Origin of the sequence: Salinivibrio sharmensis, assembly GCF_001995985.1 — a bacterium.
GTDB lineage: Bacteria > Pseudomonadota > Gammaproteobacteria > Enterobacterales > Vibrionaceae > Salinivibrio > Salinivibrio sharmensis.
The window spans coordinates 57,672-115,342 of sequence record NZ_MUFC01000007.1; the positions used below are offsets into that span (position 1 = coordinate 57,672).

Here is a 57,671-nt window from a genome sequence, read left to right on the forward strand (position 1 = left end):
TCCCAATGCGGCGAGCTGATGGTTAAACTCTAGCCAGCGGGTATGACAGGTCGGTGACGTTATTGGGTCATCTCGATGAATTTACTTCGCCCCGTCGCCGCTTGAGGTCAGGTACGTTGGGGCATGTAAAAATAATGAAGACTGGACAAAGCCGCGCCAGAGCACAGCACGAAAATCTAATTTTTAGTTTTAAAACCAGTTTAATTAACCAGTTTTTTACCTTTATATTGCGCAGAAAACGGGTTTTGTTTTTTTCAGATTGACGCTTTCCCCATCGCTCTGTTATTTCTGGTAACAGAATATTTACTGACGGACATCAGCATGACACTGTTTCACCTACGCCTCATCCTCCTCCTTATCGTGACCCAGTCGCGCGGGTAGGTTTTGGGCAGAAAACAGTGAATGCCAAATCTCTAAAACCCGCGCCAGACGCGGGTTTTTTTGTATCTAACGTCGCCAAAATAACATCAAGCGCCAATTAAAGCGCCACTAAAGCGGCCAGCAAACACAACAGGGAGTCACCCATGAGCGAGAACAGTCAAGTCATTCTGTTTGATACCACCTTACGCGACGGCGAGCAGGCGCTGTCAGCAAGTTTAACCGTCAAAGAGAAATTGCAGATCGCCCAAGCCTTGGACCGCTTGAAAATAGACATTATTGAAGCAGGGTTTCCGGTGTCATCACCGGGCGATTTCGAATCGGTGCGCACCATCGCCGAGCACATGCAACATGCTCGCGTCTGTGCCTTGTCTCGCGCCGTGCCCAAAGATATCGATGTGGCCGCCGAATCCCTCAAAGCCGCTGATGCCTTTCGTATCCACACCTTTTTATCCACCTCGACCATTCATGTAAAAGACAAGCTTCGCCGCCGCTATGATGACGTGGTCGAGATGGGTGTACGCGCCGTCAAGCATGCACGCCAATACACCGATGATGTGGAGTTTTCCTGCGAAGATGCCGGGCGCACCCCGATAGATAACTTGTGCCGTATGGTCGAAGCGGCGATTGATGCCGGTGCGACCACCGTCAATATCCCAGATACGGTGGGTTACACGGTCCCGAGTGAATTCGGCAATATCATTGCGACCTTGTTTAACCGCGTGCCGAATATCGATAAAGCGGTGATCTCTGTCCATTGTCATGATGACTTGGGGATGTCAGTCGCCAACTCTATTGCCGCGGTGCAAGCCGGCGCTCGCCAAGTGGAAGGCACGATTAATGGCATCGGTGAGCGTGCCGGTAACTGCGCGCTGGAAGAAATTGCGATGATCTTGAAAACGCGCGCTGACTTGTTAGGCGTGGAGACAGGGTTAAACCACACCGAAATTGCCCGCACCAGCAAGCTGGTTAGTCAGCTTTGCAACATGCCTATTCAGCCCAATAAAGCGGTGGTCGGTGCCAATGCCTTTAGCCACTCCTCCGGGATCCACCAAGATGGCATGCTGAAAAACAAAAACACCTACGAAATCATGACCCCAGAGTCGATTGGTTTGGGCAAAAAAGCGCTTAATCTGACCAGCCGTTCCGGCCGTGCCGCGGTGAAAAGCCACATGGATAACCTTGGCTACGACCAACAAGACTACGATTTAGACACCTTGTATCAATCTTTCTTGCAACTGGCGGATCGTAAAGGCCAGGTATTCGATTACGATTTAGAAGCCTTGATGTTCTTCAACAACCTCAAAGAAGAGGACGACTTCTACAAGCTCAACTATTTGGGCGTGCAATCGGGCAGCCTAATGGCGACCACCAGCATCAAGTTGCAATGTGGCGACGAAGAGAAACGCGAGGCGGCGATTGGTAACGGCCCCGTCGATGCCTTGTATCAGTGCATCTACCGCATTACTGGCTACGACATTGAACTGGATAAATTCGACCTGACCGCCAAAGGGGAAGGAGAAGATGGTCTCGGCCAAGCCGACATCATTGCCAACTACAAGGGCCGTAAATATCACGGCACTGGGGTGTCGACCGACATCATCGAAGCCTCAGGTGAGGCGCTATTGCACGTGATCAATGCCATTTATCGCGCCGACAAAATCGCCCAGATTAAGGAACAATCCCACTTAAAACAGGAGACAGTATAACCATGGCCAGCGCACATCAGATTGCTATTTTACCCGGTGACGGTATCGGCCCCGAAGTGATGACGCAAGCCGAGAAGGTGCTTGATGCGGTTAGCGAGCGATTCTCTCTCACCTTGGAGCGTCAGCATTATCCTGTGGGGGGTGCCGCGATTGATGCCCATGGCTCGCCACTGCCCGCACACACCTTGGCTGGTTGTGAAAAAGCGGATGCGATTTTATTTGGTTCAGTGGGTGGCCCTAAGTGGGAGCATTTACCGCCAACCGAGCAACCGGAGCGCGGGGCCTTGCTGCCGCTACGCAAGCACTTTGGCCTGTTTTGTAATTTGCGTCCGGCACAAATCCACACCGGACTCGAAGGCTTTTGCCCACTGCGCGCCGACATTGCCGACCAAGGCTTTAATATTGTGGTGGTGCGAGAGCTGACCGGCGGAATTTACTTTGGTGAGCCCAAAGGGCGTGAAGGCGAAGGCCGCGAGGAAAAAGCGTTTGATACGGAAGTCTATCATCGCTATGAGATTGAGCGCATCGCCCGCATTGCCTTCCAGTCCGCTCAGCTTCGAAACAAGCAGGTGTGTTCAATCGATAAAGCCAATGTGCTGCAAAGCTCGATGCTGTGGCGTGAGGTGGTAGAAGAGGTGGCAAAGGACTATCCGGATGTCCGTTTAAGCCATATGTATATCGACAACGCCACCATGCAGCTGATTAAAGATCCGTCGCAATTTGATGTGATGCTGTGCTCGAATATTTTCGGCGACATCATCTCCGATGAGTGCGCCATGATCACCGGCTCAATGGGCATGCTGCCATCCGCGAGCTTGAACGCGAGTAAATTTGGTTTGTATGAACCCGCCGGCGGCTCTGCCCCCGACATCGCGGGTAAAAATATCGCCAACCCGGTGGCACAAATTCTCTCCGCCGCGCTAATGTTGCGCTACTCGTTAGGCGAAGAGGACGCAGCCTGCGCGATTGAGCATGCAGTCAGCCAAGCGCTGGCGGCCGGTGAGCTAACCGCCGACCTGGCAGGCAACCGCCCTGCTTTGAGTACTGAACAAATGGGCGATCGTATCGCCGCCTATATCCGCCAAGGCGCAGAATAATTACCCGTAAGGATACGAGCTATGTCGAACGCAAACACCCAGCAAGGCGCTAAGACCTTGTATGAAAAAATCTATCAAGCCCATGTGGTCACCGAGCAGCCCGGCGAAGCGCCGCTGCTGTATATCGACCGTCATTTAGTGCACGAAGTAACCTCACCACAAGCCTTTGATGGCCTGCGGGAAAAAGGGCGTCCGGTGCGCCAAGTGAGCAAAACCTTCGCCACTATGGATCACAATGTCTCCACCGAAACCAAAGACATCAACGCGTCCGGGGAAATGGCGCGCATCCAAATGGAAACCTTGGCCAAAAACTGCGAAGAGTTCGGTGTCACCCTGTACGACTTAAATCATCCTTACCAAGGCATTGTGCATGTAATGGGTCCCGAGCTTGGCATCACCCTGCCCGGCACCACCATCGTCTGTGGTGATTCGCACACCGCAACCCACGGCGCCTTTGGCTCCCTGGCCTTTGGTATTGGCACCTCAGAAGTCGAACACGTACTCGCCACCCAAACACTCAAGCAATCCCGCGCCCGCACGATGAAAATTGAAGTCACGGGCAAAACCGCCCCCGGGATCACCGCCAAAGATATCGTCCTAGCGATTATTGGCAAGGTCGGTCATGCCGGCGGCACCGGGCATGTGGTGGAGTTTTGCGGGGACGCCATCACTGCCTTGTCGATGGAAGGGCGAATGACGGTCTGCAACATGGCCATCGAGTTAGGCGCAAAAGCTGGCCTGATCGCGCCGGATGACACCACCTTTGCCTACTTAAAAGACAAGAAATTTGCCCCGAAAGGCGAGCAATGGCAGCAAGCCGTTGCATATTGGCAAACCTTGCACTCAGATGCCGATGCGCACTTTGATCGCGTGGTCACTCTCGATGGCAGTCAAATCCATCATCAGGTGACCTGGGGCACCAACCCCGGCCAAGTGGTCAGTGTGCATGATACCGTGCCCGCCCCTGAGACAATGAACGACCCGATTGAGCGCCACTCGGCTGAGCGCGCGTTAAAATACATGGGACTGACACCTGGGCAAGCCATCAACCAGATCAGCATTGATAAGGTCTTTATTGGCTCTTGCACCAACTCACGGATTGAAGACATGCGCGCAGCCGCCGCGGTCGCTAAAGGGCGGCGTGTGGCAGAGGGTGTACATGCCATGGTGGTGCCTGGCTCCGAGCAGGTGCGCGCCCAAGCGGAGCAAGAAGGGCTGGATGTGATTTTCCGTGACGCTGGCTTTGAGTGGCGTTTGCCCGGCTGCTCGATGTGTTTGGCAATGAACAACGACCGCTTAGGCCCCAAAGAGCGCTGTGCGTCCACCAGCAACCGTAACTTTGAAGGCCGCCAAGGCCGTGAAGGTCGCACCCACTTGGTCAGCCCTGCGATGGCCGCCGCCGCTGCTATCGCCGGTCATTTTGTCGACGTTAACCAATTATAAGGAGGCCTTATGTCAGGCATACACACTCACACCGGCATTGTTGCCCCATTGGATGCGGCTAACGTCGATACCGACGCGATCATCCCTAAACAGTTTTTGCAAAAAGTCACCCGTACTGGCTTTGGTCAGCACCTGTTTCACGATTGGCGCTTTTTAGACGATGCGGGTAAACAGCCGAACCCCGAGTTTGTGCTCAATCAAGCGCGCTACCAAGGGGCGAGCGTGTTACTCACCCGCGAAAACTTTGGCTGTGGCTCATCCCGCGAACATGCCCCTTGGGCGCTGGATGATTACGGTTTTAAAGTGATTATCGCCCCCAGTTTTGCCGATATTTTCTATGGCAACTGCATCAATAACCAAATGGTGCCGGTGACCCTTGAAGAAGGCCAAATCGATGCTTTATTTGCGTATGTGGCCGAAACTGAAGGCGCAACGGTAACCCTGGATTTGCCCGCCCAAACCATCCGTGCCGGTGAACACTGCTTTAGTTTTCAGATGGATGATTTTCGCCGTCATTGCTTGTTGGAAGGGTTAGATAGCATTGGCCTCACGCTGCAGCACGACGCTGACATCTCGCGCTTTGAGCAGCGCATCCCAGACTTTTTGTCATAAGTCCCTGCTTTAGCCCACGCCACCAATAAGCGCGATCTTCTCCGCGCTTATTGGTCACACCCCACTTTTTTCCATTCACCATGAAACCAACAACGCATTCGCTTGGTCTAGTCTGAGAAGAAGGCTTGCTGAAAATAAGGACGGGCAATGCAAAAACGTTTGATACTTCTATTCTGCTTGGTTTTTCCGCTGGTTAGCCAAGCGGCCCCCAAAGCAGAGTATTGGGCAATGTGGGATGCGCATAACCCTGACAGCCAGGCGACCTTCACTCATCACAGCTGGCAAGTATTACTGGATAAGTATTTGCAACCTCAGGGGCAGCACACCTTATTTAACTATGCGGCGGTCACCGAGGCTGACAAGAAGGCTCTCGATCATTATATCCGCATGCTCACCGCGCGCGACCCTCGCACGCTGACCAAAAACGAACAATACGCGTATTGGGTTAACCTTTACAATGCGGTCACGGTGACGCTGATTTTGGAGGCCTATCCAGTCCGTTCGATCACCAAACTCGGTGGGTTATTTAGCTTTGGCCCTTGGGATGATGAAGTGGTCACGGTGGCAGGAGAGCCGCTTACCTTGAATGATATTGAGCACCGTATTCTGCGCCCGCTATGGCAAGACCCGCGTACCCACTATGCAGTCAATTGTGCCAGTTTAGGCTGCCCAAACCTGCAACCCAAGGCCTTCCAAGCAAACGCGCTTGAGGCGCAGCTCGAGCAAGCCGCCTACACCTTTATTAACAGTGACAAAGGCGTGAGTCAGCAAGGCGATCAGTGGCGGCTTTCTTCTATCTATAAGTGGTTTGAGGCTGACTTTGGTGGCGATAAGCAAGGCGTGATCGCTCACATAAACCAGTATCGCGATATTCCATTGCCACAAGAGGTAACATTGGAATACGACTACAACTGGGACCTTAACCAACTCGGCAACTAAAAGGCTTGGTTAACCCTAAGCCAATCAGTACAATGGCCTCGTACTCATTGGGGAGCCTCACGGCTGAGATTGCGCACCGCGCTAGACCCATCGAACCTGATCCAGCTAACACTGGCGTAGGGATTGAGACTTGATGTTGTCATCAACTTGCCTCAACACCCACGCCCAACTTAGGAGCGTGCTGTGAAAGTTTTTACCTCTGTTCTCACTCTGGTTGCTTTATCGCTATTATCACTGGGTGCCCGTGCCGCGGACCCACTGACCGTGTACACCTATGACTCCTTTATTGCTGAATGGGGGGCTGGGCCTAAAATTAAGGCGAAGTTTGAACAGCAATGCGATTGCCAACTTGAATTCGTCTCTCTCGATGATGGCGCCGCCTTGCTCAATCGCCTGCGCATTGAAGGGGAAACCACCAAAGCCGATATCGTGCTGGGTATGGATACCAATTTAATGAAAGAAGCCGAGCGTAGCGGCATTGTCGCCGAGCACTCGGTCAATACTGAGCGCCTGCAAGTGCCTGGTGGTTGGGATAACAACTACTTTATCCCCTACGATTACGGCTACTTTGCCTTTGTGTATGACACCACGCGTTTACTCGATCCGCCCAAAAGCCTCAAAGCCTTGATTGAAGAACGTGACGACATCAGTGTGATTTACCAAGATCCGCGCGTATCAACAGTGGGCCAAGGCTTAATGCTTTGGATCCAAAAAGTGTATGGCGACAACAATCAACAAGCATGGCGCGAATTGGCTGACAACACCATCACTGTGACCAAAGGTTGGACCGAAGCGTACAACATGTTCCTTAACAAAGAAGCCGACATGGTGCTTTCTTACACCACCTCGCCAGCCTATCACCTGGTTGCCGATGATGACGACCGCTTTGCCGCCGCCATGTTTGAAGAAGGCCACTACATGCAAATCGAAGTGGCCGCTAAATCAGCCTATACCGATCAACCGGAACGTGCAGACGCGTTTTTACAATTTATGCTCAGTGATGCGGCTCAGTCTGAGATCCCAACCACTCAGTGGATGTACCCGGTTACTGATGTCAACTTACCTGACGCTTTTTATACCTTAGATAAGCCGGAAGAAAGCTTGCTATATCAACCTGATGAAGTGATGGGCAATCGCCAACAATGGGTACGTGATTGGCAAACGGCGTTGGTTGAATAACCTTCATGCTCAACCCCTCTCGAACCTGGCCGGGCAGTATGGCGGCCAGCCTGGTTGTGGCTTTGATTGGCAGCGCGCTATGGGCGCTGTTCTCTCACAGCCACGACCTAGCGCTCACCGCGTTGTGGCAAGATACCTATCTGCGCCATGTCACCTACTTTAGCTTTAAGCAGGCCACTTTATCTGTGGTGCTCAGCGTTGGGCTTGCGATACCCGTCGCCCACGCACTGTCTCGCCGACAGTTTCCAGCCAAGGCATGGCTACTTAAGCTATTCGCCATGACCTTAGTACTACCGGTATTGGTGGGTGTATTTGGCTTGGTTGCCATCTATGGCCGCAGCGGCTGGATTGCGCAAGCCTTTGCGCATTTTGATGTGGCTATGCCGTTTTCTATTTATGGCTTAAGCGGCATTTTGCTCGCTCATGTGTTTTTTAATCTGCCTTTTTCTGCCCAACTCATGGTGCAAGCTTTAGAGGGGATCCCCGCTGATCAGCGTCGTCTCGCCACCCAGTTAGGACTTAAGGGCTGGCAACGTTTTAAGCACCTAGAATGGCCGTATTTACGCCAAAGCTTGCCCCATATCATCGGGCTAGTGTTTATGTTGTGCTTTACCAGCTTCGCCACCGTGATGGCACTGGGTGGCGGACCGAAAGCTACCACAATAGAGTTGGCCATTTACCAAGCCATTCATTTTGATTTCGATTTACAAACGGGTGCTGTCCTTGCGCTGTGGCAAATGCTGTTGTGTGGCGCCATCGCATTTACCGTGCAAACGTTAACGCGCCCGCTGCCGAGTACGCCCAGTGAAGTACTGCCTCTTCCCGCCTCTTTGGATAGCCGTGCTGCCAAATGTTGGGACAGTCTATGGATTGGCCTCGTTTTGCTACTGGTTTTACCGCCACTGGGTGTGGTGATTGCTCGGGGGCTGAATCCCAGCGCATTAGCTGTGCTCAGCGATAGCGCACTGTGGCAGGCAACAGTGCACTCACTGGCCATTGCCTTTGGGGCAACCAGCTTTGCCTTTGTGCTCGCAGCCGCAGTGATCCTCGCTAGCCGCCACTGGCGGTTGCATGGGCGCAAAAAACAGGCGGATGGGATAGAAACCCTCGGGGCGATTATTTTGGTGGTACCGAGTATTGTCCTCAGTACCGGACTTTTTTTGCTGTTTCGCCAGTTTAGCGACGTATTTAGCTTGGCGCTGTGGCTGGTGATGGCCGTGAACGCCCTGATGGCCCTGCCTTATCTCATCAAAGTATTAAGTGCTCCCGCGTTTCAAGTTGCCCAGTCTTACCATAATCTGTGCGCCACCTTAGGCGTAAGGGGCATCACCCGTTTACGTCTGATTGAGTGGGACTGTTTGCGTGCACCTATTGCGCGCGGTGTCGCGGTGAGTTTTGTGTTATCGATGGGTGATCTCAGTGCGATTGCCCTATTTGGCAGCCAAAACTTTCAAACTCTGCCCCTGTATTTATTCCGCTTAATGGGCAGTTACCAAATGGAAGCCGGCGCTGCCGCGGCGATGCTGTTACTGCTCACAAGTTTGGGGTGTTATGCCCTGCTTACGCGCCTTATTCAATGGAGACAAGCATGCTGACGCTTTCTAGTGTCCACTATCGTTACCAGCAAGATTGGATGACCTTTGATGCCAAAATAGCGCCGGGGGAGATTGTGGCTGTGCTCGGCCCCAGCGGCGCGGGTAAGAGCACCTTATTATCCTTGATTGCCGGATTGATTGCCCCAGATAGTGGCGAGATTGCTATTAATGGCAAGCCAGTGACAACAACCCCAGCGCACCAACGCCCCTTGTCTATCTTGTTTCAAGAGCACAACGTCTTTACCCATTTGTCGGTATTCGACAATATGGCGATAGGTTTATCACCATCACTGAAGCTAACCGCCTCCCAGCGTGACAGCATCCACCGTGCGGCCCACGCCGTCGGTTTAACAGACTATCTGTCACGTCTACCTGGGCAACTATCGGGCGGCCAACGCCAGCGCATCGCGTTGGGTAGAAGCATCGCACGCAACCAACCCTTATTGTTGCTCGATGAGCCCTTTTCGGCACTCGATCCTGCGCTAAAAAAGGACATGCTGGCGCTGGTCAAGCGTACCGCCCAAGAGCAAGGCACAACGGTGGTGATGGTGACTCACCATCCCGAAGACGCCCAAGCCATCGCCTCTGAGTTTCTTTATTTGGATAACGGGCAAGTCCGCCTGCATTGTCCTGTCGAAACCCTCGAGACCCCGCCCGCGATAATGCAAGGTTATATGGGCAAGACGGACGAAGAGTGATGGGTGGCGCCACTTGGATTGACTTCTATACTAAGGAAAACACGGAAGATTCCAAGGAGGCGCCCAGTGGCCGCCAGCAGCATAAAAATCCTCGATTCCATTGTCGATTTCACCGCTAAAACAGAAGTCGACGCGATCACCAAAAGCTTGCTGACCTCAATTACCGAGCTTACCCCAATAAGCGAGGTTGTGCTGCTCGATTACTGCTGTGACATGCAGCCTGCCTTTACCGTACTCGGCACCAACGACAATAGTGCCTTTCAGCAAGAAAACATTCATCAAATTGATGCCCTGCTTGATGAGTGCCTGGCGACACAAGCGGTCACTCAACACTACGCCAATGATCATGTATTGATTGCCGTTCCCATTTATTATGAGAAAGAAGAAGGTGTCAGCGGGGTTTTATGCGGTCGCGCCAAAAGCCTTAGCAAGGACCAACGCGCACTCGTCGCTGGACTAACGCGTATCTATGAAAACTATCAGCAGATTATCATGGCCAGTGAGCGTGATAGTTTCACCAGCTTATTTAATCGCAAAGTCCTCTCTAAAAAGCTGGATCTTATTTGTGATCGCTTAGCGCGAAGTGAGCCTTCCCCTGCCAGCGAAAATGGCAGCGCCCTTGTTCCTTGGGTGTGTATCTTCGATGTTGATCACTTTAAGCAAATTAATGATAACTTTGGCCATGTTTTCGGTGACGAGGTCATCTTGTTACTTGCCTCGCTGATGCGCCAGACTTTTTCTTCACAAGACACCTTGTTCCGGTATGGCGGCGATGAATTTGTGGTGCTGTTTCAGCCGTGTACTCGCGCCATGGCAGAGCAAAAAGCCAATACCTTTATTGCTAATGTCAACGCGCGCGATTTTGGTGCCGCCCAAACCGTGACGATTTCCATGGGGGCAACGCAGATTGAGCGAGGGCAACTGAGCACCAGCACCATCTTAGGCAATGCCGACCAGGCGCTCTATCACGCCAAACAAAACGGCCGTAATCAGGTCGCTTTTTATGATGACTTACTGCAATCTGGGGTGATAAAAACCTTTGTCGCCGAGGACGATGTTGAATTGTTTTAGCTCATGGATAAAGGTGACGGCCTGATGACCGCCACCTGATATCCACTACAAATTCTCTTCGGCAAACTCCGCTAAGCGACTGCGCACCACGCCATTGAGGTACACACACGCACTGCCTTCAAAGTTTTTAAACCGCTCAACAATATAGGTCAGCCCAGATGTCACTGGGGTCAAATACGAGGAATCGATTTGCGCTAAGTTACCCGAGCACACTAACTTGGTACCCTCTCCACACCGGGTGATAATGGTTTTAAGCTGAGAGGCAGTCAGGTTTTGGCACTCATCCAAAATGACAAACGCGTTTTGAATCGAGCGGCCACGCATAAAGTTAATCGATTTAAACTGCAGGTTGGCTTTCTCCATGATGTACCGCATCGAACCATCGGTGCACTCATCATGCATATGCAACGCTTCCAGGGTATCAGTGACAGCCCCCAGCCAAGGCAACATTTTTTCCTCTTCAGTGCCCGGCAAAAAGCCGATCGACTCGCCAATATCTGGGGTATTGCGGGTCACGATAATCTTGTCATACATCCCTTTCTCCACCACCTGCTCAAGGGCTGCAGCCATCGCCAAAATGGTTTTACCACAGCCTGCGGGACCGGTGAGGATCGCCAAGTCAATACTCGGATCGAGCAACGCATCCATCGCCATGCCTTGGTAAATATTTTTCGGTTTCACATCCCACGCGGCGCGATGCATCAATCGCTCTCGGCTCAGATCTTTAATCACCGCTTTATCGCCATCAATGGCTTGCACTCGCGCGGCAAAATCGTCGCTTTCGTCCAACAGGTATTGGTTCACAAACGGCGTATCGAGAAGCTCAGAGGGCAACGTATGTAGGGTCTCTGTGCCATAGGCTTGACTATTGCACTCCCCTACTTTGTCCCAAAAGCTACCTGCAAATTGGTGGAACCCCTTGGTCAGCAAACGCACATCATCAATCAGCTGGTCAGTACGATAATCTTCTACATACATCACCCCCGCCCCTTTGGCGCGCAGGCGCATATTGATGTCTTTGGTTACCAACACCACTTTACGTGGCGAGCGTTTGGTTTGCAGATATAACACCGCATTGAGTATTCGATTATCACCCGCTTTATCAGCAAAGGCATGGACAGTTTCTTTGATCTCAAAATCAGCGAGAATCGATACGGTGCCCGTCGCATCGCCTTTACCAACGGCAATGCCCTCGCCAATTTCGTCAGGCGTGGCCTCTTTAAAAATATCTTCCAAGGCACGGATCGCCACACGCGCATCACGTGAGACATCGCGCTTGCTATCTTTAATTCGGTCAAGTTCTTCGAGGACAGTCATGGGGATCACGACATCGTGTTCTTGGAAAGAGTAAATCGAGAAAGGCTCGTGGAGGAGAATATTAGTATCGAGTACAAACAGCTTCCGGTCGGCGTCGCCCATAGGCACCTCCTGTGTCGGCAGTTCACTGTCTCGGTGACAGCGCTTAAAATAAGCGTAGACCTGGCCGTTGGGATGCGCCCAACTTGTTTTACCGCGCCAGCTCACGCTTTTATCTTTGCCGTCCATTAATGACGTTTGTATGTCAGCGTGACCTTTGATGAGATTCGTTGAGTTTCATCGTGACCCTCCTCACAAGTTCGAGTACTATTGGCGGCCAATTTTTTCAGTGCCACACTGAATAGCAGAGTATTTAAACGACGCTGTATTGAATAGCGTCGCGTCTTTCGACAATCGAGTTAATTCAGAGGTTTTCCCCTATGTCATTTGCGCTTGGACAACGTTGGATCAGTGATACGGAACATGATCTTGGACTCGGCACTGTGGTGTCCGTTGATGGCCGTACCGTGACCCTAATGTTTCCTGCTAGTGATGAAACACGGCTGTACGCCAGCCACGATGCGCCCGTGACTCGGGTGATGTTCAATCCCGGCGATGAGGTGGAAAGCCACGAAGGCTGGACCATGAACGTCTCTCGCGTTGAGGAAAACGACGGGGTATTAACCTATTACGGCCAGCGTACCGACACAGGGGAAGATGAGGTTGCACTGCGTGAGATCTTGCTCAGCCACCAGATTCGCTTTAACAAGCCGCAAGACAAACTGTTTGCTGGCCAGCTCGATCGTATGGACCGTTTTGCCCTGCGTTATCGTGCGCTGACCAATCAGCATCAGCAACTGCGCAGCCCATTACGCGGTTTAACCGGCATGCGTGCCGGCCTGATCCCCCATCAGCTTTACATTGCCCACGAAGTCGGTCGCCGCCATGCACCGCGCGTACTGCTCGCCGATGAAGTGGGGTTGGGAAAAACCATTGAGGCAGGCATGATCATCCACCAGCAAGTGCTGGCGGGTCGTGCGGAGCGTGTGCTGATAGTGGTGCCCGAAACCTTACAGCATCAGTGGCTGGTGGAGATGATGCGCCGCTTTAATCTGCATTTCTCGATTTTCGATGAAGAGCGCTGTGTGGAAGCCTTTGCCGACTCCCCCAACCCATTTGATACCCAACAGTTGGTGTTGTGCTCACTCGAGTTTCTGCGCAAAAACCGCCGCCGGGTCGAACAAGTGTGCGATACCCACTGGGATCTATTGGTGGTCGACGAAGCCCACCACCTGACGTGGGCGCCGGATGCGCCAAGCCGCGAATATCAAATTATTGAGAGCATCGCTGAGCACACCCCTGGGGTATTGCTGCTCACCGCAACACCAGAGCAATTGGGCCAGCAAAGCCATTTTGCCCGCTTGCGCCTGCTCGACCCCGATCGCTTCTATGATTACGATGCCTTTGTTGAAGAAGCTCAACAATACGCGCCTGTGGCTGAGGCGGTGGAAGCGTTGCTGAGCGATACGCCACTGACCGACGCGGCACAAGCTGGGATACGTCAGCTATTGCAGCACAAGGAGCTGTCAGCGCGCTTAGTCCAAGTGCACAGTGACGACGCAGAAGAAAAAGCTCAAGCACGCCAACAACTGATTGATGATCTGATGGACCGCCACGGCACTGGACGCGTATTGTTCCGTAACACCCGAGCGGCCATTAGCGGCTTCCCCCGCCGTCACCTCCATATGCACCCGCTCGCTCTGCCGAGCCAATACCAAACCGCTATGCGGGTCGCTGGCATGATGGGCAGCACCGGCTCAAGCGAACAAAAGGCCGTGCAAAACCTATACCCAGAAGATATCTATCAACAGTTTGAAGGGGACAGCGCGAGCTGGTGGGGCTTTGACCCACGTATTGATTGGCTACTGGATTACTTAAAAGCCCACCGCAGCGAGAAGGTGCTAATTATTTGCTCGCGTGCGCAAACCGCACTGACCCTGGAGCAAGCGCTGCGTGAGCGCGAAGGTATTCGCGGGACTGTATTCCATGAAGGGATGTCGATTGTAGAGCGTGACAAAGCCGCTGCTTACTTCGCCCAAGAGGAAGGGGGCGCGCAGGTCTTGATTTGCTCAGAAATTGGATCGGAAGGGCGCAACTTCCAATTCGCCCATCAGTTAGTGATGTTCGACTTACCGATGAACCCCGACTTACTTGAGCAGCGTATTGGCCGTCTTGACCGCATTGGTCAGACGCAAGATATTGCCATTCATGTCCCCTATCTTGAAGGCACGGCTCAGACGATTTTGGCGCGCTGGTATCACGAAGGCCTCGATGCGTTTGAAGATACCTGCCCAACCGGCCGTGCGGTATTTGAACAATATGGCGAAACCTTGTTAACGCTGCTCGCGGCCAATCAACAGGATGAGGCGCTGTCGGCGCTGATCAGTGACAGTGCCGTGATGAATCAGCGCTTAAAAGCAGACATGGAAGAAGGCCGGGATAAGCTACTCGAAATGCACTCCCACGGTGGGGAGGCCGCTAACCAACTGGCAAGTACCATTGCCGATCAGGATGGCGACACTAACTTGGTCACCTTCACCTTGGGGCTGTTTGATACCATCGGTGTTAACCAAGATGACAAGGGCGAGAATGCCTTAGTGGTTAAACCGTCTGAACACATGATGGTACCCAGCTACCCAGGACTGCCTGCCGATGGCTGCACCATCACCTTTGACCGCGATACCGCATTGAGTCGCGAAGATGTTCAGTTTGTGTCTTGGGAGCATCCGATTGTTCGAGGCGGCATTGATTTGCTGCTGAGCGAAAACATCGGCACCACCGCGGTGTCACTGCTCAAAAACAAGTCACTGCCAGTGGGCACCCTGTTTGTAGAGCTTATCTACACCATTGACGCCCAGGCGCCAAAATCGAGTGGTATCCACCGCTTTTTGCCGCAAACACCCGTGCGATTGCTGCTTGATGCCAACGGCAATGACCTGTCGGCCAATGTCGAGTTTGAAAGCTTTCATCGCCAGCTGAGCCCCGTTAACCGCCACCTTGGCAGTAAAATGGTTAACTCTGTACAAAGCCAGATCCACAATCTGATTGAGAAAAGCGAGCCACTGGCAGAAAAAGCTTTGGCAGACATTCAAGCCAGTGCGCACCAAGAGATGGTGGCGGAGCTCCAGCAGGCATTAGCGCGCTTGGAGGCACTGAAAACGGTCAATCCGAATATTCGTGATGATGAGCTAGACGCATTACGCGAGCAGATCAGCACCTTGTCGCACCATATTCAACATGCACAAATTGAACTCGACGCGCTTCGCCTTGTTGTAGTTAGCCACCAATAAACCAACGTGAGACGGGGCCTGATGGCCCCGATAAACCCTATGGCAATGACTGAATACCATCCACCGACAGACCCTTGGTTAGATATCCTCTATCAAGATGTGGATCTGGTGGTGATCAATAAACCGAGTGGCTTACTGGCCAATCCTGGTCGCAACCCTGAGCATTACGACAGCGCATGGTCGCGCGTAAAAGCCGAGTTTCCCTCCGCCGAGTTGGCTCACCGCTTAGACATGTCCACCTCAGGCGTGATGGCTTTTGCCGCCCACAAAGAAGCAGAGCGTAACCTCAAAGCGCAGTTTCGCGACCGCATCCCCACCAAGTTGTATTATGCGGAAGTGTGGGGGCAACCAGAAAAACATGATGGCATTATCGACTTACCGTTAATTTGCGACTGGCCCAACCGCCCTCGCCAAAAAGTGTGTTTTGAGCATGGTAAACCCTCACAAACGCACTATCGCTGCTTGCACACCTTTTCCCAGACCAGTTTGATGGCCTTGTACCCACTGACTGGGCGCTCTCACCAGCTTCGTGTCCACATGCAGTCTTTGGGGCACAGCATTGTCGGTGATGAATTTTATGCGTGCCCAGACGCCCTCGCTCATGCGCCACGGCTTCATCTGCATGCCGCCGAGCTCAGCCTGTTGCATCCAGCGACCGGAGAGACCATGCATTTTCAGGCACCCTGCAATTTTTACCCCACGATGCCCGATAAACGCTTAGTGAGTGACTATCAGCTGGCCGCACCGCTTACGACCACAGCGACGGGCGCATAAGCCAGCTAGCTGAAACCATTGCACAATATCGCGATATCTCGCACCCTAGAGCCATGGATTGAGACACGGAGATCAACATGGCTCAGCACGACCCCACTCACATTGTCTTTCTCGACCGCGATACCATTCCGGCGCATATTGTTCTGCCCACGCCCCGCTCTCCACATCACTGGCAGGCGTACGGTAAAACTGCCCACAAGGATGTCATCGCTCGTTTACAAAAAGCCGATATCGCTATCACTAATAAAGTAGTGATCGATGAGACGGTGCTTGCCGCCTGTCCTAACCTCAAACTGATTGCGGTGGCCGCGACTGGGGTGAACAATGTCGACTTAGCCGCCTGCCAAGCCCGTGGGGTGCAAGTGTGTAACGTACAAGGTTACGCGACTCAGTCAGTGCCTGAGCATGTCATCGCCATGACTTTTGCCCTTAAGCGACAACTGCTCGGATACCATCAGGACGTGCAAAACGGTGAATGGCAAAAGCAAGGACAGTTCTGCTTTTTCACCCACCCTATTGGCAGTGTGGCCGGCAGCACATTGGGGATCATTGGAAAAGGCGCATTGGGGGAGGCCGTCGCACAACTTGCGCGCGCAGTAGGAATGAAGGTAGTTTTTGCCGAGCACCGTGGGGCACAGGCATGCCGGCCTGGTTATCTGCCTTTTGAACACGTGCTACGCCAAGCCGATGTGCTCTCATTACATTGCCCACTCACCGATAACACCCGTCATCTTATCGACCAAGACACGCTGGCGTTGATGCCGGAGCATGCCATATTGATCAACACCGGACGTGGTGGCCTAGTCAACGAGAAAGCTCTGCTACAAGCACTGGAAACCGGACAAATTGGTGGTGCCGGGCTCGATGTGCTGAGTGAAGAGCCGGCACCTAATACTCACCCACTGATCGCCGCATCACTGCCTAATCTATTGGTAACGCCCCATGTCGCATGGGGCGCAGATGAAGCGGTCAACCGTCTCGCCAAGCAGCTGATGGATAACATTGATGGCTTTTTGAGCGGCGCGCCACAACACACACTGATTGACTAGCGCACAAGCCCGCTACATATCGCGGGCTTTTTTCACCACGTCGTAGGCTTTTTGAATTTCTTGCGCCTTTTCTTTGGCAAGCTCCATCATTTCTGGCGGTAAGCCTTTTGCCATCAGTTTGTCGGGGTGGTGCTCATTCATCAGCTTGCGATACGCTTTTTTCACTTCTTGAGAGGACGCATTGGCATCGACCCCCAGCACATCATAGGCGTCATCAATCTCGCTTTGCCGTGGTGGTGCCCCCGGGCCATCGGCTTGATGCTGCCAGCCGCCTTGATAGCCTTGGCTAAAGCGAAACGAGGCTTCTTGCATCCGCAGGCGCTGCTCGAGTTGCTGGGCAGAAAAACCAAGCCCTTCGGCAATAATGTAAAGCAATTCTCGCTCTTTCGGGTGTAAGTCGCCATCAGCAAAAGCGGCTTGCACTTGCACTTCCAAAAAAAAGCTCAACAGATCGCGGCGCCCCTGACTTAAGGTGCGAATACTACTGAGGGTTTCATCAAGCGGAAAGTCGCTGTCTTTGCCTTCTCGGAACGCCTGCTGAGCTAATTGTCTGGCTTCACCATGAATCTGCATACGATCCATGAGCAAGCTTGCCAATTGAATTTCCTGCTGCGTCACCTGCCCTTTGGCTTTGGCGATATGTCCCATCACCGCAAAAGTACCGTGGAAAAAAACACGTTGCGCTTGCGGGCCCTGGGCACCAAAACCGCCGAAACGCGCGCGCGGTTTCGCTTTATCAAACTGATGGCCTAAGAAAAGGCCAAGAAGAAAACCGATTGGGCCTCCCAACAATGTGCCGAGAATTGCACCAATTACCTTGCCATTTAGTCGCATGCCATGGTCTCATTGCTAGTTTCACACCCTGAACATTTACAGGTGATGCCGGGCGTAAATTGATTTATGATAATCGCATTTTGCAGCCAAAGCATACTGATGCGTTGCCTTCGTGTACACCACGCTATCAGATAAAACAGGAATGTCTTCTTCAATGTCACCGACTGCACGTAGCTTTTTAGCCACCATGATTAGCCTGGCGCTTTATGGCCCAGCCCTTGTTTTTGCTAATGCGGAATCATCCGACGAACCTTGTCCTGATAGCGAGGCGCGCTGTATTCCAGCGAGTGAGCAAACCCAAGATGTGAACAATGCGCCTATTCGCGTGGTGGCAGACCGCGCTGAAGCGCAAACCAATGAAAAAGCAATCTACAACGGCAATGTCGAGGTGACCCAAGGTCATCGTAAAATGACGGCAGATACCGCGACCTTGCGCGATCCAGAACGGATCGTCACCGCACAAGGGGACGTGGTGTTTAATGACGGCCAGATGATGGTCACGTCCGACTATCTGCAAGCCAACTTGGAAAATGAAGACACCACGCTCAACAATGCACAGTATAAAATGCTGTGTACCCCAGGGCGTGGTGAAGCCAAGCGAGTATTTAAAAACGGTACCACCTTTTATGAGCTGGAAGATGGCACCTATACCACCTGTCCGGACGAAGATAAAAGCTGGCGTTTTTCTGCCTCTAAGATAGAAAAAGAAGATAGCAGCCTATTTGCTGATCTTTATCACCCTCGGTTTGAGGTGATGAATGTGCCGATTTTCTACCTGCCTTACCTGCGGGTGCCGGTTGAAGATGGTCGTTTGACTGGTTTTCTATACCCATCAGTCTCTTGGAGCGACCGTGATGGTATCGAGATGGAAACGCCATTTTATTGGAATATCCATCCGCAACTGGATGCCACGATCACGCCCAAATATATGTCTGAGCGCGGCGTTCAACTCAATACCAATATTCGTTACCTTACCCCACTCGGCTCAGGCTCGCTGTACTCCGAATATCTGCCTGATGATCAGCGTAACCCAGAGCTCGATGCACGCTGGGGCTTTAACTGGACACACAGCGGCGTACAGGGCCACTGGCGCTACCAAGCTGATTACAGCAAAGTCAGTGATATCAGTTATTTCCAAGATATTGACTCGGACGTGGGTAAACGAGAAGACAATACTCTGCTACAAACCGGTGAAATCAGCTACCGCGGCTTAGATTGGAACAGCACTGTGCGCGTGCGGGACTTCCAACCACTCACAGAAAACACCAGCGTGTATCGTTTGATGCCGCAAGTAGACTTTAACTACTACGCGCCGCAAGTCATGCCCTGGTTAGATGTGAGCGTCCCCGCACAGTTTAGTGTGTTTGCCAATGACGACCCAGATAAACCCGAAGCGACGCGCACACATCTCGCTCCGACCTTGACCATGCCCTTTACGCGTCCATGGTTTAATGCCACCGCGGAAGCCAGCATGCTCTACACTCACTACGACCAACGTTTTGATGATGCTACGCCGGACGCTGAGTCCACGGCGACCTTGAGTAAATCGGTGGAGCGTAAAATCCCAACTGTGCGCTTGCATTCAGGGCTTGTGCTAGAACGTAACTTTTGGGCAATGGGGGGGCACTTTAGCCAAACCATCGAGCCTCAAGTGCAATATTTGTACATCAAAGATGTGGAGCAAGGGGATATTTATAACCCGGTTAACTTCAGTGGCGGCGGTTACGATACCGCACGCTTACAAACCGACTACTATGGGTTATTCCGCAGCAATCAGTTTAGCAGCATTGATTATATTAACCCGGCTAACCAGCTGACCTACGGGGCGACCACCCGTTTTTACGACGGTGGCTACAAAGAGCGACTCAATCTCTCGTTCGGGCAGATTTATTACTTTGATCAACCCTCCAACCAAGACGCAGACACCTTTGACTATTCGTCTTGGGCGCTCGAAGGGGAAGCCAATATTGATGACTACCTGTTTTTACGGGCATCCATGCAATATGACAGCAACCTCAGCGAAATGCAGTTTGGTAATGCTATTGCCGAGTATCGCCACCAACAATTCTACGCGCAAACCAGTTATCGCTACGTAGCCCAAGAATACATTGAGTCTACCTTGCCGAACCGCGATATCAGTGCACTCACCGATGACGGCCTGTCCCAAGCCGGTGTGGTCACGGGCTTTCCGCTGTGGGGTGGCCTGAGTTTTAAAGGCCAATACTGGCGCGATCTAACTCAAGATGTGATGCTAGAAAACCAGTTTAGCCTGACCTATCGCTCTGATTGTTGGGTGGTTGGCTTGAGCTATAACGAGTACTTACTTTCGCGCTCTGATATTAATACAGACCCAGAATACGACAACAACGTCACCCTCTCGTTTAGCCTATTGGGGCTGGGCGCTGACAGTGGCTTTAACTTCAGTACGGACTCAGGTAACGCCTTGGGTTATCGTAATCCGTTTGCGCTGAAGAACTAACCCGCCATATTGTGGTCTGGACTGTTGAACCTATGAAAAAAAGTGGACAAAGCATGAACAAATGGAGTCACGCCCTCATCACTGGCGTTTTAGTGTTGCTGACCCCTTTAACACAAGCGGCGCCGAAAGCACTCGATCGCGTGATCGCAGTGGTCAATGACGGCGTGGTATTAAAAAGTGATATGGCGGCGATGCGTCGCACTGTTACCCTTAATGCCGCCGACCGCGAGTTGCCACCGCAAGATGTACTTGAAGAGCAGATGCGTGAGCGGCTGATTATCGAAGAGCTACAACTGCAAGAGGCTAAACGCTTAGGGATCCAGATAGACGATAGCCAGCTGCAACAAGCCATTGAAAACATTGCTAAGGAGCAATCTGTCAGTGTGCAAGCCCTGCGCGAAAAAATGGCCAAGCAAGGTGTCGCGTGGGCGCAATACCGTGAACAAGTGCGTCGTGAACTCACCATTTCTGAGGCACGCAATGCACAAGTACGTCGCCGTATTAGCATTTTACCGCAAGAAGTTGAGACGCTGGCCAGCCAGTTAAATGAGCAAAAGATGCAAAAGGTGAAGTACAAGCTTTCACACATTCAGCTCAAATTGGACGACGATGCCAGCAAAGCTGAGCGTGAAAGCGTGAAAAAGCAAGCTCACCGCCTGGTCGATACCCTACGCCATGACGGTAATATTGCCGAGCTGGCAATGGAGTACTCCAAAGGCCCTAAAGCGCTCGACGGTGGTGATTGGGGCTGGTTGCGACTAGAGGAAATGCCGACCATTTTCGCCGACCAGATCACCAACCAAGGTAAAGGGGCGATCATTGGTCCATTTAGAAGCGGCGTGGGTTTTCACATACTCAAAATTGATGATGTTCAAGGACTAGAAACCGTCGCCGTCACCGAAGTGAAAGCACGTCACATCCTGATCAAGCCATCGATTGTACTCAGTGATAAAGGCGCGCAAAAAGAGCTTAACAAAATGGTCAGCCAAATCCAGCGCGGTGAGCAACGCTTTGCCGATCTTGCTAAACAATACAGCGACGACCCAGGCTCTGCGGTCAATGGTGGCGACCTAGGGTGGTCAACCACTGATGCTTATGTACCCGCCTTCAAGGCCAAAGTCGATGCCCTGCCAGAAGGGCAAGTCAGCGAGCCGTTTAAAACCGTACACGGCTGGCATATCGTCGAAGTTACTGATCGCCGCGAGGTCGATAAAACCGATGCAGCGGTGAAAAATCGCGCTTACCGCATGCTGTTCAATAGAAAATTCAACGAAGAGGCGCAAGCCTGGCTGCAAGAGCTACGCGCAGGGGCTTACGTCGAGGTGCTCACCGATGACAGCTGAGCGTATCGCGATTACGCCCGGAGAGCCTGCGGGCATCGGGCCTGATCTTGTCTTGGCCATGGCACTTCATGCCTGGCCACATCAGCTTGTCGCCGTCGCCAATAAGCAAATGCTGGCCGAGCGCGCCAATCAGTTAGGGTTGGCCATCAGCTTACGCGACTACGATCCCTGCACTGAACCGCAAGCACACAAGGCGGGCGAACTTATCGTCGCAGATACGCCGATTGGCGCAGCGGTGACCCCTGGTCAATTAGATGAAGCCAACGGCCGCTATGTGCTTGATACCCTGACCCGCGCCGCGGAAGGAAACATGAGCGGTGAGTTTGCCGCGATTGTCACAGGTCCAGTGCATAAAGGCATCATCAACCGTGCTGGGGTATCTTTTAGCGGCCATACTGAGTTTTTTGCCCAGCACGCCAATGTCAATCAAGTGGTGATGATGCTCGCCACTGAAGGGTTACGCGTCGCCTTGGTCACCACCCACATTCCATTGGCCTATGTCTCCAAGGCCATCACCCGTGAGCGCTTGCACGATGTGATCGGCATTTTGCATCAAGACTTACGCGAGAAGTTTGCGATTGCACACCCTCGTATTTATGTGTGCGGCCTGAATCCGCATGCTGGTGAAGGGGGCTGTTTAGGAACAGAAGAAATCGACACCATTGAGCCGGCGCTGGATGATCTACGCCAACAAGGGATGGATTTGGTCGGTCCCCTGCCCGCTGATACGCTTTTCCAAGAAAAGTATCTGCAAGATGCCGATGCTGTACTGGCGATGTATCACGACCAGGGCCTACCTGTGTTAAAATTCAAAGGATTTGGGCGCTCAGTGAATATTACCCTGGGTTTGCCTTTTGTCAGAACATCAGTAGATCATGGTACCGCACTGGATTTAGCGGGTACCGGTACGGCGGATACAGGAAGCCTGCGGACGGCCATCTCCCACGCCATTGAATTAGTAGATAGCAAGCATGAGCGATAAAGTCCATCAAGGCCACCGTGCCAGAAAACGTTTCGGGCAGAACTTCCTCAATGACCCTTATGTCATTGACGGTATTGTGTCAGCCATTAATCCCCAATCCGGCGAGAACTTGGTCGAGATTGGCCCAGGTCTCGGCGCGCTCACTGAGCCAGTCACCGAGCAAGTCGACCACCTAAACGTGGTTGAACTTGACCGAGATCTTGCCGCGCGCTTGCGCAGTCACCCTTTCATGGGCCGTAAACTCACGGTGCATGAAGCCGATGCGATGGCCTTTGATTTTGCCGAGCTTGCCAAGCAAGGCCCACTGCGGATTTTTGGCAATCTGCCATATAACGTCTCTACGCCGCTAATGTTCCATTTATTCTCTTTTGCCGACCAAGTGCAAGATATGCACTTTATGTTGCAAAAAGAAGTAGTGAACCGCCTAGCAGCCGGTCCTGGCACCAAAGCATATGGGCGTCTTACGGTCATGGCACAATACTACTGCCAGGTGATCCCGGTATTGGAAGTGCCACCGACTGCCTTTAAACCTGCACCGAAAGTGGACTCCGCGGTTGTGCGCTTAGTGCCACACAAAACCTTGCCACATCCGGTCACCAATTTGTCATGGTTAGAGCGTGTGTGTCGTGAAGGTTTTAATCAACGCCGTAAAACCATACGTAACTGTTTTAAGTCATTGGTTAGTGTCGATACATTGACTGAGCTTGGTATCGACCCCAGCTTACGTCCTGAACACATGACCTTGGCGCAGTTCTCCAGCTTGGCCAACTGGTTGGATGCCAATCACTCATCATAAACAGGAGCCTTGATTTGCAAGCCACTGAACAATCGCAATTCGAGATTCACGTCGCGACACAATATGTGGAAGACCAATCTGAGCCTGACAATGAGCGCTTTGTCTTCTCATACACGGTCACCATTAAAAACCGCGGCGACACCCCCGCACAGCTGATGCGAAGAAAATGGTTAATCACGGATGCCAACGGCAAAGAGCTAGAAATCGAGGGCGAGGGGGTAGTCGGTGAACAACCCAAGATTGCCGCGGGAGAAAAGTATACCTACACCAGTGGCACCATCATTGAGACGCCTGTGGGTGTGATGCAAGGCTTTTATACCATGCAAGATCAAGACGATCAGTCGTTTAAGGTCGATATTGCACCGTTTCGTCTCGCGCTGCCAAACATTCTCCACTAATCCCAACAGGGAGGCATATGGCGACCTATCTTGTCGGGGATATCCATGGTTGTGAGCGCACATTACGTGCGCTTCTCACTCAGGTCGATTTTTCCCCAGATAAAGACATCTTATACTCAGTAGGGGATTTGGTCGCACGCGGCCCCGATTCCCTCGGCGTGTTACGTTTCTTTTATCAACTCGGGGACGCAGCGCGCGTCGTCTTGGGTAACCACGATTTGCATTTGCTGGCGGTGGCTCACGGTATTAAGCCTGTTAAAGCCAAAGACAACACCCAACCTATTCTCGATGCGCCAGATAAAAAGTCGTTGCTTAGCTGGCTGTCTCAGCAGCCACTTCTGATGGATGTCGCCGCGCCAGACGGTGGCTTTTTGCTGACCCATGCGGGCATCAGCCCACAGTGGGACAAAAAGACTGCCGTCGCCTGTGCCAATGAGGTCGAAGCGATACTGCGCAGTGACGAGCAGCGCTGGTTACTGGAAAACATGTATGCAGACAGCCCCGATCAATGGGATCCACCACTGAGCGGCCTTGACCGTTATCGCTATATCATCAATAGCTTTACCCGCATGCGTTTTTGTTTCCCTGATGGTCGCCTGGACATGCAATGCAAGCTGCCGCCCAGCCAAGCGGCTGACAGCGGCTTATTACCCTGGTTTGAAGTACCTGAACGCCAACCACTTGATCAGGCGGTAGTTTTTGGCCATTGGGCGGCATTAAATGGCACCATCCAACCCAAGCTTTATGGGTTAGATACCGGGTGTGTCTGGGGCGGTAGCCTCACGCTACTGCGTTGGGAAGACAAAGCCTGCTTTACCCTCCCAGCAGAAAAAACATCACCTAAGCGCGATCCCAAACAGTAAAGGTAACAGGGTGGGCGTTTTTGTCATCCGCAGGGTGTGAGCCTACCTCTGTTTTCTTCCACCCTTCCCCCCATTGCGGGAAGCGGGTATCGCCGTCGACATCAAGATCAATAAAGGTAAGATACAAACGGTCAGCGCGGGGCAAAAATGTTTGATAAATCGTACCGCCACCAATCACCATGACCTCCTCATATTCGGCCACGGTTTCAAGCGCTTGCTCTGGCGAGCTCACCACTGTGACACCCTCTGGCTGAAAGTCAGGATCGCGACTGATCACAATATTCGGTCGCTTGGGCAGTGGGCGACCAATTGACTCAAAGGTTTTACGCCCCATGACCACAGGATGCCCTAAGGTAGTGCGCTTAAACCACGCTAAATCCGCCGGCAAATGCCATGGCATTTGGTTATTCTTACCAATCACTCGGTCGTGTGCCATTGCAGCCACTAAACTGACGCGCATTACAGGTGCCCTTTTTCTTAAATCACTGGACGGCGACGATAAAACAATAACCCCGGCATCGCAAGGCCAATGGCCAGGGCCGAGAGAATGAAACCCGCGGTAGTTAGGTTTTCAATCAGGCTCGCCCAAAGCGCCGGGCTATAGCCTTGATTGTTGATGGTTACCAGTGCAATCATCGCTTTAAACGCGTAAACGCCTGGGATCATCGGGATAATTGCTGCCACGGTAAACACCTTGGGATGCGCCAAAAAGCGTTGTGACCAGTAAACACCTAAAAAGCCAATTGTGGTCGCGCCTGCCAGCGTGGCCCACTCAATGGCGACACCAGACTCCATCAATAAAAAGCGTAAGCCATGGCCAACCGCGCCACCATAAGCACAATACTTAAGCGCTTTAACCGGCACATTGAACACCAATGCAAATCCCACCGCGGGGATCATGGCAAAGAACATGTCTTCTAGTAAGGCGAGCAATAAACTCATAACCACCCCCATGCTCCCACCAAATTCATTGCGCCGACAATCCCCAGCGCTGTCGCCAAGGTGAGTAAGGATGCCATCGTCCAGCGTGCGATCCCCATATCGACAAAGCCTTTAACCATGTCTGATACCGCGTTTATCAACGGATAGCCGGGTACGAGCATTAAGACTGATGATGCCATGATGAGGAAAGGTTCGTTGCCCCAATCCATAATGGTGCCCACACTGGATATCAAGGTTGTGACCAGCGCAGTGACGGCGAAGGTGAGAAGCGGATTGAAGTGACGATGGGCAATTAACTGGCGCACTCGCATGCCAGTGGCAGACGCCATAAACGTCAGTGCAAACACCACAGCATCGCCGCCCGCTAATCGACTGAAAGCCGCACACGACAAGCCTATCATCCCCACCACCAGCCAAGGCGGATAGCGAAAGGGTTCGATACGACTTAAGCGCTTGCGCACTGCTAAGGCATCGAGGATCCCTTTCTCGGCCAAAATGACCGTGCGTTGGATATCGGTCACCACTTTCATGTTGATCCCGCGATCGGGGCAACGTCTGGCGGTGGTAATACAATGACCTTGACTGAGCGTGGTGACCACCAAGGAGCTCGCTGATAACGCCAACTCAACGCTATCAAGTCCTAGCGCTCGCCCTAAGCGAATACTCACATCGCTGACGAGCTTACTTTCCGCACCATGCTGTAACAGTCGCTGCCCCACTTCAATCACTAAACGCGATATAGCACGTTGCTCTGGCTCGGTTAACCGCTTTCCCACCTTAAAAATCCCTCTTACATTGCCCTTATCTGCTCGCAGTATTCATTACCGACCCGTCACGGTCTTTGATGCAAATAAAGTTGCGATCAGATTATCGCCAAATCGGACATAAAAAAAGCCGCTACAGGCGTAACGGCTTTTTAGGATTAAGGCTTGTAGATGATCTCGACGTCGTAGTCGTCTTCGTTCCAATCATCCCAATCATCGTCGTCATCGCTTTGATTGAGCTGTTGTTCGTGGTGATCATCCCACTTGAACGCTACCGTCTCATCTTCCGGCTCAACCTCAGGTTTCGGCGCAGGTAGCGCCTCGATCGATGCCATCAGATCGTAAATAAGCGGTTGGACATTCGCTTTGTTAATCGCGGATATCGCGTAGTATTTGTCATCCCACGCCAGAGCTTCTAGCACACGATCAATTTGCGCCTGAGCCTCGTCTTCTGGCATCAGATCCACTTTGTTAAATACCAACCAGCGCGGTTTATCCGCCAGCTTTTCGCTGTACTGGTTCAGCTCATCAATAATGGTGAACGCGTTATCGACCGGATCGGTACCATCAACGGGCAGCAAGTCAATCATGTGCAACAACACACGACAGCGCTCCAGGTGTTTCAAGAAGCGAATACCCAGTCCCGCGCCATCAGCCGCACCTTCAATCAGACCAGGAATATCGGCCACCACAAAGCTCTTGTCAGCGGCTACACGGACCACCCCAAGGCTAGGCACTAACGTGGTAAAGGGATAATCAGCCACTTTCGGTTTTGCCGCCGACACCGCACGAATAAAGGTCGATTTGCCCGCATTCGGCAAACCTAACATCCCCACATCGGCCAACAACAACAGCTCCAAACGCAGCTGACGAACTTCGCCTTTGGTTCCCATGGTTTTTTGACGTGGGGCGCGGTTGACAGATGATTTGAAACGCGTATTGCCAAGGCCATGAAACCCACCTTTGGCCACCATCACTTTCATGCCATGCTGGGTTAAGTCGGCAATCACCTCGCCCGTGTCTTCATCAACAGCCCGGGTACCAACAGGCACATTCAGTACCAAGTCTTCACCGCGTTTACCGGTACAGTTACCGCCGCGACCGTTTTCACCACGCGCTGCAGAGTGAAAGCGCTCAAACTGATAATCGATCAGGGTATTAAGGTTTTCATCGGCGAGCAGATAGACATCACCACCATCACCGCCATCACCGCCATCTGGGCCCCCTTTAGGGACATATTTTTCCCGCCGGAAGCTGACAGTACCATTGCCTCCGTCCCCGGCATCGACGCGAATAATCGCTTCATCTACAAACTTCATGCTAACTTCTCCGCACCAATTGCTAAAACGTACGTTTATTGCAACTAGCCATATCCCAGATTAGTGAATGGCGATCTTATCGATCTTAGGATCATTTTTCTGCTTTGACCGACTTTCTGCGCTGCTCTATCAAACGCTCACTGACCAGTGATCACCAGACACAATAAAAAGCCCCGCCAAAAGGCAGGGCTTCAGAAATTCGCTTGGCGTTGAAGCTTATTCAGCTTCGATAGTAACGAATTTACGGTTATGACGACCTTTGGTCTCAAATTTCACTTTGCCATCAGACAGAGCGAATAGAGTGTGGTCTTTACCGCAACCTACGTTAGTGCCTGCGTGGAATTTAGTACCACGTTGACGAACGATGATGTTACCTGCTAGTACAGACTCACCACCGAAGCGTTTAACACCTAGGCGTTTACTTTCTGAATCGCGGCCGTTTTTAGTAGAACCGCCAGCTTTTTTGTGTGCCATCTCTTCTCTCTCCTACTCTTAAGCGCTGATGCCAGTGATTTTGACTTCAGTGAACCACTGACGGTGGCCCATGTGCTTGCGAGAATGTTTACGACGACGGAACTTAACGATATTCACTTTATCGCCGCGACCGTGAGTAACAACTTCTGCTGTCACTTTTGCACCGCTAACAAAAGGCGCGCCAACTTTAACGTCTTCGCCGTTTGCCACTAGCAATACTTTGTCAAGTTCTACACTTGCGCCAGTTTCAACGTCTAGCTTTTCCAAGCGAATAGTCTGGCCTTCGCTTACTCGGTGTTGCTTACCACCACTTTGGAAAACTGCGTACATGTTTTACTCCGCATTTCCGCACGGCCTGCTGCATTATTGAGCAACAAGGGGTGCGCATATAATCCATCAATAGGGCGCGAATTCTACGGCAGAATTTGATTTGAGGCAAGAGGGGAAAGCAAGAAAATTGGTGAAAAGGTGCTCAGCATTAATTCCCGCACATTTTCCCTGTGCGAGCGCTATCTCGTCGCCTGTCATCTGGTGTACTATGCCAAGCTAAATACCCGCTCTGGTGCCGATACTGACGAAGGTTTCACGCCATTCTGAACGTATTAACGTGCAATATTTCGCCTCTTGCTGCGAGTAAGTTGTGATTGATTTCGTTAGCTCGGCAGGCAAGTAACTAGGACAACGCCCGGATATATTCATGGATTTCAAATCAATCCAAGCCTTAATTAGTGATGACATGGCGCAGGTCGACCAAAAGATCCTCGCCCAGTTAAACTCTGATGTCGCGCTAATCAATCAGCTCGGCTTTTACATCGTTAACAGCGGTGGCAAGCGACTGCGCCCGATGCTGGCAGTATTAGCCGCTCGAGCCCTCGGCTATGACGGTGACAAACACACCACAGCTGCCGCGTTTATTGAGTTCATTCACACCGCTACCTTGCTCCATGATGACGTGGTCGATGAATCGGACTTGCGCCGTGGTAATGCAACCGCCAATGCCTTGTTTGGTAATGCGGCCAGTGTCTTGGTCGGTGATTACATTTACACCCGCTCTTTTCAAATGATGACCAGCCTGCGCTCGTTACGCATTCTGGATTTAATGAGTGAGGCCACCAATGTGATTGCCGAAGGGGAAGTATTACAGCTTATGAACTGTAACGACCCTGACACCACTGAGACCAGTTACATGCAGGTTATCTACTCCAAAACCGCGCGCTTGTTTGAATCTGCCACCCAGATTGGCGCGATTCTCAACGAAGCAGACGCAGACATGGAGAAAGCCCTCCAAGACTATGGTCGTTATCTCGGGACGGCGTTCCAGTTAATTGATGATGTGATTGACTACACCAGTGCTGACGATGAAATGGGTAAGCAAACGGGTGATGATCTGGCAGAAGGTAAACCGACGTTACCGTTGTTGCACGCGATGCAACACGGCTCAGAAGCAGAATCAGCGATGATTCGTACCGCCATTGAAAAAGGCAATGGCCGCGATAAACTCGAGGCAATTTTGGCCTGTATGGACGCTTGCGGCTCACTGGCCTATACGCGAAAACGTGCCGAGCAGGAATCGGAAAAAGCCATCCGTGCGCTCGATATACTGCCAGAGACCCCTTATAAACAAGCCTTAGTGGCATTAGCGCATTTAGCGGTTGACCGCAACACCTAAATCAATCGAAGCAGAAGCACTTCCGCCAAACTAAAAAGCGGCGCTGTTGCGCCGCTTTCCTCGTGAGAGTCGAATGCCTGCTATTTGGCCGCGAACTCTTCACCCATTTTGATATCTTTACGCAGCGTTTCTAGCATCTTGTCCATCGCTTGTTGCTCAAACGCGCTCAGCTCACCGATGCTCAAGATTTCTTCCACACCGTTTTTGCCCAGACGTACCGGTTGAGCGAAGAAGCGGGCATGCTGACCGTCGCCTTCCACGTAAGCACATTCCACCACGTTTGATTCACCTTGCAAGGCACGCACCAGCGATAGGCCAAATCGACATGCAGCCTGACCCATTGACAAGGTTGCGGAACCACCACCGGCTTTAGCTTCTACCACTTCGGTGCCGGCGTTTTGAATGCGTGGCGTCAAGGCTTCTACTTCTTCTTGGCTGAATGTCACGCCTTTTACTTGCGACAGTAGCGGCAGAATCGTCACACCCGAGTGGCCACCGATCACAGGGATCGACACGTCACGTGGGTCTATCCCTTTCAGTTCACCAATAAAGGCTTCAGAGCGGATCACATCCAGTGTCGTGACACCAAACAGTTTGTTTTTGTCATACACGCCTTTTGCTTTCAGCACGTCAGCGGCAATCGCCACCGTGGTATTGACCGGGTTCGTAATGATACCCACACACGCTTTTGGACACACATCAGCAATTTTTTCCGCCAAGGATTTAACAATGCCTGCGTTCACATTGAACAAATCAGAGCGATCCATACCCGGCTTACGGGCAACACCCGCAGAGATCAGTACCACGTCAGCCCCTTCCAGCGCTGGCGTTGGGTCTTCGCCGCTGTAGCCTTTAATGGTGACCGGCGTGGGGATGTGACTCAGGTCAACCGCCACCCCTGGGGTGACAGGTGCGATATCGTACAAAGCCAAGTCGGAACCGGCTGGTAAGTTGTTTTTTAGCAGTAGGGCTAGAGCCTGGCCAATGCCTCCCGCGGCGCCAATCACAGCAACTTTCATGTCGTTCTCCTTTCGATATTTCTTATAGTCCGGATCCGGTCCGGCTTCTGTTCGGGCACAAATCGCCCATCAATGGTGCGAACTGTTGCTTCATCATATGCCTGCCCCTACCCCCACTCAAGCCTCAGGCGGTGATGATCAGCCTAAGCTCTCATTTTTTCGTTATCCCTTACGCGTCGCATTTATTTGGTTTTGCGTCTCTTATTTGCAACAGTGATATTGTCGCCATTTTACACCCTCGGTGATTGCCCCTCGCTGCATGTATATGCAAAATAGCCACTCGTTTGTCATTGCGAGTCTGCCGTCATGCGTAACTCAGAAAAACAAGACCAATTGGTTCGAGCGTTTAAAGCGATCCTCAAAGAAGAAAAGTTCAGTTCTCAGGGTGAGATTGTCGAAGCCCTACGTGCTCAAGGATTTGAGGGCATTAACCAGTCGAAAGTATCACGCATGTTGACCAAATTCGGCGCGGTGCGAACACGCAACGCCAAAATGGAAATGGTCTATTGCTTGCCGATCGAGCTCGGTGTTCCCACCACCGGTAGTGCCTTGCGTGAGCTGGTGATGGAGATCGACTATAACGAAGCCGTGGTGGTCATCCATACCGGACCAGGGGCCGCGCAGCTTATCGCACGGCTTCTTGACTCATTGGGCAAGGCCGAAGGCATTCTAGGCGCGGTCGCCGGAGACGACACCATCTTCATCACCCCCACTCGAGGGACGAGCACAGAAGCCTTATTTGAGGCCGTGTGCGATCTGTTTGAGTATCATTATTGATTATCCTATCAGGCAGCGCGACGCCGCTGCCTGCATTGCCTCACCATTAAGCCGCTCACGCTTGCACAAAAGCGATAACATCGTTTTAATTTTTTGATACCCCTCTGTTACTATCAGCTTTTAGCTGCCACACACTGTTCACGCTTTTGTTAATCGTCAATTATACTGCGAGCGTAACAGTGGGCTGCCGACTGGCTGATCGCTTTTCACAGTGACGCAGCCGGGTATGCATTTCTCGGGACACTGTAGCCGCATCAGCGGTGCATATGATAATAAGGACAAACTGCATGACGAAGACACATCAATCGTCTCCTGATGTGCAAGACATGGTGGCGCAAGCAGATACAGGCGCTCGCTCACCGGATGGACTATCAGGACGTATTCTTTGGCTGGTACCACTTTGCTGGTCCCTTTTTCAGCTTTGGTATGCGTCGCCGCTACCTTTCGCGCTCGACTTTGGCGTTCTCAATAACACAGAAGCACGCTCGCTCCATTTAGCGTTCGCGATGTTTTTGGCCTACACCGCCTACCCCGCGCGAAAGACCTCACCACGTGATCGAGTGCCATTACTCGATTGGGTATTTGCCCTAGCGGGCAGTTTAGCCGCCGGTTATCTCTTCCTTTTTTATAATCAGCTCGCAGACCGTGCCGGCGCTTATACCTCGTTTGATATCACCGTTGCCGCCATTGGTATGGTTCTGATGCTCGAGGCAACACGCCGAGCCCTTGGCCCACCGCTAATGGTGGTGGCAGGTGTGTTCTTACTCTATACCTTTGCCGGCCCTTACATGCCGGACGTCATCGCTCACAAAGGCGCGAGCTTGAACAAAGCCATGTCACACTTGTGGCTGACTACTGAAGGCGTCTTCGGGGTGGCACTGGGCGTCTCTACCTCGTTTGTATTCCTGTTTGTCCTGTTTGGTGCCTTGCTCGACCGCGCCGGTGCCGGCGGCTACTTCATTAAAGTGGCCTTCTCACTGTTGGGCCATATGCGTGGCGGCCCCGCCAAAGCGGCAGTGGTGGCCTCTGGTTTATCTGGCCTTGTCTCAGGCTCGTCGATTGCCAACGTCGTCACCACCGGGACCTTTACCATTCCGTTGATGAAGCGTGTAGGCTTTCCAAGCCATAAAGCAGGGGCGGTCGAAGTTGCCGCCTCAACCAATGGCCAGCTCACCCCACCGATTATGGGTGCCGCGGCATTCTTGATGGTGGAATACGTGGGGATTTCCTACGTCGAGGTGATTAAAGCCGCGCTACTTCCAGCACTGATCTCTTATATTGCGCTGATTTACATCGTGCACCTAGAAGCCTGTAAAGCCGGCATGGAAGGCTTACCGCGCCGTCATACCAGCACGGTACTGCAAAAACTGTTCTCGTTCATGACGGTGTTTGTTGGCTTGTTAGTACTCAGCGCTGCGGTCTACTACGGTATCGGCTGGACCAAAGACGTATTTGGTGCCATGGCAACCGTGGTCATCGGTACCCTCACACTGATTGCCTATGTATTGTTGGTGCGTTACTCCGCCCAGTATAAATCGCAAGCAGCGGAAGACCCCGCAGCGGCCGATTTATCCGAGGTCCCCGAGCCCGGCCCCACCGTGCGTTCTGGCTTGTACTACCTGCTGCCCATCGGCGTGCTGGTATGGTGTTTGACCGTCGAGCGCTTCTCGCCAGGCCTCTCTGCGTTTTGGGCAACGGTGTTTATGATTTTTATCATTCTCACCCAGCGCCCACTCATTGCCTACTTCAACCAACGCACTAACTTTAAAGAAGAAATTCGCGACGGGGTGACGGATTTAGCAGAAGCCTTTGTCACCGGTGCACGCAACATGATCGGTATCGGTGTCGCCACCGCAGCGGCCGGGATCGTGGTGGGTACGGTCACCCTCACTGGCATCGGGTTGGTGATGACAGACTTCGTCGAGTTTATCTCCGGCGGCAACATATTCCTGATGTTGCTGTTTACTGCGGTGATCAGCTTATTGTTGGGGATGGGGCTACCGACCACCGCCAACTATATCGTGGTCTCTACCCTGATGGCGCCGGTGATTGTCACCTTAGGCGCACAGCAGGGGCTGATTATTCCACTGATCGCGGTGCACTTATTTGTGTTCTACTTCGGTATTCTGGCCGATGACACGCCCCCTGTGGGGCTGGCTGCCTTTGCGGCGGCGGCCATTGCTAAGTCGGATCCGATACGAACAGGTGTACAAGGTTTTACCTACGACATCCGTACTGCGATCTTGCCGTTTATGTTTATCTTCAACACCCAGTTGTTGTTGCTCGATCTCGATGGCCCCTTCCATCTGATTTTAACCATTGTGTCGGCGACCATCGCGATGCTGGCATTCTCTGCCGCAACACAAGGTTGGTGGATGACCAAAAACAAATGGTGGGAAACCGCCTTATTGTTATTGATTACCTTCTCCCTTTTCCGTCCAGGGTTTTGGTGGGACGAGGTGTACCCGCCGACCACCAGCTTCCCAGGCACAGAGATCACCCGTGTGGCAGAGCAGCTACCAGAAGGAAAACCGTTGCAGCTTGAAGTGGAAGGGGAAAACTTCTTTGGTGAGCAAGTCTCCAAACACGTGGTATTGCCCGTGGATCATAGCCTTGAGAGCGGCGAAGCCCGCATTAACGACACGGGCTTAATGCTTCGCGAGGAAGATGACAAGTTGTTGGTAGACATGATCCAATTTGGCAGTGACGCTGACAAAGCAGGTATTGATTTTGATTGGCAAATCAAAACAGTGACTATCGATAATGTCCGCCCATGGAAAGAGTGGGTGTTTGTCCCCACCCTCTTGCTATTGGCATTGTTGGGGTGGAATCAGCGCCGTCGTATTCGCCAAGCCTAATAACAGGGGGACGTGTTTAACACGTGCCCCTTTCTTTTATAAGAGCAAAGGATATCGCTATGTATAAACATATCTTGGTTCCCGTTGATTTGAACGACGAAAGCTTTGCAGATACTGCGGTGGATCACGCCGTTTGGCTCGCCAGCCAGTCAGGTGCCAAAATCCACCTGCTCACAGTATTGCCCGGCATTCACAATTCGATGGTCGCCTCTTACTTCCCTGAAGAAGCCGCCAATAAAATGAAACGCGATATGAAACGCAACTTACAAGGATTTGCGGATAAATATGTCCCCAAAGGCGTGGCCCGCCAAGTATCGGTTGAAGAAGGGAAGCCTTACAAGGGGATCATTAAAACCGCCGAGCGCATCGGCTGCGATCTGATTGTGATGCCAAGCCATAAGCGTTCACGTGTCAATAAAATGATGCTGGGCTCGGTCGCCGCCAAAGTGCTCGAAGGGGCGAGTGTCCATGTGATGGTGCTAAAACCTTAACCATAGGGTTCAGGCACGCCGATGCGTGCCTGAACATTGTTCACCGCTCGCGTTGATCATAGCCCCAGCGCGGCACCAAGGTTTGTTCTGCCCCCAAGTGGTCCAAAATGCGCGCCACCATAAAGTCTACGAGGTCGTCAATTGACTGAGGCTGATGATAAAAACCGGGCGCGGCGGGCATAATCGTTACCCCCATCTGTGACAGCTTGTGCATATTCTCTAAGTGCAAGGTCGAAAACGGTGTCTCGCGCACCACCAAGAGCAACTGTCCGCGCTCTTTAAGCACCACATCCGCCGCACGCTCGATAAGGTTATCGGACAACCCATGTGCAATGGACGATAGCGAGCCTGCCGAGCAGGGGCACACCACCATTTGCTTCGGCGCCGCGGACCCTGAAGCAACCGGCGAAAACCAATCCTCTTTGCCACATACCACCAACTTATCGGTGTGGCACTGTAAATGTTCCACTAACACCTTTTTCGCCGCGTCCGGCCCGGCGGGTAGCTTCAGACCATGCTCGGTCGCCAACACCACACGGGCGGCCGACGAGATCAGTAAAAAGACCTGATAATCTTGTCCAAGCAAGCACTCGAGCAAACGTAGCCCGTAGGGCGCACCGGATGCACCTGTCCACGCCAGTGTGATGCGTTTATCCGCCATAAACCGTCTCCTTACTCGCCAGTGCAGTTAGCAGCTTGTCGTGAATGCCACCAAAGCCGCCATTACTCATCACCAACACGGTATCGCCTGCTTGCGCTTGCTCACATAAGGCCGTCACCAACGCATCAATATCGGCATGGATATGGGCAGGCTGCGCGCAGCTGTCCACCACCGCTTCAAGCGACCAATCTAGCCCTTGCGGTTGATATAAGAACACCGCGTCAGCACGCGCTAATGACGCTGCCAAGGTGTCTTTATGCACACCTTGCTTCATGGTATTGGAGCGTGGCTCGAGCACCGCCAAAATACGGCCACTGCCCACTTTCGCGCGCAAGCCCTCAAGGGTCAGTCGAATCGCCGTCGGGTGGTGGGCAAAATCGTCATACACAGTGACACCGGCTTGCTCGCCGCGCCACTCAAGCCGACGCTTGGTATTGATAAATTTTTCGAGCGACTGGCAGGCCAAATCAGGTGTCACCCCCACATGACGCGCTGCCGCGATGGCCATCAACGCGTTACGCACATTGTGATCGCCAACCAAGTCCCAGCTCACCGTCGCCACGAGCTCACCGGCAAAGTACACGTCAAATTGGCTACCAGCCGGGTCTTTTTTCACGCTCTGCCACTGACCATCCGGCCCCGCATAGACGCATTCGCTCCAGCATCCCATGGCAAGCGTCTCTGCGACATTGGCATCGTCCGAGGGCGCAATGATTTGCCCAATCCCCGGCACAGTGCGTACCACATGGTGGAATTGTTTCTTAATCGCCGCCAGATCATCAAAAATATCGGCGTGATCGAACTCGAGATTGTTGATGACTAAGGTTTTCGGTTGGTAATGAATAAACTTAGAGCGCTTATCGAAAAACGCACTGTCATACTCATCCGCCTCCACCACAAAAAACGGGCTATCACCTAATCGCGCCGACGCGTTAAAGTTACTCGCCACTCCGCCAATCAAAAAGCCGGGGGCGTAGCCACAGTCTTCTAAAATCCACGCCAGCATACTCGCGGTGGTGGTCTTTCCATGGGTGCCGGAGACCGCGAGTACCCAGCGGTCTTGCAGGAGAAAATCATGCAGCCATTGCGGGCCTGACGTATACGGCAAGCCTTGATTGAGGACCGCCTCGACACAAGGGTTACCACGGCTCATGGCATTGCCAATCACCACCAAGTCTGGGGCGGGAGAAAGCTGAGCGGGATCATAGCCTTCAATAATATCGATTCCCTGAGACTCAAGTAGCGTGCTCATCGGGGGATAAACATGGCTGTCAGAGCCCGTCACCCTGTGCCCCAGTTGTTTTGCCAGCATGGCTGCGCCACCCATAAAAGTCCCGCAGATGCCTAAAATATGAATATGCATAGCCTTCACTGTATTGTTGATTGCCCTACCGTTTGGCGCAGGCGGTTATTATGCCTCGGATTAACGCTTGGGTCTTATCGCTTGCGCGCATCTGACATGGTTTTTATGTCGCGATCACACTTCCCTGGCCTGATTCATTTCTTCAGTACGATTAAAAAGTCACGAAGGCTAGAATAGCGGCGATTTCAAGAGGCAGCCCACTGCCCATGTATCCGATTGCACAAGAAAGACAGTTCATCATCATTAAGGATTGAGAATGCCCGACATTAAGACCCTCGGCGAGTACATTGTTGAGAAGCAACACGCGTTTCCGCACGCCAGCGGTGATTTATCTTCTCTTCTCGCCTCGATTCGTCTGGCCGCCAAGATTGTTAACCGTGAAATCAACAAAGCCGGCTTGGTCGACATTGCTGGCGCGATTGGCACGGAAAACGCGCAAGGTGAAGAGCAGCAAAAACTCGACGTCTATGCCAACGAAAAATTTAAAGCCGCGATGGAAGCGCGCGACCAAGTGTGTGGCGTCGCCAGTGAAGAAGAAGATGACGCGGTTATTTTTAATAAACAGCTCAACCGTAATGCCAAATATGTGGTGTTGATTGACCCGCTTGATGGCTCCTCTAACATTGATGTTAATGTGTCTGTTGGCACCATTTTCTCTATCTATCACCGCGTATCACCGGTAGGGACTCCGCCCACCGAAGAAGATTTTCTCCAGCCCGGTCACCGCCAAGTCGCCGCCGGCTATATCATCTACGGCTCATCCACCATGTTGGTTTACACCACGGGTGATGGTGTGCACGGTTTCACGTATGATCCGTCCCTCGGTCTATTTTGCCTGTCTCACGAAAACATGATCATTCCTAGAGACGGCAACATCTATTCGATTAACGAAGGGAACTACATCAAATTCCCACAAGGCGTCAAAAAATACATCAAGTATTGTCAAGAAAACGTCCCTAACGAAAAACGCCCCTACACGTCGCGTTATATTGGCTCTTTGGTCGCCGACTTTCACCGCAACCTGCTTAAAGGCGGTATTTACCTTTACCCCAGCACGCTCGCCTACCCCAATGGCAAACTGCGCTTGCTGTATGAGTGCAACCCGATGGCCTTTATTATTGAGCAAGCCGGCGGCAAAGCAACCGATGGCACCCAGCGCATCATGGACATTGCTCCGAATGAACTTCATCAACGCGTGCCTTTCTTTGTTGGCTCAAGCAATATGGTCGATAAAGTCGAAGAATACCTCGACGCTTATCCGGATCATGACGACGAATAAGCGCAAAATAGACGCCTAGCGACAGTCTTCCAAGATAAAGAGGCGGCCAATACGGTCGCCTCTGTTATTTTCGCGCTTGGCGGTTATAATTGGCACACACTTTTTCATTAAACAAAAGGACATCCCATGAGCCTGAACCAGGTCCCTGCGGGCAAAGAGCTGCCTGAAGATATTTATGTGGTGATTGAGATCCCAGCCAACGCCGATCCGATTAAATATGAAGTTGATAAAGACAGCGGCGCCGTTTTCGTTGACCGTTTCATGGCAACGCCTATGTTCTATCCATGTAACTATGGTTATGTGAACCACACCTTGTCTTTGGATGGTGACCCTGTTGACGTGCTGGTTCCAACCCCATTCCCATTGGTGCCTGGCTCAGTGATCCGCTGCCGCCCTGTTGGCGTGCTGAAAATGACCGATGAGTCAGGTGAAGATGCCAAAGTGATCGCGGTACCGCACAGCAAGCTAACCAAAGAGTACGATCACGTGAAAGACGTGAACGACCTGCCTGAGCTGCTGAAAGCGCAAATCACTCACTTCTTCGAGCGCTATAAAGAGCTAGAAGCCGGCAAGTGGGTGAAAGTTGACGGTTGGGAAGATGCCCAGGCGGCGAAAGACGAAATCTTGTCTTCATTTGAGCGCGCAAAACAGTAATCAGCCGCTTCAATGAAACACAGCCCGCGTGAACTCGCGGGCTTTTTTGTCTCTATTTGATCTCAAACTGATAGAGCAGATCCACCGCCCGATCGACACCGGATACCGCTTCAAGGTAGAGGTCTTGCATCAGTCGATAGCGCACCGTAAACACCCCTATCGCATCGAAGATCCCCACGCCGTATTTCACCTCTAGATCGGGCAGAATATAGCCGGACACTTCCACTTTTTGCTCATCACCAGCGCCTGAGGTATCGAGAGTGAGATCCTCGACCCCAAACGCCTGACCAATTTCGCCCACCAGTTTGCCACTTTGCGCCAAGCCCAAACCAATCAGCATCGAGGTCATATTGGCATCACCGGCGCCAGCATCAAGCGCGCGGCCGCGTAACAAGTATGACAAGGCATTGGCCTGTGAACCGGCCGGGTCCATAAATACAGTCGCTACCGGCTCATCGGCAGGCCCTGTGAGTCGGATCCCCGCGACCACATCGCCCTCAGTGCGCTCGGGATTACGAATCGCTTCGACTTGCAAATACGGCTGATCCGCGGGGCCATTAAATAGGATCTCCCCTTTGCGGATAATCAAATCTTGTCCAAATGAGCGATAGGTCCCTTCCAGCAAGCTCACGTTGCCGACAATCAAGGCGCCTTTGCGGTTATTCTTAATATTAAGTTCACCTGCCAAACGCGACTTCAAGCCAAACGCTGCCAGCCGTACTTCATCGCCAAGCACTAAGCGCACATCCGTGACCAAATTAAAGGGAACCGCGTCTTTTTGTTCCGCGTCTTCAGGCTCATAATTTTGATTGAGGATCACCGTATCATCCGACACAGTAACGGCCGACTCCGGCAAATGTTCCACTTCAATCCGTCCCCATGGCACCTCAATATCGCCGCGAATCGCCACTTGTTCAGGGGTTGCTGAAACCGTTAAGTCAGGCGCGACATCAAGACGGACCATCGGAGGCACATTCACCCGCAATGCATCGCCCGCGACATTCAGATTAAATAACCAATCTCTCACGGTCGGCCATCGACCCTCGCCTTTGAGGCGCAAGGTGCCATCGGGAGTAATCAGCTGACCGGTTAACTGTCCTTGCTGACCATCCAGATTGACCGTCACCTGTCCGTCATTAACATCAACCGGCGATGATAGCCCTTTCACACGTAATGCGCTGATATCCAGCTCACCAAAGACTTGTGGCAATGTAGTCGGGCCTTTAACGCTTAAGTTAGCATTCACTTCGCCATGAACATCGGCTTGTTTGTCGCCGCCGAGTAAGGGTTCCAGTTTGGCAAGTTGCACCGCATTCACGTGCACATTCCCATCAATCGTACGTGTCGACGCTAACAGATCATTCAAGGTAAAGGCTGATGCCAGTGTGCCGCCCTCAGACAAGGTGAGTGCCAGCGCGCCTTGCAGTGCATCTTGATGCCAACGCGCATTGAGGTTGGCATGCTGCCAGCCAATCACCAGTGGCGTGTCGGCCTGCTGGCGCAGATTGCCATCCGCGATATCAATCGAGGCTTGCACATCCGGCGAGGCATCAGGCTGCCAGCGTGCATGCACCGCGGCATTGGCACGTGTATTAAGTTGCCATTCCGGCGGTAAGAAGGCAGCGATTTGCGCCGCTTCAAAGCCTTCAACTTTAGCGACGACATCACCTTGCTCGCCGATTGTTGCCGGTTGCGATAAGCACAAAGACGTTGCTTGCCACTGCCAACAATGTTCGCCAACTTCGGTTTGCATATCAGCGAAACTAAACGCAATGGATGCCGCACTTTGCTGCACAATGTCGCCAAGATCGTCCACGTTCACTGATGTATCAAGTAATCGCCCTTTCCAGCCTGTCTCTCGCGTTAACGCGCCTTCAATGCGTAACGCGCCAGACGCCGGTGCCCCTTGCCAGCGCAAATCTAGCTGATGGGCCGCTTCATCACCGCGCACAGTTAAATCGAGGTTATCCAAGCGCGCGGTTTGATAGCGTCCGCCCAATACCGACACAGTCAAATCACCACTCAAGCGATCTTTTACGGTCAGATCACCGTCTACCGTTAGCTGATTAATGCGCACATCTTGCCAACGCAATTGCTTAGCATGAATCGCCAGCTTTGCGGTTGGCTGCGCAAACGGCCCGCTAAGTTTCGCATCGCCGCGGATCACACCAGTAAGCATCGGCAAGGATTGCGATAAATCGGCAATATCGACCGACAGTCCCATTTGCCACTCATCACGCACTTGTCCTTGCGCCGTCACTTGGTTGGGGCCGTGTGACAGCGTCAATCCCGGTGTCGACACGCTCGGTTGACCATCGCCATCACGATCATGCGCGTTAAGCGCGCCCGCGACCGCTAGCGGCAGTTTTTGCAACTCCCCATGCACCACCAACGTAGGCACAGATACCTCCCACCCGCCTTGGGCCGTTAAGCGGCCACGATGGCTGATTGCGCCGGTTAGATCTCCTGTGATCTCCGGCCATTGCTGCTGAGGTTGGATGTTGGCAAAGCCTAATTCAGCTTGCCAAAAAGGTATGCTGGACCAATCCACGCTGGCACGACCGGCCACCTTACCTCCAAGCGTATTAGCTTCAAGCTGCGAGAGAGTCAGCGCCGTCGGGCTGCCTCTTCCGGCAAGATCTAGCTGGGTGGCTGGCACGTCAGGGCCATCAACGTCAGTGTGTAAGCCAAGCTGATAGTCAGATAGATCGCCATCGGCGTGAAAGTGTAGCTCGCGCAATGCCGCGATCGTGTCCCCCGTCAGCGGCCACGCCAAGGCTTTGCTGTCCAATTGCACCGCAAAAGGTAAGTTTGCCGCCAGCAGGTTTGCCTCTCCTTCCAGTGTCGCCGTCACTGGACCGCGCGCATTCGCGCTTAGCTTAAGCGCGGCTAGGCTTCCTGAGGCTGACAGCGATAAAGCTTGGTCTTGAAGGGGAGCAAGGTTATTGGTCAACTGGGCTTGCAAGGTAAGTGGGTACTCACCTTTAAGTGTAATATCACCTGCAAGGCTCGCCGTGCCTTGGGGGGCGGTCACCGAGAAACTATCAATAGTCACCGCACTGCCTCGAACGCTACCCGCCAAAGATAACGCTGAGAGGGTTTGTACTGTGCCCGCTTCAATCCGCGTATCTTGCAGGCGAAGCTGCTCCACCTCGATAGCCAGCGGCAACGCCACCGTGGGTAATTCCAGCCCCGGATAATGCCATGACGGGCTTGCCACCGCGCCATCCGGTTTACCGACCGCTTGGTCGGTATCGTCTTGAGGCTCAGTATCGCTTGGCAGGCTCACCACCAGCTGCTGCCAATCGGTCGGCGATAGGGTTAAGGTGTCGCCAACAAAATGCACGCCCCCTTGCAGTTGATGCCAACTCACCGACTGCTCGGCAACCTGAATCGCCACATCCTTAAAGGCAAAGGCATTGATATGAATAGGCAACGGCGCTTGGATTGCCGGCGTGGATACGTCTTGCGAGGATGCATCCTCCTCTCTCGCGAGCAAATGAATATCGAGCGTGACCCCCTCGGCGGCCAATTGATTAATACAAAGCGCAGGCGTCAGTAAGCACTTACCTTTGATAACAAGCTTTAGCTGCTCGGCATTCAGTTGCAGCTGCGCATCATCATAGCGCACCCCTTGTAGCACAAAGCCGGTGAGTAGACTGCCGTCGGCCTCATCGACTGATAGCGCAGGTAGCGCTTTCTGCGCGCCCCACAGCCCAAGCTGCAGGCCCACAGGTGTAAAAAGTGCGGCCGCTACCAACCCCACCAAAGAAAAAGTACTGATTAACGCAATAAACGTTAGCCTGACTAACCAACGACTCATAACTCAGGCCCTAGCGTAAGGTGTATACGAAAATCATCATCGTCATTATCAAAGCCACGCGCAACATCAAGACGAATCGGGCCTACCGGCGATGACCAGCGAATACCGGTACCGGCCGCTCGCTTCCACGATAAATGACTGGTCCACGCATCACCGCCATCGGTAAATAACGCCCACCACCAGTTGCCGCCGAGGCGATATTGATACTCTAACGTACCGGTTAACATATAGCGCGCGCCACTTAGCTGACCACTGTCATCAACAGGAGAAACAGTTTCGTAGGCATAGCCGCGAATGCTGTTGTCGCCCCCGGCGAAAAAACGCAGCGATGGCGGCGCTTCACTAAACTCTTCAGAAATCAGAGCGCCACCATCGACGCGTAGCAAGCCACGATGGTTTTTGTTCAGACTACGAATCCACGCACTCCGCCCTTGTAAGCGCACCAAGCTGATGTCGGACAGCCAAATCGGATCGGCCGCTTCCAATGTAATGGATTGTTTGTCTCCCCAATGCGGCATTAACCCACCGCGAGCGCGAGTGCGAGTGAAATTGATCCCAGGCAACACCACGCTAACGATGTCTTCATCTTGCCCTTGGGTGTAGTTTTCATATAGCCAGCGCAATGAGACACTGCGTTGCCAGCCGGTATCATACAGCCAATGGCGAGAGACAGAGGTGGACACCTCGAGGCTGGAGGTATCGCGTTGATCGGTATTTTGTAACCCTAACTGCACTTGATAATACTCGCGGGAAACATCCTCCAAGGGGACCTTGTAGGTCGAGGTTAGCGTCTGTTCGGGCTCAGAAATCGCCAGTGATGTGGTGAGACTGTGGCCGCGTGAGTTATACCAAGGCTTTCGCCAGTTAAACTTGAGCCGCGGACCAATGTCGGTGGAATACCCAACCCCGGTTTCAAACTTGTTACGCGCTTCGGGGGTGAGCGTCACCTTGATCGGCACTTCATTATCTTCCGCTTGCTCCATGTCCGCTTGCACCAAGGCACTGGAGAACCAACCGGTATTCGCGAGAGCTTGGTTAAACTCGCCCAATGCCGAGACCTGATACGCCTCGCCCGGGGAAAAGTCACGTAAAGTGTCGAGACGCTGCAACTGAATTTGCGCACCTTGGTAACGAATCTCACCAAAGTGATAGCGCTTACCACTGGCAAACTGAAGCCGAATAAAGGCTTGCTGACGATCAGGCGCGACCTCTAATCGCGTTTGCGTAAAGCGACCATCAAAATATCCCTTTTTCACCGCCAAGCTTTGGATTTGGCTTTTAAGGGATTCATAGGCTCCATGGTTGAGAGTCTCGCCCCGCTGCGGTCCGTCAGCCTTGAGGGCATGAAAGTCGTCATCCATGTTCGCTTCACCCGTGAACACCACATCCACTTGCGCCAAGCGAACGGGTTTACCTGGGTCAACCTTGACCTCCAGTGTGGCGTCTCCATCCATTCTTGTGGTGATCTTGGGTTGATAAAAGCCCACCGCTTGCAGCGCTTTGCGCACGTCTTTTTCGACGCGAGCAATAAACCGGTAGGAGCCATCCCGCTCTTCTGGGGCAATCGCCGCGAGATAGGTCTCGACGTTATCTTGTGCAATGCCGTCTAGCCCTTCAATATCAATGTCGACATCCGCACGAGCAACGCTAGCCATCAAGCTGATAGCGATCGCGAATAGCGGGAGTAGCCGTATATTCATACAGTGAGATCCATTACCCGGGTGTCGCCCGGCTAAATTGATGATATCTTGCCATATTACGTGTTGAGCGGGGATGGATGCCAGTACCATGTTGATCACAAGGTGCGGGAGCCATGCCTGAACGCCAACCATTAACGCGCAAAGCAGCACGCGTTGCGCTTTTCCATCACAGCAGTCAAAGGATGCCTATGTCGATACAATCTTCCTTTACCCAACCCGAGAATGCGATAGCCGATCGCACCGATCCTATTATTCCAACCGAACCGCACGCGGTATTTAATCAGCCTATCACGGCCACACCAGCGGCCGGTCAAAAACAGGTTATTTTTGGCATGGGCTGTTTTTGGGGGGCCGAACGCAAATGGTGGCAACAGCCGGGTGTCGTGATGACCTCGGTCGGATACAGTGGCGGCGTCACCCAACACCCGCGTTATCAAGACGTCTGTACGGGAAAAACCGGCCATGCCGAAGTCGTTAACGTGATTTTTGACCCGTCAGTGGTGAGTTTAGACACCCTACTTGCCGTGTTCTGGGAAAACCACGATCCGACCCAAGGCATGCGTCAAGGCAATGACGTCGGCCCGCAATATCGTTCCGCAATTTACTATTGCGATCCAGCCGACCAAGTCAGCGTCGAGGCGAGTCTAGCGACCTATCAGGCGGCATTGAGAGAGGCGAGTAAGCCAGATGCGGTCACCACTGAGATCGCACCCGCTGGCGCGTACTATTTCGCGGAAACTGACCACCAGCAGTACCTGCACAAAAATCCGCAAGGCTACTGTGGCTTAGGTGGCACAGGTGTTTGTTTCCCCCCGCAGTAAACCATTGGTGCTCAGCCATTCATCATCAACCATGGCTGAAGGGTGAGGCACAAAAAAACACGTCCGGTTGGACGTGTTTTTCAGTGTGGCGATGTTTATGCGGTAATCGCCATGGCTTTAATTTCTTTATTCACCTCAGTCATTACCGATAACGCTCGTTTGTCACTGTGTCCCGGCGGCAGTAAACGGCCACCATCAAACTCAAACGCGCCTACACCTTCGATATAGAGTCGGCCCTTAAAAAATCGTTTCACATACCGCGCAATCTGGGTTGGTCGATATTGACGAAAGATGCGAAGCATAAGGATCCCTTTCTTTTTTCTCAACAAAGTCTGATTAACAGACCGAAACGGTAACCCGATTCATTCACTGTTCACAGCAAATATAAGCTACCACCATGGAGAGCAGAAGATTATATAACCCTCTCCGCGTACAAAGCTAAGCAAGCAAAGTGCCACCTTGCCAAGGTGACCAACAAAGTGTTAGAGGCGACACAACACCAAAAGTTCCCTCGTTTGATCGATGACGAGCCAACGCTTTTTAAGATCACCGGATAAAATTCCGATCTTGCGCACGGATTCACCTTAGATACTTGGCACAAATCACCGTCTGGCGTAACCATAGATAACTTGGCACCTGATGCCAAATAGTGACCACAAACATGGATGATTAATAATGAAAAAAACCACCCTACTTGCTCTCGTCTTTGCGTTATTCTCTGGCACCAGTATGGCGCACACGATCCAAAATGGTGCACCTTTACCTTCAGCCAAGGTCGCCGAGCATGGCGAGCTGACCTTGAATGGCGACGATATCGTCTATCAAGACTGGCAAACAGAGCAATTGCCAGGCAAGGTGCGCGTGATCCAAGCCATCGCCGGACGCAGCAGTGCCAAAGAAATGAACGCCCCGTTAATGGAAGCCATCACAGCCGCGGACTTTGATGACGCTCGCTACCAAACCACCACCATCATTAACCAAGATGATGCGATTTGGGGCACCGGTGGCTTTGTAAAATCATCAGCCGAAGACAGTAAACGCGAGTTTAGCTGGTCCTCTATTGTGCTCGACGAAAACGGCAGTGTCGCCGAAGCGTGGCGCCTAAAAGAAGAAAGCTCGTTAATTGCTGTATTGGATGACAAAGGCTCAGTACGTTTTGTCAAAGAAGGCAAATTAAGTGCCGATGAAGTGAATCAAGTCGTCAGCTTAGTCACCCAATTGGTCAACCAATAGCTAGCAACCGCGCGCGGGGACAGCCCGCGCTGCCATTCAAAACTTGGCGTTGATGATGATAATTGTTATGTTATCACATTACCTAAATGGCGCGGAAGTTGGTATGTCTCGGCGATTGATCGTCCATCTGCTGTTTGTTTTGCTGCTCAGCCAAGCTGGGCTGTGGGGGCATCATCACCTCGATACCTTCACGCCAACGCATCACAGTGAGCACTGCAGCGCCTGCCACTTGGCGCCACCCGCCCTCTTAGCTTATGCTGTCACAGCACCTGCGCCCACCTATGTGGTCAACGCAATTATTACCCTTTCAAAGCCACCACGTGCTTACCACATCGCCATCGCCTTTTCGGCGCGCGACCCACCTAGTTGGATAAATACCGCAATCAGTTAACCCATTTATTCACTAGGAGAACCCAATGAAAACGCGTTTTTTACCCAATGTTATCGCCATGGCCATCGCAACCGCGTCCACAGCCACATTTGCTGACGAAGCCAACTATCAGTCGTTCGATGCCCATGTGCACGGTGAAGTCACCGCAAGTCTTGCCCAAGACGGTGAGCGCGTGCTGATTGAACTGACCGCCCCCGGCCATGATGTGGTTGGGTTTGAGCACCATCCTAAAAATGCCAAGGATCAGCAAACGCTCGAAGATGCTTATGCACTGCTGCGTGATGGCGGGAAACGCTTCCAGCTAGCTGAAGCGGCAAATTGCCAGCTCGCCGAGGCCAAAGTCACCAGCAGTTTTAGCGACTACGATGAACACCATGACCACGACGAGCACCACGGCCACGATGAGCATGATGCTCACCATGAAGACCATCATGAGCATGATCACGGTAACCACAATACCTTATCAGCGAACTACCAATTCATTTGCCAAAACCCGCAAGCCTTCACCGAATTGAAAACTGATTGGTTTAGCCTGTTCCCCAACACAGAAACCATCAAAATTCAGGCCTTTACTGATGATAAGGTCTGGGTAGACACCTTGAATCGTGCCAAGTCGCACATCCAGTGGTAGTGAACAAGGAGGCGGGGCGCGTTAAGCGCCCCTGTCAGGCATGATAACCATCGAACAACTGCGTTTTACGTGGCCAGATCAGCCGCAACCGATCTTAGATATCAACACCTTTGCGGTTGATGAGGGCGAGCATGTATTTTTAAAAGGCCCCAGTGGCAGTGGTAAATCCACCCTGCTGAGCCTGATTGCAGGCATTCATACCCCACAATCGGGAACACTGACAGTCAATCACCAAGCGCTGACCGCACTGAATGATCGCCAACGGGATCAGTTCCGCGCCAACCATATTGGTTATATTTTTCAACAGTTTAACCTGCTTCCGTACTTGTCTGTGCTTGATAATGTCACTGTGCCGTTGCGATTTTCTCACGCGCGACGTCAAGCACTTCGCCACTCCCCGCACCAAGAAGCTGGCACCTTACTTGATCGATTAGGCTTACCGGCTAGCTGCTACCATCAGTCAGTCACTGCGCTGAGTATTGGCCAACAACAGCGGGTCGCCGCGGCACGGGCATTAATTGGGGCACCGGCGTTAATTATCGCTGACGAGCCCACCTCTGCGCTCGATGCGGACACCCGCAATACCTTTATTGAGTTGCTTCAAGACCGCTGCCGGGAAGCCAACAGCAGCTTATTGTTTGTCAGCCATGACAGCCAATTGGCGCCCTTGTTTGACCGCGATGTCTCGCTTCCCGCGCTTAATCGCGCCATGCATCGCGAGGAGGCCAACCAATGATTTCACTACTAGGATTGGCAGGGCAAAGCCTCAAGAATCGCCGCGCCACCGCACTGCTTTCTTTGCTGACTGTCACCATCGCCGTGGTGCTCTTACTCGGGGTGGAGAAGGTGCGCACCCAAGCCAAAGCCAGCTTTGCCAATACCATCTCCAACACCGATTTAATTGTCGGTGCCCGCTCCGGCCCCATCAATTTACTGCTCTACTCGGTGTTTCGAATTGGTAACGCCACCAACAATATCGGCTGGGACAGTTACCAGCGCCTTGGTGATCATCCGGATGTGAATTGGACCATTCCCATTTCACTGGGCGATTCTCATCGCGGCTTTCGCGTGGTCGGAACCACCAATGATTACTTTGCCCATTATCAATATGGTCAAAAACAACCACTGGCCTTTCGCCAAGGCGGCCCGTTTTCCGGCTTATTTGATACCGTGATTGGCGCCCAAGTGGCGAAAGAGTTGGGGTACAAGATGGGCGATAGTCTGATCATTGCCCATGGACTGGCCGACAAAGGCTTTAATCAGCATGACAATTTACCCTTTACGGTCACCGGGATCTTGGCGCCCACTGGCACCCCCGTCGACCGCAGCGTGCATGTGTCGCTTGAAGCCATCGAAGCGATTCATGTCGGCTGGGAAAGTGGCGCACGACTCGGCCAAGGCCTGACCCAAGCGCAAGCGCAACAACGCGAGCTGCAACCGGAGCAACTGACCGCCGTGATGGTGGGCTTGAAAAGCAAAATCAAAACCTTTGCCGTCCAGCGCTGGGTTAATACCTATCCACGCGAGCCACTCACTGCGATCATGCCCGGTATTGCCTTGCATGAACTCTGGAGTATGATGCGAGTTGGCGAACAAGCACTGCTGGTGATCTCCGGATTTGTCGCCGTGGCTGGGCTGTTGGGTATGCTTTCAAGCCTGCTCACCAGCCTGAATGAACGTCGGCGAGAAATGGCAATCTTACGTGCGATGGGCGCGCGTCCTTTGCATATTATTTTGCTTCTGGTCAGTGAGGCGGTCGCGATCACCCTCGCAGGTATCGTCTTTGGTGTGCTCCTGCTTTATGGCGGGCTGGCGTTAGCACAACCCTATATCCTCAGTGAGTTTGGCTTGTTCTTGCCACTCGACTGGCCGTCTTCTTATGAGCTATCACTGATGGTAGGTGTGTTAGTCGCCGGTTTTATCGTGGGCTTGATCCCGGCCTGGCGAGCCTATCGACAGGCGCTCGCCGATGGCATGACAATTAAGGTGTAACAGATGAAAAAACGGATAACGCTCGGCCTTATCGCTTTACTCAGTGGCCTGTTAAGCTCACTGGCGTGGGCAAGCAGTGAGCCACTCACGCTAGATTGGATTGATTTGGTCCCCGAGCACGAACGCGCCCAATTTGATAGCCGCGGGATGCCGGAAATCAACCACGACAGTGAGAATCCACAAAGTCTCGTCGGCTCAGTTCGCCCGGAGCTCAATAACAGCCAGGTCAAAATCCCCGGCTTTGTGATCCCTCTAGAAGGCGACGATAAAGTAGTGACGGAATTCCTGCTGGTGCCCTTTCTTGGCGCCTGTATCCATGTTCCACCACCGCCACCTAATCAGATTGTTTATGTAAAGTTTGCTGGCGGTGCGCCGATTCAACAGTTATGGGATGTGGTTTATGTCGAAGGCACGCTGAAAACCGAACATGTCAGCCATGACTTGGCAGAGGTAGGCTATGTGCTTCAAGGCACCGAATTAACTGACTACGACGACGGATAAGTCCCTATCAATCAGTGAGCCCGATCGGCGCACCCGATGTTGTCAGGCAATATAATGAGACAAGATCGCCAGTGCGCCAATGTACACGGCAATCAAAAGCAGATTGATGGGGTTGAGTTTTTGCTTACGCACACGCATCCCTACACTTGATTGTTAACACCCATAATGTTAACAAATTTAATCTTTAATTAACATATTTACCAGCACTAAATTTGCTGACAATCAGTGTGAGAATCGCATGGCAGAGCAAGACAAACCCGTGGTCGTCGACGTCCATCCCGACAAACGGCAACATCAGGGTCACAGTTATAAAGAAGACGCTGATCTACGTGGCAGTAAAGGGCGCCTGAAAGCAATTGCCAGCGAGTATCACGTCGATGCGCGCCTGCAGGAGGTCGAACAGGAAGATCTCGCCCATCGTAGTGCCAACCGCCAACGTCATGTGATGCAAAAGCAGCAAGCCAACCTCGAAACCATCATTGCACTCACCTATGAGCATTGCCATAGCGAGACCGCGCAGACACCCGACCCTGACTGGCTGGTTCGCTTTTTTGATTTAGCCCGCAATATTCACGGCCATGCGATGCAGCAACTGTGGGCAAAAATTCTCAAACAGGAAATGCTCCGCCCCGGCAGCACCTCGATTAAAGCCCTGACCATTCTCGAGACCATGACGCAACGTGAAGCGCAAGCACTGCAGCGCGCGTGTGCTCTATCCAGCACTTTTGGGCAAGACAGCACCAAAAAGCTGGTGACCGGTTTTCGCCGCCGCCAAGGCTTAGTGCAACTGCTGCGCCCAGAGCCGCCCCATAAGCTCTCGCTGGGTCACTATCAACTGTCTTACACCGACTTAATGCTGTTGATGGACTTGGGGCTGATCCTGCGCACTGAGCTCGAATCCGGCGTGATTGAAATGCAACCAGCCATGCCGTTTAAACTGCAAGACACCCAATACATGCTTACCCCGCTCCACAAAGGGATGCGTCTTTATTACTACCGCTTTAGTCCCACCGGCCATGAGCTAGCAAAACTGGTCGGTAAACGCGTGCATCCCGATTACCACCACGCCATTTGTGAATTACTCGCCGAAGGCTTTGAGATGCACAGCGATGTGGGTGATACGGTCAACACTCACGCTTAATCTGACGGACGCAACACCCCGCGCTCACGCAGTACGCGAAGACAGGTCGCCACATGCTCGGCGACGCTGTGATCACCGCTTAAATGGATAGCCGGTGCTTGCGGTGGTTCATACTCTGACGATATGCCGGTAAACGCAGGGATCTCGCCGGCACGTGCCTTTTTGTACAGCCCTTTGGGGTCGCGCTGCTCACACACCGCCAGCGGCGTATCGACAAAGACTTCAATAAACTGACCCTCTGGCAAACGCTCGCGCACCATCTCTCGCTCCGCACAGAATGGAGAGATAAAGGCACTCAAGACAATCAGGCCCGCATCGGTCATCAACTTGGCCACTTCACCAATTCGACGAATATTCTCGCGCCTGTCTTGATCGGAAAACCCCAGATCGCGACATAAGCCATGGCGAATATTATCGCCATCCAGCAAATAGGTATGGTGCCCGTCGGCCACCAAGGCCGCCTCTAGCGCCCCAGCGATGGTCGATTTGCCCGAGCCAGACAAACCGGTAAACCAAAGCACCACGGGTTGCTGCTGTTTTTGTTCACTGCGCTGGGCTTGGTCAACATGATGCTGATGCCAAATCACATTAGGATCGGTTGACGCAGATACAGTGTCAGTCATGAAAGTCTCCGCTATTTCGTTGGCCACGCCATCATTAAGGGGCGACCGCCGTTAAAGGAAAAACAACCGGTAACAAGGTGAGCACCACTGCGGAATACACCACAGATAATGGCAGTCCCAGACGCCAATAATCACGTAACTGGTAATTGCCCACGCTGTATACCAATAAATTGGTTTGATACCCGTAAGGGGAAATAAAACTGGCACTGGCGCCAAACAGCACTGCCATCACAAAAGGCATAGGATCAACCCCATACCCTAGCGCCAAGCTATAGCCCAGCGGGAAAGCCAACGCCGCCGCGGCATTGTTGGTGATAAGCTCGGTCAGCAACAAAGTCAGCAAGTACACGGCCACCAGCGCTCCTATCGCGCCCCCTGCGCTAAAGGTCGCCATAAACCAATCACTAAAGCGTGCCGACAACCCTGACGCCAACATCAGTTGTGCCAATGTCAGTGCCGCGCCGACAATCACCACCACCTCAACCGGAAAGCGGCGTTGCAAGTCGTGCAAGGAGATAATGCCGGTGACCAGCAACACCACTAAATAAGCGGCTAAGCCATTGAGCAGCGGCATTGGAGTGAGCAAGGCCGCGCCAATCACCGCGACAAATCCCGCCAGTACCGCAACGCTTTTACGCTCGGAAAGACGGGTACTGGCTTCCAAACCATTAAAGAGTACGAATTCGCGCCGTAACGCTTGGCTGTCTTGGCGAAAGGTTTTTCCCGGCACCAACACCAGCGTATCGCCGGCATGCAAAGGAATATTACCCAGCCCACCGTCGAGTTTTTCGTGGCCGCGGCGAATGGCGACCACCACGGCATCAAAGGTCTCTCGAAATCGGGCGGCCTTGAGGGTTTTGCCACAAATACTGGCGCTGTGGCTCACCACCACCTCAATCAAGTTTTGCCCATCAATGTGATGCTGGCCGAACAAGGTCAAGCCTGGGATCTCTTGCAAGGTCGCGACACTTTCCACATCGCCGGCAAACTGTAACTTGTCACCGGCCAATAACGGCGTATCCGGACACACAGGCGCAATGACGCCGTCTTGACGATGAATTTCAGCCAAGTACAAGCGGCGTAGTGCCCGCAAGCCATTGTCTGCCACACTGCGACCGCATAAAGGTGAGTCGGCGGCCAACCGTGCTTCGAGCACATACGGCAAGCTTTCCTCTTGTTCACCGTCATGGCGTGGCAACCGATAGCTAAACGGAATTAACACCAATAGCCCCGCTACCAGTGCGGCGGCCCCAATGGCCGTTGGCGTGAAAAAGCCTAAACTGGGTAACCCCGCCCGCTCAACAAAGCTGTTCACAATGAGATTGGTGGACGTGCCAATCAGCGTTAGGGTGCCGCCGAGAATGGCGCTGTATGACAATGGGATCAAAAGCTGCGAGGGTGCGTGGCGCCGGTTGCGCTTGATCGCGCCAATCATCGACACCACCACCGCAGTGTTATTGACCAGCGCCGATAGTAGCGCACTTGAGACGCCTAATTTCGCAATTACGGAGGGGAGCGCGCCGTGCGACGCCTGCTGCGCAACCCAGCTGGTCAGATGGGTTTTCTCTAGCGCACAAGAAACCAAAATCAGCAATACCAAGGTCAGCAGTGATGGCGCGGTAAAGTTCGCCGTCAGCGCTTCAACCGAGGTGAGCCCGGTTTGGAACGCCACAAACGCGGCCCCCGCAAACAAGAGCACTGGCTTTATTCGAGTGAGCACCAAGCCGGCGACAATCGCCACCAGCAAGGTGAGTACCGTGGTTTCTTGCCAGCTCATCGTTTACCCCAGTTGGCGTAGATCCCGCGCTTGCCAATGCGGAAAGTGCTTGCGGATCAACTGGTTTAACTCAAGTTCAAACGCTGAGAACGACGAGGTGGTTTGCGGCTGCGTCTCAGCCACATGACGGATCATGCCCGCGCCGACCGTCACATTGGTGAGACGATCAATCAGGATAAAGCCACCGGTATTCGGACTATCGTGATAGGTATCCAGCGGCACCGCTTCGCTCAGGGTCAAGGTGCAACGACCTATGCCATTAAGCGGCAAGGTGTCTGCGTCATGAGTGTTAAGCGTATTAACATCGACCCCATACGACAGCGCCTCAACCTGCGCCGAGGTTTTCTTGCTGGCCAACTTAATGTCGTATTCGCGCCCCGGTGCCAGAGGGGTTTGCGTCATCCACACCACGTCGGCGTCAAATCGTTGACCCACCGCCACGTCATCATCCGCTCGCACCAAGAGATCGCCACGCGAGATATCAATTTCGTTGTCCAATGTGATAGTGACCGCTTGACCGCTAAAGGCAAATTCACGATCACCGTCAAAGGTAACGATGCGCGCGACCTTCGCGGTAAGCCCAGAAGGGAGTACCTTAACCTCATCGCCTACATGCAACTCGCCACTGGCAAGAGTGCCTGCATAGCCACGGAAGTTCAGATCCGGTCGATTGACATACTGCACCGGAAAACGGAACGCGCCCGTCCCGCGCGATTTTTCAATATCGATGGCTTCTAGCTGGCTGAGCAACGGCTCGCCTTGATACCACGCCATTGCGTCACTGGCATTGACCACGTTGTCGCCTTCCAGTGCCGACAAAGGCACCATAGACACTGACAGGCTGGGATTGAGCTGATCGGCAAAAGCCAGATATTGCTGTTGGATTTCATCAAACCGGGCTTGGCTATATTCCACCAAGTCCATCTTGTTCACCGCTACCACAAAATGCTGAATACCCAGCAAGTTAGCGATATACGAGTGGCGACGAGTCTGATCCAAGATGCCGTGGCGCGCGTCGATTAAGATCACCGCCACATCACAGGTCGACGCACCGGTGGCCATATTACGGGTGTACTGCTCATGGCCGGGGGTGTCGGCGATGATAAACTTGCGCTTGGAGGTGGAGAAATAGCGATACGCCACATCAATGGTGATCCCCTGCTCGCGCTCGGCCTGCAAACCGTCGACCAGTAGCGCCAGATCCGGTTTCTCGCCTGTGGTGCCAACACGCTGGCTATCGGCATGGACAGCAGCCAGCTGATCTTCATAGATCTGCTGCGAGTCATGCAGCAAGCGGCCAATTAAGGTCGACTTACCATCATCGACCGAACCACAGGTCAAAAAGCGCAATAAACTTTTGTGTTGGTGCTGTTGCAGATAGCCCTCAATACCCAGATCGGCCACCTGTTGTTGAATTGCTGGATTCATGACTGCTCCTTAGAAATAACCCTGACGCTTTTTGCGCTCCATGGATCCGGACTGATCGTGGTCGATCGCCCGCCCTTGCCGTTCACTTGAGGTGGCGACCAACATCTCTTCGATGATCTCTGGCAAGGTATTAGCCTTCGACTCTACTGCCCCGGTTAATGGGTAACAGCCGAGGGTGCGAAAACGCACCGATTTATGGGTCACGGTTTCGTCGGGTCCAATCGGCATCCGCGCATCATCCACCATGTACAAGGTGCCATCGCGCTCTACCACTGGGCGCTCAGCCGCTAAATAAAGCGGAACAATGTCGATATTTTCCAAATAGATGTATTGCCAGATATCGAGCTCAGTCCAGTTAGAGAGCGGAAACACACGGATACTCTCGCCCGGGTTCACTTGACCGTTATAGTTGCGCCACAGCTCTGGCCGTTGGTTTTTCGGATCCCAGCGATGGTTCTTATCGCGGAACGAATAGACACGCTCTTTGGCGCGTGATTTTTCTTCATCCCGACGCGCGCCGCCAAATGCCGCATCAAACTTATGCTGATCCAGCGCTTGCTTTAGCGCTTGGGTTTTCATGATATCGGTATGTTTGTCAGAGCCGTGATCGAAAGGATTGATCCCCTGTGCCATCCCTTCTGGGTTTTTGTGCACAATCAGATCTAGCCCGAGCTCTTTAGCGGTGCGATCGCGAAAGGCAATCATGTCGCGAAACTTCCAGTCGGTATCGACATGCAATAGTGGAAACGGGATCTTTCCGGGGTAAAAAGCTTTGCGCGCCAAATGCAGCATCACTGACGAGTCTTTGCCAATCGAATACAGCATCACGGGGTTATCAAACTCCGCCGCGACTTCCCGCAGTATATGAATGCTCTCGGCTTCTAACTGCTGGAGGTGAGTGAGTGTTTTTGCATCCATCCTAACTATCCTTTAAGCGAAGTTAACCACAGCGGTGGGGGCTTGCGTGGGGTCGGCATCGCTTACCGCGCGCCCATCGCCAAACCATGTCAGCTGACCGGCAAGTGCCGCCACTTCACCCACCACGATCAGCGCGGGCGACGCGGCTTGCTCTGCCAGCGACGGTAAATTGTTGAGTTGACCGGTAAAAACTTTCTGTTCCGGACGCGTACCGTTTTCAATCACCGCCACAGGGGTGTCCGGCGATCGACCATGGGCAATCAATTGGTTTTGAATATGGACCGATTTCATCAAGCCCATATAAATCACCAAGGTCTGACGCGGGCGTGCTAACGTCGCCCACTCCAAGGTGTCTTGTTCTTTTTTCAAATGGCCGGTAATAAACAGCGCGGTCTGGGCATGATCGCGATGGGTGAGCGGAATACCGGCATAGGCCGTCGCCCCTGCCGCCGCGGTGATCCCGGGCACCACTTGAAACGAGACACCGGCGTTGGCAAGCGTTTGTAATTCCTCACCACCACGGCCAAACATGAAAGGATCGCCCCCTTTTAAGCGCACCACCCGTTTTCCCGCTTGAGCATGCTCGACCAACAGACGATTGATATCGTCTTGGCTCACACTGTGGTAGCTCGCCCGTTTGCCCACACAAATCAGCTCCGCATCTCGGCGGCACAGCTCCATAATCGGCTCAGCCACCAAGTAGTCGTAAAGCACCACATCGGCTTGCTGCATCAATTGCAATGCGCGCAAGGTCAATAACCCAGGATCCCCGGGCCCGGCGCCAATCAACGCCACTTCGCCTTGGGTGGTGATTTGTCCGCTAAGCTGCTCCAGCGCTTGCTCGGCTTGCTGGTGTTTGCCCGCCGCGACTAAATCGGCAAACCGCCCACTAAAAGCGGCCTCCCAGAATTTGCGCCGACCCGTTAAGGTCGGAATGCGCGCTTTCAGTTTGTCGCGAAACGCGCCCGCCATTGCCGCCATCTTGCCGATATGTTGCGGTACCAGGGTTTCAATTTTTTCACGCAGCATCCTCGCCAATACCGGCGCTTTACCGCCCGATGAAATGGCAATAATGATTGGGGAGCGATCAACCAAAGAAGGGACAATAAAGCTGCATTTAGGGGTGTCATCAACGACATTGACCAAGATATTGCGGCTATCAGCGGCGGTGGAGACCAGCTCATTGACAAGGGCATTGTCAGTCGCCGCAATCGCCAGCATCTTTCCGTCCAGATGTTCGGGACGAAACGCCTCACGCAATACCGTCAGCTTCCCTTGCGCTTGCGCCTCCGCAATTTCACGGTCGACGTCAGGGGCAACCACAGTGACGGCCGCGCCCACCTTGAGCAACATGCGCGTTTTGCGCCATGCGACTTCGCCGCCACCTACCACGAGGCAAGGACGATGTTTAAGCTGAGCAAAGAGGGGGAGATAATCCATGATCGCGCATTCCCTTGATGACAATGCAGCCACTATATCGCCCCACATCTATTACCTGAAATTCTATAAATTCATTTTTTATTCCTTTTAGTGATTA

At 52.7% G+C, this 57,671-nt stretch carries 51 protein-coding genes and 1 riboswitch; of the genes, 32 read left to right on the forward strand and 19 right to left on the reverse strand.

Translation table 11 applies throughout. The features are described from left to right. Window positions 1–524: 524 nt before the first annotated feature. The 9 genes from leuA (at window position 525) to BZG74_RS08630 (ending at window position 10,721) form a co-directional block, all read left to right on the forward strand. On the forward strand, window positions 525–2,087 hold the full coding sequence (leuA, locus tag BZG74_RS08590) for a 2-isopropylmalate synthase (protein ID WP_077772217.1): 1,563 nt from the start codon (window positions 525–527) through the stop codon (window positions 2,085–2,087). Window positions 2,088–2,089: 2 nt separating this feature from the next. Beyond that, window positions 2,090–3,184: a 3-isopropylmalate dehydrogenase gene (leuB, locus tag BZG74_RS08595; RefSeq protein WP_077772218.1), complete on the forward strand. Its 1,095-nt coding sequence runs from the start codon at window positions 2,090–2,092 to the stop codon at window positions 3,182–3,184. A 21-nt stretch (window positions 3,185–3,205) separates the two neighbouring features. Further along, the gene (leuC, locus tag BZG74_RS08600) at window positions 3,206–4,627 is read left to right on the forward strand and encodes a 3-isopropylmalate dehydratase large subunit (RefSeq protein WP_077772219.1); all 1,422 of its coding nucleotides are present in this window, start codon (window positions 3,206–3,208) and stop codon (window positions 4,625–4,627) included. A 9-nt stretch (window positions 4,628–4,636) separates the two neighbouring features. Beyond that, window positions 4,637–5,239 (forward strand): 3-isopropylmalate dehydratase small subunit, encoded by a 603-nt coding sequence (gene leuD, locus BZG74_RS08605; RefSeq protein WP_077772220.1) that lies wholly within the window; start codon window positions 4,637–4,639, stop codon window positions 5,237–5,239. A 147-nt stretch (window positions 5,240–5,386) separates the two neighbouring features. Next, window positions 5,387–6,178 (forward strand): DUF547 domain-containing protein, encoded by a 792-nt coding sequence (locus tag BZG74_RS08610; RefSeq protein WP_077772221.1) that lies wholly within the window; start codon window positions 5,387–5,389, stop codon window positions 6,176–6,178. Window positions 6,179–6,216: 38 nt separating this feature from the next. Further along, window positions 6,217–6,318: riboswitch (TPP riboswitch) on the forward strand. 43 nt (window positions 6,319–6,361) lie between these two features. Then, window positions 6,362–7,357: a thiamine ABC transporter substrate binding subunit gene (gene thiB, locus BZG74_RS08615; RefSeq protein WP_077772222.1), complete on the forward strand. Its 996-nt coding sequence runs from the start codon at window positions 6,362–6,364 to the stop codon at window positions 7,355–7,357. Window positions 7,358–7,362: 5 nt separating this feature from the next. Then, window positions 7,363–8,952: a thiamine/thiamine pyrophosphate ABC transporter permease gene (thiP, locus tag BZG74_RS08620; protein WP_077772223.1), complete on the forward strand. Its 1,590-nt coding sequence runs from the start codon at window positions 7,363–7,365 to the stop codon at window positions 8,950–8,952. After that, entirely contained in the window at window positions 8,946–9,650 is a 705-nt protein-coding gene (thiQ, locus tag BZG74_RS08625) for a thiamine ABC transporter ATP-binding protein (RefSeq protein ID WP_077578797.1), read from the forward strand. Before thiP ends, thiQ begins: the two co-directional genes overlap by 7 nt. A gap of 66 nt (window positions 9,651–9,716) precedes the next feature. After that, entirely contained in the window at window positions 9,717–10,721 is a 1,005-nt protein-coding gene (locus tag BZG74_RS08630; protein WP_077772224.1) for a GGDEF domain-containing protein, read from the forward strand. A gap of 45 nt (window positions 10,722–10,766) precedes the next feature. Here BZG74_RS08630 and BZG74_RS08635 read toward each other — a convergent pair whose 3' ends face one another. After that, window positions 10,767–12,140, reverse strand: a complete 1,374-nt coding sequence (locus BZG74_RS08635) for a PhoH family protein (protein WP_077772303.1) — start codon at window positions 12,138–12,140, stop codon at window positions 10,767–10,769. 317 nt (window positions 12,141–12,457) lie between these two features. On the opposite strand from BZG74_RS08635, the gene rapA reads away from it, so the two are divergent. The 3 genes from rapA (at window position 12,458) to BZG74_RS08650 (ending at window position 17,190) form a co-directional block, all read left to right on the forward strand. Next, window positions 12,458–15,367, forward strand: a complete 2,910-nt coding sequence (gene rapA / locus BZG74_RS08640) for an RNA polymerase-associated protein RapA (protein ID WP_077772225.1) — start codon at window positions 12,458–12,460, stop codon at window positions 15,365–15,367. Window positions 15,368–15,406: 39 nt separating this feature from the next. After that, a complete protein-coding gene (rluA, locus tag BZG74_RS08645; protein ID WP_077772226.1) occupies window positions 15,407–16,141 on the forward strand; it encodes a bifunctional tRNA pseudouridine(32) synthase/23S rRNA pseudouridine(746) synthase RluA in 735 nt (244 codons plus the stop codon). A 77-nt stretch (window positions 16,142–16,218) separates the two neighbouring features. Beyond that, on the forward strand, window positions 16,219–17,190 hold the full coding sequence (locus BZG74_RS08650) for a D-2-hydroxyacid dehydrogenase (protein WP_077772227.1): 972 nt from the start codon (window positions 16,219–16,221) through the stop codon (window positions 17,188–17,190). 12 nt (window positions 17,191–17,202) lie between these two features. On the opposite strand, the gene djlA is transcribed toward BZG74_RS08650, so the two are convergent. Beyond that, entirely contained in the window at window positions 17,203–18,024 is an 822-nt protein-coding gene (gene djlA / locus BZG74_RS08655; protein ID WP_077772228.1) for a co-chaperone DjlA, read from the reverse strand. 154 nt (window positions 18,025–18,178) lie between these two features. On the opposite strand from djlA, the gene lptD reads away from it, so the two are divergent. Genes lptD through apaH form a run of 6 tightly spaced genes read left to right on the forward strand, consistent with a single transcriptional unit; the run spans window position 18,179 to window position 24,885 of the window. Continuing rightward, window positions 18,179–20,503, forward strand: a complete 2,325-nt coding sequence (lptD, locus tag BZG74_RS08660; protein WP_077772229.1) for an LPS assembly protein LptD — start codon at window positions 18,179–18,181, stop codon at window positions 20,501–20,503. Between the two features lie 53 nt (window positions 20,504–20,556). Beyond that, a complete protein-coding gene (surA, locus tag BZG74_RS08665; protein WP_077772304.1) occupies window positions 20,557–21,846 on the forward strand; it encodes a peptidylprolyl isomerase SurA in 1,290 nt (429 codons plus the stop codon). Further along, a complete protein-coding gene (gene pdxA, locus BZG74_RS08670; protein WP_077772230.1) occupies window positions 21,836–22,828 on the forward strand; it encodes a 4-hydroxythreonine-4-phosphate dehydrogenase PdxA in 993 nt (330 codons plus the stop codon). The genes surA and pdxA overlap by 11 nt, the downstream gene beginning before the upstream one ends. After that, entirely contained in the window at window positions 22,818–23,624 is an 807-nt protein-coding gene (gene rsmA, locus BZG74_RS08675) for a 16S rRNA (adenine(1518)-N(6)/adenine(1519)-N(6))-dimethyltransferase RsmA (RefSeq protein WP_077772231.1), read from the forward strand. Before pdxA ends, rsmA begins: the two co-directional genes overlap by 11 nt. 14 nt (window positions 23,625–23,638) lie before the next feature. Then, the gene (gene apaG / locus BZG74_RS08680; RefSeq protein ID WP_077772232.1) at window positions 23,639–24,022 is read left to right on the forward strand and encodes a Co2+/Mg2+ efflux protein ApaG; all 384 of its coding nucleotides are present in this window, start codon (window positions 23,639–23,641) and stop codon (window positions 24,020–24,022) included. A 17-nt stretch (window positions 24,023–24,039) separates the two neighbouring features. Further along, window positions 24,040–24,885 carry a bis(5'-nucleosyl)-tetraphosphatase (symmetrical) ApaH gene (apaH, locus tag BZG74_RS08685; protein WP_077772233.1) on the forward strand — a complete coding sequence of 282 codons (846 nt, stop codon included), beginning with the start codon at window positions 24,040–24,042 and terminating at the stop codon, window positions 24,883–24,885. Here apaH and folA read toward each other — a convergent pair. From folA to rplU, 6 genes are all read right to left on the reverse strand, one after another. Beyond that, window positions 24,863–25,345, reverse strand: coding sequence for a type 3 dihydrofolate reductase (gene folA / locus BZG74_RS08690; RefSeq protein ID WP_077772234.1), 483 nt, complete (start codon window positions 25,343–25,345; stop codon window positions 24,863–24,865). The genes apaH and folA overlap by 23 nt on opposite strands. Before the next feature lie 17 nt (window positions 25,346–25,362). Next, a complete protein-coding gene (locus BZG74_RS08695) occupies window positions 25,363–25,827 on the reverse strand; it encodes a threonine/serine exporter family protein (RefSeq protein WP_046074282.1) in 465 nt (154 codons plus the stop codon). Continuing rightward, the gene (locus tag BZG74_RS08700; RefSeq protein ID WP_077772235.1) at window positions 25,824–26,603 is read right to left on the reverse strand and encodes a threonine/serine exporter family protein; all 780 of its coding nucleotides are present in this window, start codon (window positions 26,601–26,603) and stop codon (window positions 25,824–25,826) included. Before BZG74_RS08700 ends, BZG74_RS08695 begins: the two co-directional genes overlap by 4 nt. A gap of 146 nt (window positions 26,604–26,749) precedes the next feature. Then, the gene (gene cgtA / locus BZG74_RS08705; RefSeq protein ID WP_077772236.1) at window positions 26,750–27,910 is read right to left on the reverse strand and encodes an Obg family GTPase CgtA; all 1,161 of its coding nucleotides are present in this window, start codon (window positions 27,908–27,910) and stop codon (window positions 26,750–26,752) included. Between the two features lie 216 nt (window positions 27,911–28,126). After that, window positions 28,127–28,384, reverse strand: coding sequence for a 50S ribosomal protein L27 (rpmA, locus tag BZG74_RS08710; protein WP_069361675.1), 258 nt, complete (start codon window positions 28,382–28,384; stop codon window positions 28,127–28,129). A gap of 18 nt (window positions 28,385–28,402) precedes the next feature. Next, complete coding sequence (gene rplU / locus BZG74_RS08715) at window positions 28,403–28,714, reverse strand: 50S ribosomal protein L21 (RefSeq protein WP_046074286.1); 312 nt, start codon at window positions 28,712–28,714, stop codon at window positions 28,403–28,405. 367 nt (window positions 28,715–29,081) lie between these two features. Here rplU and ispB point away from each other — a divergent pair, with 367 nt between their 5' ends. Further along, a complete protein-coding gene (gene ispB, locus BZG74_RS08720) occupies window positions 29,082–30,053 on the forward strand; it encodes an octaprenyl diphosphate synthase (protein ID WP_077772237.1) in 972 nt (323 codons plus the stop codon). A gap of 80 nt (window positions 30,054–30,133) precedes the next feature. Here ispB and mdh read toward each other — a convergent pair whose 3' ends face one another. Further along, complete coding sequence (gene mdh / locus BZG74_RS08725) at window positions 30,134–31,072, reverse strand: malate dehydrogenase (protein ID WP_077772238.1); 939 nt, start codon at window positions 31,070–31,072, stop codon at window positions 30,134–30,136. A 306-nt stretch (window positions 31,073–31,378) separates the two neighbouring features. Here mdh and argR point away from each other — a divergent pair, with 306 nt between their 5' ends. The 3 genes from argR to BZG74_RS08740 all read left to right on the forward strand — a co-directional run bounded on the left by argR (window position 31,379) and on the right by BZG74_RS08740 (window position 35,198). Further along, a complete protein-coding gene (argR, locus tag BZG74_RS08730) occupies window positions 31,379–31,849 on the forward strand; it encodes a transcriptional regulator ArgR (RefSeq protein ID WP_046074289.1) in 471 nt (156 codons plus the stop codon). Between the two features lie 287 nt (window positions 31,850–32,136). Beyond that, window positions 32,137–34,707, forward strand: coding sequence for a TRAP transporter permease (locus BZG74_RS08735; RefSeq protein WP_077772239.1), 2,571 nt, complete (start codon window positions 32,137–32,139; stop codon window positions 34,705–34,707). Window positions 34,708–34,766: 59 nt separating this feature from the next. Beyond that, on the forward strand, window positions 34,767–35,198 hold the full coding sequence (locus BZG74_RS08740; RefSeq protein WP_077772240.1) for a universal stress protein: 432 nt from the start codon (window positions 34,767–34,769) through the stop codon (window positions 35,196–35,198). A 40-nt stretch (window positions 35,199–35,238) separates the two neighbouring features. Here BZG74_RS08740 and BZG74_RS08745 read toward each other — a convergent pair whose 3' ends face one another. Continuing rightward, window positions 35,239–35,859, reverse strand: a complete 621-nt coding sequence (locus BZG74_RS08745) for a flavin prenyltransferase UbiX (RefSeq protein WP_077772241.1) — start codon at window positions 35,857–35,859, stop codon at window positions 35,239–35,241. After that, window positions 35,849–37,222, reverse strand: a complete 1,374-nt coding sequence (gene mpl / locus BZG74_RS08750; protein ID WP_077772242.1) for a UDP-N-acetylmuramate:L-alanyl-gamma-D-glutamyl-meso-diaminopimelate ligase — start codon at window positions 37,220–37,222, stop codon at window positions 35,849–35,851. Before mpl ends, BZG74_RS08745 begins: the two co-directional genes overlap by 11 nt. A gap of 256 nt (window positions 37,223–37,478) precedes the next feature. Here mpl and fbp point away from each other — a divergent pair, with 256 nt between their 5' ends. Then, window positions 37,479–38,501, forward strand: a complete 1,023-nt coding sequence (gene fbp / locus BZG74_RS08755; protein ID WP_077772243.1) for a class 1 fructose-bisphosphatase — start codon at window positions 37,479–37,481, stop codon at window positions 38,499–38,501. 126 nt (window positions 38,502–38,627) lie between these two features. Further along, window positions 38,628–39,155: an inorganic diphosphatase gene (ppa, locus tag BZG74_RS08760; protein ID WP_046074295.1), complete on the forward strand. Its 528-nt coding sequence runs from the start codon at window positions 38,628–38,630 to the stop codon at window positions 39,153–39,155. 52 nt (window positions 39,156–39,207) lie between these two features. Here ppa and tamB read toward each other — a convergent pair whose 3' ends face one another. Continuing rightward, window positions 39,208–42,978, reverse strand: coding sequence for an autotransporter assembly complex protein TamB (gene tamB / locus BZG74_RS08765; protein WP_077772244.1), 3,771 nt, complete (start codon window positions 42,976–42,978; stop codon window positions 39,208–39,210). Further along, window positions 42,975–44,678, reverse strand: a complete 1,704-nt coding sequence (tamA, locus tag BZG74_RS08770) for an autotransporter assembly complex protein TamA (RefSeq protein ID WP_201247369.1) — start codon at window positions 44,676–44,678, stop codon at window positions 42,975–42,977. Before tamA ends, tamB begins: the two co-directional genes overlap by 4 nt. Before the next feature lie 188 nt (window positions 44,679–44,866). Between tamA and msrA the strand changes: the two genes are divergently transcribed. Next, the gene (gene msrA / locus BZG74_RS08775; protein ID WP_392397588.1) at window positions 44,867–45,499 is read left to right on the forward strand and encodes a peptide-methionine (S)-S-oxide reductase MsrA; all 633 of its coding nucleotides are present in this window, start codon (window positions 44,867–44,869) and stop codon (window positions 45,497–45,499) included. Window positions 45,500–45,594: 95 nt separating this feature from the next. Here the strand turns inward: msrA and BZG74_RS08780 are convergent, their stop codons facing one another. After that, complete coding sequence (locus BZG74_RS08780; protein ID WP_025673598.1) at window positions 45,595–45,801, reverse strand: DUF1107 domain-containing protein; 207 nt, start codon at window positions 45,799–45,801, stop codon at window positions 45,595–45,597. A gap of 373 nt (window positions 45,802–46,174) precedes the next feature. On the opposite strand from BZG74_RS08780, the gene BZG74_RS08785 reads away from it, so the two are divergent. The 7 genes from BZG74_RS08785 to BZG74_RS08815 all read left to right on the forward strand — a co-directional run bounded on the left by BZG74_RS08785 (window position 46,175) and on the right by BZG74_RS08815 (window position 51,388). Then, on the forward strand, window positions 46,175–46,732 hold the full coding sequence (locus BZG74_RS08785) for a YtfJ family protein (protein WP_077772245.1): 558 nt from the start codon (window positions 46,175–46,177) through the stop codon (window positions 46,730–46,732). Window positions 46,733–46,799: 67 nt separating this feature from the next. Next, complete coding sequence (locus tag BZG74_RS08790) at window positions 46,800–47,123, forward strand: hypothetical protein (RefSeq protein WP_077772246.1); 324 nt, start codon at window positions 46,800–46,802, stop codon at window positions 47,121–47,123. A gap of 25 nt (window positions 47,124–47,148) precedes the next feature. Next, window positions 47,149–47,754 carry a ZrgA family zinc uptake protein gene (locus BZG74_RS08795; protein ID WP_077772247.1) on the forward strand — a complete coding sequence of 202 codons (606 nt, stop codon included), beginning with the start codon at window positions 47,149–47,151 and terminating at the stop codon, window positions 47,752–47,754. 40 nt (window positions 47,755–47,794) lie between these two features. After that, window positions 47,795–48,490 carry an ABC transporter ATP-binding protein gene (locus tag BZG74_RS08800; RefSeq protein ID WP_077772248.1) on the forward strand — a complete coding sequence of 232 codons (696 nt, stop codon included), beginning with the start codon at window positions 47,795–47,797 and terminating at the stop codon, window positions 48,488–48,490. After that, entirely contained in the window at window positions 48,487–49,746 is a 1,260-nt protein-coding gene (locus BZG74_RS08805) for an ABC transporter permease (protein WP_077772249.1), read from the forward strand. Before BZG74_RS08800 ends, BZG74_RS08805 begins: the two co-directional genes overlap by 4 nt. 3 nt (window positions 49,747–49,749) lie before the next feature. After that, window positions 49,750–50,247: a DUF3299 domain-containing protein gene (locus tag BZG74_RS08810; RefSeq protein WP_077772250.1), complete on the forward strand. Its 498-nt coding sequence runs from the start codon at window positions 49,750–49,752 to the stop codon at window positions 50,245–50,247. Window positions 50,248–50,485: 238 nt separating this feature from the next. Then, window positions 50,486–51,388 carry a TIGR03899 family protein gene (locus BZG74_RS08815; RefSeq protein ID WP_077772251.1) on the forward strand — a complete coding sequence of 301 codons (903 nt, stop codon included), beginning with the start codon at window positions 50,486–50,488 and terminating at the stop codon, window positions 51,386–51,388. Here the strand turns inward: BZG74_RS08815 and cysC are convergent. From cysC to cysG, 5 genes are read right to left on the reverse strand one after another with little or no spacing between them, the layout of a single operon-like run. After that, window positions 51,385–52,011, reverse strand: a complete 627-nt coding sequence (gene cysC / locus BZG74_RS08820) for an adenylyl-sulfate kinase (RefSeq protein WP_077772252.1) — start codon at window positions 52,009–52,011, stop codon at window positions 51,385–51,387. The genes BZG74_RS08815 and cysC overlap by 4 nt on opposite strands. A 34-nt stretch (window positions 52,012–52,045) precedes the next feature. Further along, window positions 52,046–53,788, reverse strand: a complete 1,743-nt coding sequence (locus BZG74_RS08825; protein ID WP_077772253.1) for an SLC13 family permease — start codon at window positions 53,786–53,788, stop codon at window positions 52,046–52,048. A 3-nt stretch (window positions 53,789–53,791) separates the two neighbouring features. Beyond that, window positions 53,792–55,216: a sulfate adenylyltransferase subunit CysN gene (gene cysN / locus BZG74_RS08830; protein ID WP_077772254.1), complete on the reverse strand. Its 1,425-nt coding sequence runs from the start codon at window positions 55,214–55,216 to the stop codon at window positions 53,792–53,794. Between the two features lie 9 nt (window positions 55,217–55,225). Continuing rightward, window positions 55,226–56,134 (reverse strand): sulfate adenylyltransferase subunit CysD, encoded by a 909-nt coding sequence (cysD, locus tag BZG74_RS08835; protein WP_069589657.1) that lies wholly within the window; start codon window positions 56,132–56,134, stop codon window positions 55,226–55,228. 12 nt (window positions 56,135–56,146) lie between these two features. Further along, window positions 56,147–57,574 carry a siroheme synthase CysG gene (cysG, locus tag BZG74_RS08840; RefSeq protein ID WP_077772255.1) on the reverse strand — a complete coding sequence of 476 codons (1,428 nt, stop codon included), beginning with the start codon at window positions 57,572–57,574 and terminating at the stop codon, window positions 56,147–56,149. Window positions 57,575–57,671: the final 97 nt, after the last annotated feature.

Excerpts from the sequence above, each read along its gene's own strand:
- cysD (WP_069589657.1), bottom strand. The coding sequence starts at position 56,134 with ATGGATGCAAAAACACTCACTCACCTCCAGCAGTTAGAAGCCGAGAGC.
- leuC (WP_077772219.1), top strand. The coding sequence starts at position 3,206 with ATGTCGAACGCAAACACCCAGCAAGGCGCTAAGACCTTGTATGAAAAA.
- BZG74_RS08695 (WP_046074282.1), bottom strand. The coding sequence starts at position 25,827 with ATGAGTTTATTGCTCGCCTTACTAGAAGACATGTTCTTTGCCATGATC.
- rapA (WP_077772225.1), top strand. The coding sequence starts at position 12,458 with ATGTCATTTGCGCTTGGACAACGTTGGATCAGTGATACGGAACATGAT.
- BZG74_RS08735 (WP_077772239.1), top strand. The coding sequence starts at position 32,137 with ATGACGAAGACACATCAATCGTCTCCTGATGTGCAAGACATGGTGGCG.
- BZG74_RS08800 (WP_077772248.1), top strand. The coding sequence starts at position 47,795 with ATGATAACCATCGAACAACTGCGTTTTACGTGGCCAGATCAGCCGCAA.
- BZG74_RS08790 (WP_077772246.1), top strand. The coding sequence starts at position 46,800 with ATGTTATCACATTACCTAAATGGCGCGGAAGTTGGTATGTCTCGGCGA.
- mdh (WP_077772238.1), bottom strand. The coding sequence starts at position 31,072 with ATGAAAGTTGCTGTGATTGGCGCCGCGGGAGGCATTGGCCAGGCTCTA.
- apaH (WP_077772233.1), top strand. The coding sequence starts at position 24,040 with ATGGCGACCTATCTTGTCGGGGATATCCATGGTTGTGAGCGCACATTA.
- cgtA (WP_077772236.1), bottom strand. The coding sequence starts at position 27,910 with ATGAAGTTTGTAGATGAAGCGATTATTCGCGTCGATGCCGGGGACGGA.
- surA (WP_077772304.1), top strand. The coding sequence starts at position 20,557 with ATGAACAAATGGAGTCACGCCCTCATCACTGGCGTTTTAGTGTTGCTG.
- lptD (WP_077772229.1), top strand. The coding sequence starts at position 18,179 with ATGTCACCGACTGCACGTAGCTTTTTAGCCACCATGATTAGCCTGGCG.
- BZG74_RS08825 (WP_077772253.1), bottom strand. The coding sequence starts at position 53,788 with ATGAGCTGGCAAGAAACCACGGTACTCACCTTGCTGGTGGCGATTGTC.
- rpmA (WP_069361675.1), bottom strand. The coding sequence starts at position 28,384 with ATGGCACACAAAAAAGCTGGCGGTTCTACTAAAAACGGCCGCGATTCA.
- BZG74_RS08740 (WP_077772240.1), top strand. The coding sequence starts at position 34,767 with ATGTATAAACATATCTTGGTTCCCGTTGATTTGAACGACGAAAGCTTT.
- djlA (WP_077772228.1), bottom strand. The coding sequence starts at position 18,024 with ATGCGACTAAATGGCAAGGTAATTGGTGCAATTCTCGGCACATTGTTG.
- BZG74_RS08805 (WP_077772249.1), top strand. The coding sequence starts at position 48,487 with ATGATTTCACTACTAGGATTGGCAGGGCAAAGCCTCAAGAATCGCCGC.
- BZG74_RS08780 (WP_025673598.1), bottom strand. The coding sequence starts at position 45,801 with ATGCTTCGCATCTTTCGTCAATATCGACCAACCCAGATTGCGCGGTAT.
- BZG74_RS08635 (WP_077772303.1), bottom strand. The coding sequence starts at position 12,140 with ATGGGCGACGCCGACCGGAAGCTGTTTGTACTCGATACTAATATTCTC.
- mpl (WP_077772242.1), bottom strand. The coding sequence starts at position 37,222 with ATGCATATTCATATTTTAGGCATCTGCGGGACTTTTATGGGTGGCGCA.
- BZG74_RS08610 (WP_077772221.1), top strand. The coding sequence starts at position 5,387 with ATGCAAAAACGTTTGATACTTCTATTCTGCTTGGTTTTTCCGCTGGTT.
- ppa (WP_046074295.1), top strand. The coding sequence starts at position 38,628 with ATGAGCCTGAACCAGGTCCCTGCGGGCAAAGAGCTGCCTGAAGATATT.
- thiQ (WP_077578797.1), top strand. The coding sequence starts at position 8,946 with ATGCTGACGCTTTCTAGTGTCCACTATCGTTACCAGCAAGATTGGATG.
- BZG74_RS08810 (WP_077772250.1), top strand. The coding sequence starts at position 49,750 with ATGAAAAAACGGATAACGCTCGGCCTTATCGCTTTACTCAGTGGCCTG.
- BZG74_RS08795 (WP_077772247.1), top strand. The coding sequence starts at position 47,149 with ATGAAAACGCGTTTTTTACCCAATGTTATCGCCATGGCCATCGCAACC.
- BZG74_RS08745 (WP_077772241.1), bottom strand. The coding sequence starts at position 35,859 with ATGGCGGATAAACGCATCACACTGGCGTGGACAGGTGCATCCGGTGCG.
- leuB (WP_077772218.1), top strand. The coding sequence starts at position 2,090 with ATGGCCAGCGCACATCAGATTGCTATTTTACCCGGTGACGGTATCGGC.
- fbp (WP_077772243.1), top strand. The coding sequence starts at position 37,479 with ATGCCCGACATTAAGACCCTCGGCGAGTACATTGTTGAGAAGCAACAC.
- rsmA (WP_077772231.1), top strand. The coding sequence starts at position 22,818 with ATGAGCGATAAAGTCCATCAAGGCCACCGTGCCAGAAAACGTTTCGGG.
- BZG74_RS08785 (WP_077772245.1), top strand. The coding sequence starts at position 46,175 with ATGAAAAAAACCACCCTACTTGCTCTCGTCTTTGCGTTATTCTCTGGC.
- pdxA (WP_077772230.1), top strand. The coding sequence starts at position 21,836 with ATGACAGCTGAGCGTATCGCGATTACGCCCGGAGAGCCTGCGGGCATC.
- leuD (WP_077772220.1), top strand. The coding sequence starts at position 4,637 with ATGTCAGGCATACACACTCACACCGGCATTGTTGCCCCATTGGATGCG.
- rplU (WP_046074286.1), bottom strand. The coding sequence starts at position 28,714 with ATGTACGCAGTTTTCCAAAGTGGTGGTAAGCAACACCGAGTAAGCGAA.
- folA (WP_077772234.1), bottom strand. The coding sequence starts at position 25,345 with ATGCGCGTCAGTTTAGTGGCTGCAATGGCACACGACCGAGTGATTGGT.
- rluA (WP_077772226.1), top strand. The coding sequence starts at position 15,407 with ATGGCAATGACTGAATACCATCCACCGACAGACCCTTGGTTAGATATC.
- cysC (WP_077772252.1), bottom strand. The coding sequence starts at position 52,011 with ATGACTGACACTGTATCTGCGTCAACCGATCCTAATGTGATTTGGCAT.
- leuA (WP_077772217.1), top strand. The coding sequence starts at position 525 with ATGAGCGAGAACAGTCAAGTCATTCTGTTTGATACCACCTTACGCGAC.
- argR (WP_046074289.1), top strand. The coding sequence starts at position 31,379 with ATGCGTAACTCAGAAAAACAAGACCAATTGGTTCGAGCGTTTAAAGCG.
- ispB (WP_077772237.1), top strand. The coding sequence starts at position 29,082 with ATGGATTTCAAATCAATCCAAGCCTTAATTAGTGATGACATGGCGCAG.
- BZG74_RS08650 (WP_077772227.1), top strand. The coding sequence starts at position 16,219 with ATGGCTCAGCACGACCCCACTCACATTGTCTTTCTCGACCGCGATACC.
- cysN (WP_077772254.1), bottom strand. The coding sequence starts at position 55,216 with ATGAATCCAGCAATTCAACAACAGGTGGCCGATCTGGGTATTGAGGGC.
- cysG (WP_077772255.1), bottom strand. The coding sequence starts at position 57,574 with ATGGATTATCTCCCCCTCTTTGCTCAGCTTAAACATCGTCCTTGCCTC.
- msrA (WP_392397588.1), top strand. The coding sequence starts at position 44,867 with ATGTCGATACAATCTTCCTTTACCCAACCCGAGAATGCGATAGCCGAT.
- tamB (WP_077772244.1), bottom strand. The coding sequence starts at position 42,978 with ATGAGTCGTTGGTTAGTCAGGCTAACGTTTATTGCGTTAATCAGTACT.
- tamA (WP_201247369.1), bottom strand. The coding sequence starts at position 44,678 with ATGAATATACGGCTACTCCCGCTATTCGCGATCGCTATCAGCTTGATG.
- BZG74_RS08815 (WP_077772251.1), top strand. The coding sequence starts at position 50,486 with ATGGCAGAGCAAGACAAACCCGTGGTCGTCGACGTCCATCCCGACAAA.
- thiP (WP_077772223.1), top strand. The coding sequence starts at position 7,363 with ATGCTCAACCCCTCTCGAACCTGGCCGGGCAGTATGGCGGCCAGCCTG.